Annotated in this window: 34 protein-coding genes and 5 tRNA genes; 15 read left to right on the plus strand and 24 right to left on the minus strand. The window is 70.7% G+C overall.

What is annotated here, in order from left to right:
* Positions 1–34: 34 nt before the first annotated feature.
* The 9 genes from ACFXDJ_RS11870 to ACFXDJ_RS11910 all read right to left on the minus strand — a co-directional run bounded on the left by ACFXDJ_RS11870 (position 35) and on the right by ACFXDJ_RS11910 (position 4,148).
* A tRNA-Glu gene (locus ACFXDJ_RS11870) sits at positions 35–107 on the minus strand.
* A 22-nt stretch (positions 108–129) separates the two neighbouring features.
* Positions 130–201, minus strand: a tRNA-Gln gene (locus ACFXDJ_RS11875).
* 24 nt (positions 202–225) lie between these two features.
* Positions 226–298: transfer RNA gene (locus ACFXDJ_RS11880), tRNA-Glu, on the minus strand.
* 61 nt (positions 299–359) lie between these two features.
* Positions 360–432, minus strand: a tRNA-Glu gene (locus ACFXDJ_RS11885).
* A 26-nt stretch (positions 433–458) separates the two neighbouring features.
* Positions 459–530, minus strand: a tRNA-Gln gene (locus ACFXDJ_RS11890).
* A gap of 86 nt (positions 531–616) precedes the next feature.
* On the minus strand, positions 617–1,345 hold the full coding sequence (locus tag ACFXDJ_RS11895) for an HAD family hydrolase (RefSeq protein WP_384658697.1): 729 nt from the start codon (positions 1,343–1,345) through the stop codon (positions 617–619).
* Between the two features lie 100 nt (positions 1,346–1,445).
* Positions 1,446–2,921 carry a glutamate--tRNA ligase gene (gene gltX, locus ACFXDJ_RS11900; protein WP_384658700.1) on the minus strand — a complete coding sequence of 492 codons (1,476 nt, stop codon included), beginning with the start codon at positions 2,919–2,921 and terminating at the stop codon, positions 1,446–1,448.
* The gene (locus tag ACFXDJ_RS11905; protein ID WP_384658702.1) at positions 2,914–3,702 is read right to left on the minus strand and encodes a fumarylacetoacetate hydrolase family protein; all 789 of its coding nucleotides are present in this window, start codon (positions 3,700–3,702) and stop codon (positions 2,914–2,916) included. Before ACFXDJ_RS11905 ends, gltX begins: the two co-directional genes overlap by 8 nt.
* A 260-nt stretch (positions 3,703–3,962) precedes the next feature.
* On the minus strand, positions 3,963–4,148 hold the full coding sequence (locus ACFXDJ_RS11910) for a hypothetical protein (protein WP_384658704.1): 186 nt from the start codon (positions 4,146–4,148) through the stop codon (positions 3,963–3,965).
* 606 nt (positions 4,149–4,754) lie between these two features.
* Between ACFXDJ_RS11910 and ACFXDJ_RS11915 the strand changes: the two genes are divergently transcribed.
* From ACFXDJ_RS11915 to ACFXDJ_RS11950, 8 genes are all read left to right on the plus strand, one after another.
* Positions 4,755–8,630: a nitrate- and nitrite sensing domain-containing protein gene (locus ACFXDJ_RS11915; protein WP_384848933.1), complete on the plus strand. Its 3,876-nt coding sequence runs from the start codon at positions 4,755–4,757 to the stop codon at positions 8,628–8,630.
* A 9-nt stretch (positions 8,631–8,639) separates the two neighbouring features.
* The gene (locus tag ACFXDJ_RS11920; protein WP_069922098.1) at positions 8,640–9,053 is read left to right on the plus strand and encodes a roadblock/LC7 domain-containing protein; all 414 of its coding nucleotides are present in this window, start codon (positions 8,640–8,642) and stop codon (positions 9,051–9,053) included.
* A gap of 151 nt (positions 9,054–9,204) precedes the next feature.
* Positions 9,205–9,600 carry a DUF742 domain-containing protein gene (locus tag ACFXDJ_RS11925; protein ID WP_356661769.1) on the plus strand — a complete coding sequence of 132 codons (396 nt, stop codon included), beginning with the start codon at positions 9,205–9,207 and terminating at the stop codon, positions 9,598–9,600.
* A complete protein-coding gene (locus ACFXDJ_RS11930) occupies positions 9,581–10,165 on the plus strand; it encodes an ATP/GTP-binding protein (RefSeq protein WP_073776607.1) in 585 nt (194 codons plus the stop codon). Before ACFXDJ_RS11925 ends, ACFXDJ_RS11930 begins: the two co-directional genes overlap by 20 nt.
* A 307-nt stretch (positions 10,166–10,472) precedes the next feature.
* Complete coding sequence (locus ACFXDJ_RS11935) at positions 10,473–13,700, plus strand: nitrate- and nitrite sensing domain-containing protein (RefSeq protein ID WP_384658709.1); 3,228 nt, start codon at positions 10,473–10,475, stop codon at positions 13,698–13,700.
* 10 nt (positions 13,701–13,710) lie between these two features.
* Positions 13,711–14,124, plus strand: coding sequence for a roadblock/LC7 domain-containing protein (locus ACFXDJ_RS11940; RefSeq protein ID WP_030037347.1), 414 nt, complete (start codon positions 13,711–13,713; stop codon positions 14,122–14,124).
* 93 nt (positions 14,125–14,217) lie between these two features.
* Positions 14,218–14,808 carry a DUF742 domain-containing protein gene (locus ACFXDJ_RS11945; RefSeq protein ID WP_384848936.1) on the plus strand — a complete coding sequence of 197 codons (591 nt, stop codon included), beginning with the start codon at positions 14,218–14,220 and terminating at the stop codon, positions 14,806–14,808.
* Complete coding sequence (locus ACFXDJ_RS11950) at positions 14,789–15,373, plus strand: ATP/GTP-binding protein (protein ID WP_136214583.1); 585 nt, start codon at positions 14,789–14,791, stop codon at positions 15,371–15,373. The genes ACFXDJ_RS11945 and ACFXDJ_RS11950 overlap by 20 nt, the downstream gene beginning before the upstream one ends.
* A 90-nt stretch (positions 15,374–15,463) precedes the next feature.
* Here ACFXDJ_RS11950 and ACFXDJ_RS11955 read toward each other — a convergent pair whose 3' ends face one another.
* The gene (locus ACFXDJ_RS11955; protein ID WP_384848939.1) at positions 15,464–15,667 is read right to left on the minus strand and encodes an acyl-CoA carboxylase subunit epsilon; all 204 of its coding nucleotides are present in this window, start codon (positions 15,665–15,667) and stop codon (positions 15,464–15,466) included.
* A gap of 22 nt (positions 15,668–15,689) precedes the next feature.
* Complete coding sequence (locus ACFXDJ_RS11960) at positions 15,690–17,273, minus strand: acyl-CoA carboxylase subunit beta (protein WP_384848942.1); 1,584 nt, start codon at positions 17,271–17,273, stop codon at positions 15,690–15,692.
* Positions 17,274–17,544: 271 nt separating this feature from the next.
* Between ACFXDJ_RS11960 and ACFXDJ_RS11965 the strand changes: the two genes are divergently transcribed.
* Complete coding sequence (locus tag ACFXDJ_RS11965) at positions 17,545–18,156, plus strand: YceI family protein (RefSeq protein ID WP_384657685.1); 612 nt, start codon at positions 17,545–17,547, stop codon at positions 18,154–18,156.
* 49 nt (positions 18,157–18,205) lie between these two features.
* On the opposite strand, the gene ACFXDJ_RS11970 is transcribed toward ACFXDJ_RS11965, so the two are convergent.
* From ACFXDJ_RS11970 to ureA, 6 genes are all read right to left on the minus strand, one after another.
* A complete protein-coding gene (locus ACFXDJ_RS11970) occupies positions 18,206–19,573 on the minus strand; it encodes a hypothetical protein (RefSeq protein ID WP_384657683.1) in 1,368 nt (455 codons plus the stop codon).
* A gap of 114 nt (positions 19,574–19,687) precedes the next feature.
* Positions 19,688–21,319, minus strand: a complete 1,632-nt coding sequence (cimA, locus tag ACFXDJ_RS11975; protein ID WP_384657679.1) for a citramalate synthase — start codon at positions 21,317–21,319, stop codon at positions 19,688–19,690.
* 280 nt (positions 21,320–21,599) lie between these two features.
* Complete coding sequence (locus ACFXDJ_RS11980) at positions 21,600–22,208, minus strand: TetR/AcrR family transcriptional regulator (RefSeq protein WP_384657677.1); 609 nt, start codon at positions 22,206–22,208, stop codon at positions 21,600–21,602.
* Between the two features lie 45 nt (positions 22,209–22,253).
* Positions 22,254–23,291, minus strand: a complete 1,038-nt coding sequence (locus tag ACFXDJ_RS11985; RefSeq protein WP_384657674.1) for an agmatine/peptidylarginine deiminase — start codon at positions 23,289–23,291, stop codon at positions 22,254–22,256.
* 12 nt (positions 23,292–23,303) lie between these two features.
* Entirely contained in the window at positions 23,304–24,986 is a 1,683-nt protein-coding gene (locus ACFXDJ_RS11990; RefSeq protein ID WP_384657691.1) for an urease subunit alpha, read from the minus strand.
* Positions 24,987–25,033: 47 nt separating this feature from the next.
* Positions 25,034–25,744, minus strand: coding sequence for an urease subunit gamma (gene ureA / locus ACFXDJ_RS11995; RefSeq protein WP_384657672.1), 711 nt, complete (start codon positions 25,742–25,744; stop codon positions 25,034–25,036).
* A 156-nt stretch (positions 25,745–25,900) separates the two neighbouring features.
* Here ureA and ACFXDJ_RS12000 point away from each other — a divergent pair, with 156 nt between their 5' ends.
* Positions 25,901–27,322: a cytosine permease gene (locus ACFXDJ_RS12000; protein WP_384657669.1), complete on the plus strand. Its 1,422-nt coding sequence runs from the start codon at positions 25,901–25,903 to the stop codon at positions 27,320–27,322.
* Between the two features lie 224 nt (positions 27,323–27,546).
* On the opposite strand, the gene ACFXDJ_RS12005 is transcribed toward ACFXDJ_RS12000, so the two are convergent.
* The 3 genes from ACFXDJ_RS12005 to ACFXDJ_RS12015 form a co-directional block, all read right to left on the minus strand.
* Positions 27,547–28,650: a branched-chain amino acid aminotransferase gene (locus ACFXDJ_RS12005; RefSeq protein ID WP_384657666.1), complete on the minus strand. Its 1,104-nt coding sequence runs from the start codon at positions 28,648–28,650 to the stop codon at positions 27,547–27,549.
* A gap of 230 nt (positions 28,651–28,880) precedes the next feature.
* The gene (locus ACFXDJ_RS12010) at positions 28,881–29,921 is read right to left on the minus strand and encodes a 3-isopropylmalate dehydrogenase (protein ID WP_384657664.1); all 1,041 of its coding nucleotides are present in this window, start codon (positions 29,919–29,921) and stop codon (positions 28,881–28,883) included.
* A gap of 126 nt (positions 29,922–30,047) precedes the next feature.
* Complete coding sequence (locus ACFXDJ_RS12015) at positions 30,048–30,182, minus strand: hypothetical protein (protein ID WP_384657661.1); 135 nt, start codon at positions 30,180–30,182, stop codon at positions 30,048–30,050.
* Positions 30,183–30,855: 673 nt separating this feature from the next.
* On the opposite strand from ACFXDJ_RS12015, the gene ACFXDJ_RS12020 reads away from it, so the two are divergent.
* The 3 genes from ACFXDJ_RS12020 (at position 30,856) to ACFXDJ_RS12030 (ending at position 35,127) form a co-directional block, all read left to right on the plus strand.
* Positions 30,856–32,886, plus strand: coding sequence for a phosphocholine-specific phospholipase C (locus ACFXDJ_RS12020; RefSeq protein WP_384657659.1), 2,031 nt, complete (start codon positions 30,856–30,858; stop codon positions 32,884–32,886).
* A 550-nt stretch (positions 32,887–33,436) separates the two neighbouring features.
* On the plus strand, positions 33,437–34,138 hold the full coding sequence (locus ACFXDJ_RS12025) for a nitroreductase family protein (RefSeq protein WP_384660075.1): 702 nt from the start codon (positions 33,437–33,439) through the stop codon (positions 34,136–34,138).
* 65 nt (positions 34,139–34,203) lie between these two features.
* Positions 34,204–35,127 carry a zinc-binding alcohol dehydrogenase family protein gene (locus tag ACFXDJ_RS12030; protein ID WP_384660078.1) on the plus strand — a complete coding sequence of 308 codons (924 nt, stop codon included), beginning with the start codon at positions 34,204–34,206 and terminating at the stop codon, positions 35,125–35,127.
* An 85-nt stretch (positions 35,128–35,212) separates the two neighbouring features.
* Here the strand turns inward: ACFXDJ_RS12030 and pruA are convergent, their stop codons facing one another.
* Positions 35,213–36,844, minus strand: coding sequence for an L-glutamate gamma-semialdehyde dehydrogenase (gene pruA / locus ACFXDJ_RS12035; RefSeq protein WP_384660081.1), 1,632 nt, complete (start codon positions 36,842–36,844; stop codon positions 35,213–35,215).
* 72 nt (positions 36,845–36,916) lie between these two features.
* Entirely contained in the window at positions 36,917–37,843 is a 927-nt protein-coding gene (locus ACFXDJ_RS12040; protein WP_384660084.1) for a proline dehydrogenase family protein, read from the minus strand.
* A 200-nt stretch (positions 37,844–38,043) separates the two neighbouring features.
* On the opposite strand from ACFXDJ_RS12040, the gene ACFXDJ_RS12045 reads away from it, so the two are divergent.
* Complete coding sequence (locus ACFXDJ_RS12045; RefSeq protein WP_384660087.1) at positions 38,044–39,273, plus strand: PucR family transcriptional regulator; 1,230 nt, start codon at positions 38,044–38,046, stop codon at positions 39,271–39,273.
* Positions 39,274–39,289: 16 nt separating this feature from the next.
* Here ACFXDJ_RS12045 and ACFXDJ_RS12050 read toward each other — a convergent pair whose 3' ends face one another.
* The gene (locus ACFXDJ_RS12050; protein WP_384660090.1) at positions 39,290–39,904 is read right to left on the minus strand and encodes a TetR/AcrR family transcriptional regulator; all 615 of its coding nucleotides are present in this window, start codon (positions 39,902–39,904) and stop codon (positions 39,290–39,292) included.
* A gap of 135 nt (positions 39,905–40,039) precedes the next feature.
* Between ACFXDJ_RS12050 and ACFXDJ_RS12055 the strand changes: the two genes are divergently transcribed.
* The gene (locus tag ACFXDJ_RS12055) at positions 40,040–41,575 is read left to right on the plus strand and encodes an MFS transporter (RefSeq protein ID WP_384660093.1); all 1,536 of its coding nucleotides are present in this window, start codon (positions 40,040–40,042) and stop codon (positions 41,573–41,575) included.
* Positions 41,576–41,657: 82 nt separating this feature from the next.
* Here the strand turns inward: ACFXDJ_RS12055 and serA are convergent, their stop codons facing one another.
* The gene (serA, locus tag ACFXDJ_RS12060; protein ID WP_384660096.1) at positions 41,658–43,247 is read right to left on the minus strand and encodes a phosphoglycerate dehydrogenase; all 1,590 of its coding nucleotides are present in this window, start codon (positions 43,245–43,247) and stop codon (positions 41,658–41,660) included.
* Between the last annotated feature and the right edge of the window lie 352 nt (positions 43,248–43,599).

Genomic DNA, 43,599 nt, shown 5'->3' on the forward strand with positions numbered 1-43,599 from the left:
CGCGGCGTCGAACGCGGAGGGCCTCTTCGATGCGTACCCCCGACCGGATTCGAACCGGCGCTACCGCCTTGAGAGGGCGGCGTGCTAGGCCGCTACACAACGGGGGCTAGCTGTTACTGCGGTACTGCGCTGGGCTACCAGGACTCGAACCTAGAATAAGAGAACCAGAAACTCTCGTGTTGCCAATTACACTATAGCCCAATGGTCTAGACCAGCTAGACACCGTACCCCCGACCGGATTCGAACCGGCGCTACCGCCTTGAGAGGGCGGCGTGCTAGGCCGCTACACAACGGGGGCCCTAGCGATCCTGCATCAAAACATCCGGGTGCGACCCTGGAGATCTCGCGGGAAGGATCTGTACCCCCGACCGGATTCGAACCGGCGCTACCGCCTTGAGAGGGCGGCGTGCTAGGCCGCTACACAACGGGGGCAAGCACTGCGTCACTACTGAACTGCGCTGGGCTACCAGGACTCGAACCTAGAATAAGGGAACCAGAAACCCTCGTGTTGCCAATTACACTATAGCCCACCAAAACTCAAGACCCTGAGGGGCTTTCGTTCGGTTAGCGCCTCCGGCCCGGCCTTTCGGCCCGCTCGGGCGGCGCAGAAAGAACATTACCGGATGGCTGACCGTGCTCCAAAACGGGTATCCAGGGCCAGCAGCTCGGGGAGCCGTTCGAGTCCGGCGATCCGGTGCACGCCCTCGGGTCCCGGGCCCCGCAGGCCGTCGCGGTCGAGCCATACCGCGGTCAGTCCGGCGTCACGGGCGCCGCGCGCGTCGATCTCCGGCTGGTCCCCCACGTAGACCACCTCGTGCGGCTCCAGTGCGAGCTCCTCGCAGGCCGCGAGGAAGGCCCCGGCCTCCGGCTTGCTGACGCCCAGCTCCACGGCGCACACCAGGACCTCGAAGCGGTCGCGCAGGCCGAGGCGGCGCAGCTTGGGCTCCTGGTTGACCACGGAGGAGTTCGAGAGCACCCCGTGCCGGTAGCCGTCCGCGAGGGCGTCCAGTACGGGCACCACGTCGGGGAACAGCTCCCAGGCGGCCGTGTAGTGCTCGACGTACCGCCCGAACCAGTCGTCGGCCCGCGCGTCGCTCATGGCGGGCTCCGCCAGGAACTCCCGCACCCGGTCGCGGCGCTGCCCCTGGAAGGTCCCCTCGCCGGCGGCGAAGCGCTCCCAGTGCCGGTCGGTGATCCGCCGCCACAGGGCGAGCGCCTCGCGCGCAGGCCCGTACCGCTCCGCGATCCCCTCGTCGGCGAGGTGCGCGGCCAGCCCGGCCCGGTCGGCTCCGGTGTAGTCGAACAGGGTGTCGTCGATGTCCCACAGCACGGCACGAATCGGCATACCGCCGACCCTACGCCGTAACGCCTCAGGGGCGGCAGCCTTTGCGGCTGCCGCCCCTGAGGGATTTCGAGTACGGGTACGGGTACTCGTACGAGTACGGCTACGCGGCCAGCTTCGTCAGGGTCGCGTCGATGCGGGACAGGGAGCGGTCCTTGCCCAGGATTTCGAGGGACTCGAAGAGCGGCAGGCCGACCGTGCGGCCGGTGACGGCGACGCGGACCGGGGCCTGGGCCTTGCCGAGCTTGAGGCCGTGGGCCTCGCCGGCGGTCAGGACGGCCTGCTTGAGGGACTCGGGGTCCGACCAGTCGGCCGCGGCGAGGTTCTCGCGGGCGGTGGTGAGCAGGGCCGCCGGCTCGCCCTTCATCGCCTTGTCCCACGAGGCCTGGTCCTCGACCGGCTCCTTGAGGAACAGGAAGTCGACGTTCGCGGTGATGTCCGAGAGGACCGTGACGCGGGTCTGGGCGTAGGGCGCGATGCGCTCCCAGGCGGCCGTGTCGAAGTCCTCGGGGGCCCAGTTGGCGTGCGGGGCCTTCAGCCACGGGGCGCAGGCGTCCGCGAAGGCCTTCGGGTCCAGCATGCGGATGTGGTCGCCGTTGATCGACTCGGCCTTCTTGAGGTCGAAGCGCGCCGGGTTGGCGTTGACGTCCGGGATGTCGAACTTCTCCACCATCTCCTCGATCGAGAAGATGTCCTGGTCCTTGGAGAAGGACCAGCCGAGGAGCGAGAGGTAGTTCAGCAGGCCCTCGGGGAGGAAGCCGCGCTCGCGGTACAGGTTGAGCGAGGCCTCGGGGTCGCGCTTGGAGAGCTTCTTGTTGCCCTCGCCCATCACGTACGGCAGGTGGCCGAAGGCGGGGACCGCCTTGGCGACGCCGAGCTCGATCAGGGCCCCGTAGAGCGCGATCTGGCGCGGGGTGGAGGACAGCAGGTCCTCGCCGCGGAGCACGTGGGTGATCTCCATCAGCGCGTCGTCGACCGGGTTGACGAGCGTGTACAGCGGGGCGCCGTTGGCCCGGAGGATGCCGAAGTCCGGCACGTTCTCCGGGGTGAAGGTCAGCTCGCCGCGGACGAGGTCCGTGAAGGTGATCGGCTCGTCGGGCATCCGGAAGCGGACGATGTGGGGGCGGTGCTCGCCCTCGTACGCCTCGACCTGCACGATGCTCAGCTCGCGGCAGTGGCCGTCGTAGCCGGAGGGCTTGCCGGCCGCGCGGGCGGCGGCGCGGCGCGCGTCGAGCTCCTCGGTGGAGCAGTAGCAGTTGTAGGCGTAGCCGCCGTCGATCAGCTTCTGCGCGACGTCCTTGTAGATGTCCATCCGCTCGGACTGGCGGTACGGGGCGTGCGGGCCGCCGACCTCGGGACCCTCGTCCCAGGTGAAGCCGAGCCAGCGCAGCGAGTCGAGCAGCTGGTTGTACGACTCCTCGGAGTCGCGCGCCGCGTCGGTGTCCTCGATGCGGAAGACGAACGTGCCGCCGTGGTGGCGGGCGAACGCCCAGTTGAAGAGTGCGGTCCGGACCAGGCCCACGTGGGGGTTGCCGGTCGGGGAGGGACAGAAACGTACGCGGGGGGTCGCGTTAGCCACGCTTGATCACCTTGTTGGTGAGAGTGCCGATGCCTTCGATGGTGACGGCGACCTCGTCGCCGACGTTGAGGGGGCCGACTCCGGCCGGGGTCCCCGTGAGGATGACGTCGCCCGGGAGCAGCGTCATGGCCTCGGTGATGTGCACGATCAGGTCTTCGATGGAGCGGACCATGTCGCTGGTGCGGCCGAGCTGGCGCTGTTCGCCGTTGACGGTGCACTGGATGGTCAGATCGCTCGGGTCGAGCTCGGTCTCGATCCAGGGGCCGAGGGGGCAGGAGCTGTCGAAGCCCTTGGCGCGGGCCCACTGCTTCTCGCGCTGCTGGACGTCGCGCGCGGTGACGTCGTTGGCGCAGGTGTAGCCGAGGATGACCTCCTTGACGCGCTCGCGCGGGACCTCGCGGCACATGCGGCCGATGACCACGGCGAGCTCCGCCTCGTGGTGGAGGTCCTGGGAGAAGGAGGGGTACGTGATCGGGTCGCCCGGGCCGACCACCGAGGTGGAGGGCTTGAAGAAGGTGATGGGCGCGTCGGGGACCTCGTTGCCCAGCTCTGCCGCGTGCTCCGCGTAGTTGCGGCCGATGGCCACGATCTTGTTCGGGAGCACGGGCGGCAGGAGCCGCACCTTGTTCAGCGGGACCTTCGTGCCGGAGAGCTCGAAGTCCGCGAACGGGATGCCCTTGATGATGTCGAGGACGAGCTCACCTTCGGCGCCGGGGGCAGGACTGCCCTCGACCGCGCCGAACGCGACATTGCCGTCGATCGAGAACCTGGCGATGCGCACGTGTTGCGTCTGCCCCTCTGTATTTCCGCTGGCTGGAGTCTGCGGACTCCAGGCTAACGCGGTGGGGGCCGACGCTTCGCGCGGCTTTCTGCGGGGTCGGGGGTGTCCGGCGGATCAGGGCCGGATAGGCCGGGTCGGCTGGTGCCGTGGATTGCAAGGCGGAGGAGGGAGTCGACGCGGAGCGTCGGCGACCGACGACAACGCGGCAAGGCGCGGTGCCAGCCGACCCGGGCCCGGCCCTGATCCGCCGGACACCCCCATCACTGCGCGGCGGCGGGGACCGGCGCGTTCATGAGGATGGTGCGGCGCGGGTTCGCGGTCTGGGCCGGCAGCTCGACGGTGTGCTCCGGGACCGCTACGGCCTGCAGCTCCTCGGCGTCCTTGAGGTGGGCGAGGGTGGTGCGGCGCGGGTTGGCTATGTTGCGGAACAGCATCGTCGTCTTCATCGGAGTCTGGGGCCCTCGGCTCGCTGGTCGGTTGGGGACGGCGACGGCGGACGCCGCCCGGCGTCTTCGGGATGCCGCTTGTCGGACGCGTCAGCCCTGTAAAGCTCAAGGCTAAACATCTGAATCCCCCGTCGAACCGGGAAGTAATGGCCACGGCTATGTGAGTTTGCTCACCCGTGACCAGTCATTACGGTCATAACGGGCAGTCAATTTCGCCTGAAAAAACGGACATTGCGCTACTGAATGCGTCATTCCGCTCCTGATCATCTCGACTGGGACAGCTTGCCAGGCGCGGGGTTTGGGCGGCGTAAGTCCGATTCCATACGAATTGGCCTCCACGACGGGTAGCACATGGGTCACATGCCGTGACCGACTCTCCGGGCGGACACTCGCACCTTGTTGGAGATCCGCCTCTGTGCTGGAATTCGCGGGACCGCCGCGGGAATCAGCCGGCGCGCAGGTGGCGCGAGACAGCGCCGAGCGCGGCGGCAACGGAGAGGGAGACGCGCCGGTCACCGACGACCACCATGGGGCGCATTGCCCCACGACTCGACACCGTCCCACCGGTCGCCCGGCGGGACGCCTGGTCCAGAGGTTGCGACGCTAGTGCAGGGACGATTCAAGAGGGATGGCAAGGGGTCTCCCCAGGCCCGCCAGGGCCGAGGGGATGCCGCGGCAGAGCAGGAGCCGCGCGCCGGGACCGACCGTGGCTCCTCGCCCCAGCACGCCCAGAACCGCGGGCCGGCTGTCGAGGGCGCGGGCCCCGATGCCTCCGCCTCGGTGAAGGCGAAGGGACGCGCCAAGCCCAAGGGCACGCCCAGGGGCAACGACGAGTCGGCCGAGCGCGACACGGCGATACCCAAGGCCCCCAGTGGGTCCGGTTCCCGTCTCGCCATGCAGAACTGGCGCATCAGCACGCGACTGGTGTCGCTGCTGACCCTGCCGGTCGTCGCGGCCACCACGCTCGGTGGCTTCCGCATCAACGACTCGCTCAACGACATCGCCCAGCTGGAGCACATGCAGCTGCTGACGACGATGACCCGTCAGGCCACCAACCTGGCCGCCATGCTCCAGGCCGAGCGCGACCAGTCCGCCGGTCCGCTGTCGGTGGACAAGTCGGGCAAGGCCAACAGCCTCGTCAAGGGCGCCCGCGACCAGACCGACGCCGCGGCCAAGGCCTTCGCCGCCGCGACCGACAAGGTCGACAACGCGGGCGACAAGGACGAGACCCTCAAGTCGATCCGCAACAACGTCCTGCAGATCGGCCGCGGTCTCACCAAGATCGAGGACATCCGCGCCAAGGCGTACCAGAACGGCGCCCAGCAGACGGTCACCGAGTACAACGCGCTGATCGTCTCGCTGCTCTCGCTCTCCCAGGACATGGCGCAGGCCACCTCGAACCCCGAGATGATCAAGCGCACCCGCGCCCTGGCGGCGTTCTCCTCCGCCAAGGAGTACGCCTCGATCCAGCGCGCGATCATCGCGGCGGCGCTCCCCGCCGACCCCGCGCAGGGCGGCAACCTGCCCGAGAACGACCGGCTGTACGCCCTCGCCGCCCAGCGCGGCGAGGAGCAGGCGAAGACCACCTTCGAGCTCGTCTACCAGGGCAAGCCCGAAGAGCTCCTCGCGGTCCTCGGTGACGGCAACCAGGAGATCGGCACCGCCGACCACTACGCCCGTCGCGTGCTCGCCAACAAGGACCAGTTCTCCAAGGAGCAGAACCGCTCCTGGATGAACTGGTACGACGCGGACGACACCAAGCTCCAGGCCATGAAGTCCATCGAGATCACCCTGCTCGAAGACATGGAGCAGAAGGCCCGCGAGCTCAAGAGCACCGCCCAGCGCGACGCCATCATCAACGGTGCGCTGATCTTCCTCGTCCTCGGTGTCTCCCTCGTCGGCGCCTTCGTCATGGCCCGCTCGATGATCCGCTCGCTGCGCCGCCTCCAGGACACCGCGACCCGCGTCGCCCAGGACCGGCTGCCCGAGCTCGTCAAGCAGCTGTCCGAGTCCGACCCGCAGGACGTGGACACGACCGTGGAATCGGTCGGTCTGCACACCCGCGACGAGATCGGCCAGGTGGCCGCGGCATTCGACGACGTGCACCGCGAGGCCGTCCGCCTCGCCGCCGAGCAGGCCCTCCTGCGAGGCAACGTCAACGCGATGTTCACCAACCTCTCGCGCCGTTCGCAGGGCCTCATCCAGCGTCAGCTCTCGCTCATCTCCGAGCTGGAGTCCCGCGAGGCCGACCCGGACCAGCTCTCCTCGCTCTTCAAGCTCGACCACCTCGCGACCCGCATGCGCCGTAACGGCGAAAACCTCCTCGTCCTCGCGGGCGAGGAGCCGGGCCGCCGGTGGACCCGCCCCGTCCCGCTCGTCGACGTGCTCCGCGCCGCCGCGTCCGAGGTGGAGCAGTACGAGCGCATCGAACTCGCCTCGGTGCCCGGCACCGAGGTCGCCGGCCGCGTGGTCAACGACCTCGTGCACCTCCTCGCCGAGCTGCTGGAGAACGCCACCTCGTTCTCCTCCCCGCAGACCAAGGTCAAGGTCACCGGTCACGCGCTGCCCGACGGCCGTGTCCTCGTGGAGATCCACGACACGGGCATCGGCCTCTCCCCCGAGGACCTCGCCGCGATCAACGAGCGACTCGCGTCGCCGCCGACCGTGGACGTCTCCGTCTCCCGCCGCATGGGCCTGTTCGTGGTCGGCCGCCTGTCCCTGCGACACGGCATCCGCATCCAGCTGCGCCCCTCCGACTCGGGCGGTACGACGGCCCTCGTCATGCTTCCGGTGGACGTCGCCCAGGGCGGCAAGAAGCCGGCTCCGATGCCGGGTGCCTCCGGCGGTCCGCAGGGCGGTCCCGGTGCTCCCGGCACTCCCGGTGCGCAGGCCTCCGTGCCCGGTGCGGGCGTACGTCCCCCCGTGGGCGCCGGTCCGCAGCGCGGGCAGGTCTCCGGTGGCGCCCAGCGCGCCGCCCTGCCCGGGCGCGACGGCGGCGCCGGTCCGCAGGGTGGCCGGCCCCAGCAGCAGGGTGGTCCCGGTGCTCCGGGCGGCCGCCCGCAGCCGGGTGCGACCACCGCCGGTCAGGGCCAGGGTGCCTTCGGCTCGGGTGCTCCGCTGCCGGGCCGCGGTCCGGTCTCCGGTCCCGGTCCCGGCTCCGGCGCCGGTCCCGCGGGCGGCTTCGGCGGTCCCGGTGGCTTCGGCGGTCCGCAGGCCCGTCCGGCCGGCGCCCCCATGGCCTCCGGCCCCGGCGGGTTCCCGCAGGGCAACGGCTTCGAGCGGCCGCAGCCTCCCCAGCAGGGCCAGCAGTCGCAGCAGGCCGGCGGCCCCGGGGCTCCGGCTCCCGACGCCCAGGCCCAGCGCGGCCCCCGGCCGCAGCTGCCGCCGCGCGGTGGCGCGCCCCGTCCGGAGCTCCCGGGTTCGGTCGGCGCCCCCACGGGGATGCCGCAGACCACCAGCTGGGGCGCCGGGCAGCGCGGGCAGGACGTGCCGCGCGGCCACGACGAGCTGTCGGGCCCCGGTTCCACCTCCGAGTTCGCCCGTCCCGACTTCAACGCCCCGGCCCCGCAGGCCGGCGGCAACGTCAACGGCGGCATGGTCAACGGCGGCGGCTACAACGGCGGAGCTCCCGCGGCCGGCGGCTACGCCGACCACAGCGCCACGGGCCAGTTCCCCCGCCCGGACTTCGCCGATCCCTCCGCCACGGGCCAGTTCCCGCGTCCGGACTTCGCGGACCCGGCCGCCACGGGCCAGTTCCCCCGCCCGGACTTCCAGGCCCAGCGGCCCGGCGGCCCCGGTGTCGGCGGCTACCCCCAGCCCGGCCAGGCCCCGCAGCCCCAGGGCGGCCACTCCCCCGTACCCACCCCGCGCGCCGAGGCTCCGCGGCTGCCGCAGGCGCCCCGGCCGGAGGCACTGCCCCCGGCCGGTCCGAGCACCGGCGAAGGCCGCAGCCCGATCTTCGACTCGATGGAGTCGAACTGGTTCCGCCAGGAGGGCGTCCAGCCCCCCGGGCAGGGACCGGCCGTACCCCAGCAGTCGCAGCAGTCGCAGCAGCCCGCCCCGGCGGCCCCTGCTCCGCTGCCCGCCTCCCCGCAGCGCCCGCAGCAGCACCAGCTGCCGCAGCGCGGCCAGGAGCAGGCTCCGGCCGATGCGGCCCAGACCGGCGCCGTGCCGACCGTCAGCTGGCGTTCCTCGCCGAACGACGAACTGATGCGGCAGGCCGAGCGCGTGCGCCAGCCCGCCGCCGGCGGAATCACCACCTCGGGTCTGCCCCGCCGGGTCCCGCGGGCGAACCTCGTGGCCGGCACCGCGCAGCAGCAGGCCGAGGCGCAGGCCGGTCCCCAGGTCTCGCGTTCGCCGGACGACGTCCGCGGCCGTCTGACCAACCTCCGACGCGGTATCCAGCAGGGACGCCAGGCCGGCAACAGCGGCCCGGCCACCGGCAGTTACCAGATCGACCCCACTTACCAGCAGGAGCGATAGTTGAGTTCGATGAGCCAGGCGGCACAGAACCTGAACTGGTTGATCACCAACTTCGTGGACAACACCCCTGGGGTGTCCCACACCGTGGTGGTCTCCGCCGACGGCCTCCTTCTGGCGATGTCCGAAGGCTTCCCCCGCGACCGGGCCGACCAGCTCGCCGCGGTGGCCTCCGGGCTGACCTCCCTGACCGCGGGTGCTTCCCGCATCTTCGAGGGCGGCGCCGTCAACCAGACCGTGGTCGAGATGGACCGGGGGTTCCTCTTCCTCATGTCGGTCTCCGACGGCTCCTCGCTGGCCGTACTGGCGCACCCCGAGTGCGACATCGGCCTCGTGGGCTACGAGATGGCCCTCCTCGTGGACCGCGCCGGCAGTGTCCTCACCCCGGACCTGCGCGCGGAGCTGCAGGGAAGCCTTCTCACCTGACTGCCACTCTCCCGGCCGGACGGTACTTCCGGCCGGGGGACCGGGGCCCGTACCCCGGAACCCAGTACCACCACCAGGCCGTCATACCGTCCCCCCACCGGCCGCCCCGTCAGACGGCACGCTGACCAATGCTGTCCAGCCCGGAGGATCAATGACCCCGCCCCCCGCCTACCCCGATGCGTACGGAGACTCGTCGTACTCGGACGGCGACCAGCCGCTGGTTCGTCCTTACGCGATGACCGGCGGCCGGACCCGACCGCGCTACCAGCTCGCCATCGAGGCGCTGGTCAGCACCACGGCCGATCCGATGCACCTGTCCGGGCTGCTCCCGGAACACCAGCGCATCTGCACCCTCTGCCGTGAGGTCAAGTCGGTCGCGGAGGTCTCCGCACTGCTGTCGATGCCGCTCGGTGTCGCCAGGATCCTCGTCGCCGACCTGGCGGAGGCCGGCATGGTGGCCATCCACCAGCCGGGCAATGGAGAGGCCGGCGGCACGCCGGATGTAACGCTGCTCGAGAGGGTTCTCAGTGGACTTCGCAAGCTCTAACGGCGGAGCGGCTCCTCGCTCCACCACCTCCGCGAAGATCGTGGTGGCGGGTGGCTTCGGCGTGGGCAAGACCACGTTCGTCGGCGCCGTCTCCGAGATCAACCCGCTGCGTACCGAGGCCGTGATGACGTCCGCGAGCGCGGGCATCGACGACCTCACCCACACCGGGGACAAGACGACCACCACGGTCGCCATGGACTTCGGCCGCATCACCCTGGACCAGGACCTGATCCTGTACCTCTTCGGTACCCCCGGTCAGGACCGCTTCTGGTTCATGTGGGACGACCTGGTGCGCGGCGCGATCGGGGCGATCGTCCTGGTCGACACGCGGCGCCTGGCCGACTGCTTCCCGGCCGTCGACTACTTCGAGAACAGCGGCCTGCCGTTCGTCGTGGCCCTCAACGGCTTCGAGGGATACCAGCCGTACACCCCGGAGGAAGTCCGCGAGGCCCTGCAGATCGGCCCGGACGCCCCCATCATCACCACCGACGCCCGCCACCGCGCGGACGCCAAGAGCGCGCTCATCACGCTGGTCGAGCACGCCCTGATGGCGCGGCTCAAGTAACGGCCGCTCACAACGGGTGCCGCGCGGGCTGATTTCGGGGGGCGGGCTGTGTCATGGGACACGGCCCGCCCCCTTGGTTCATAACGTTTCGACAGAGAATTGCCCTTAGTTGGCGACACGGTGCGTTCGTCCGGTGTCGCTGCGCTCACAACAGGCCCCACTTTTGCCGCAGGACGCTCTTTATGTCCGATTTATGTGGGGCATAAGGCTCTATGAATGGCCGATTTCAACTGTTTGGAACACGGCCGTTAACCGTGCTGGAATTCAACGAACTAGCTAGTAGCACCGCCGAGAGGTTGTTGGTCGAGTGAGGCGAAGCAACTCAAGCCCCGCGGATGAACCCGCGCGCGGCAACTTCACCCCGCCGCCACGGGCGGCCGCGTCGTCCATCGGCGTACCCATGGACGCCCCCGAGAGCAGCGGCAGCACCAGCAGGTTCTCGCCCCGCAACTGGCGCGTGCCCACCCGTCTGAACGCCATCCTGCTCGTTCCCGTCCTCGTCGGACTGGTCATGGGCGGCTTCCAGGTGAAGGGCTCGATCGACACCTGGAACGAGGCCAAGGACGCCGAGAAGACGGCCCGCATCGTCCAGGCCGCGGCCGAATACGGCCAGGCCCTCCTCAACGAGCGCGACCTGACGGCCGAGCCCCTCCTCAGGGGCCAGCGCGAAAACGACGCGGTCACCAAGGCGTACGCCGCCACCGACTCGGCCAAGGCGAAGTTCGCCCAGGCCGTGAAGGACATGCCCAGCGGCCAGGGCATGGAGCGCCGCCTGGAGCTCTTCCGGCAGGAAGAGCCCAAGCTGGAGCAGGTCCGCAAGTCGGCCTACATGGCGCAGCTGGAGACGGCGAAGAAGGACCTCCCCAAGGCGGCGGGCCCCATCCCGACCGAAGAGGGCTACGTGCTGGTCCAGCACTACCTCATGCAGTTCTCCAACGAGCTGGGCCTGGGCACCGGCAACGTGACCTCGTACGGCCGCATGGTCTACGCGATCGAGCTGTCCAAGGCCGCGAACTCGCTGCAGCGCTCCGTCGGCACCCACCTGCTGGTCCGGCCGAACGAGAACGAGGACGTCCGCAAGGCCCAGCTCGTCGCCTTCTCCTCGTACGCGTACCTGGAGGACATCGCCGTCAGCGAGTACGTCGCCGCCGGCACCGAAGAGGACACCACGCGGCTCAAGGAGGTCATGGGCAAGAAGTCGCAGGACGGTGCCGACAAGCTCGCCGCCGCCAAGCACAACGCGGAGCTGGCCGGTACGGTCTTCCGCGCCCCGCCCATGGTCAACGGCTCCGCGCTCACCGGCATGACCGAGGCGATAGCCAGCGGCCAGCGCAAGGACGCCCTGGCCGCCGCCGGTACCACCCCGCAGGCCTGGCAGGCCGCGGCGACCGCCAAGTTCGAGGGCTACGCCGAGATCGAGAAGGAACTCCTCGACAAGGCCGTCAAGGACGCCGTCGCCGTCTCCGACTCGGCCCGCAACGACGCCATCCTGACCGGCTCGATCGTGGTCGTGGCCCTGCTCGCCGCCTTCATCCTGGCCGGCATGATGGCCCGCCAGATGGCCGGCGCGATGCGCCGGCTGCGCGGAGCCGCCTTCGACATCGCCGAGCAGCGCCTGCCGATGCTCGTCGACCAGCTCTCGCGCACCGACCCGGGCAAGGTCGACACCCGCGTGGTGCCGATCCCGATCGACTCCCAGGACGAGATCGGCGAGGTCGCCCGCGCCTTCGACCAGGTCCACCGGGAGGCCGTCCGGCTCGCCGCCGAGCAGGCGCTCCTGCGGGGCAACGTCAACGCGATCTTCACCAACCTCTCCATGCGCAACCAGTCGCTGATCGAGGGCCAGCTGAGCCTCATCACCGACCTGGAGAACAACGAGGGCGACCCGGACCAGCTGGAGAACCTCTTCCGCCTGGACCACCTGGCCACCCGCATGCGCCGCAACGGCGAGAACCTCCTCATCCTCGCGGGTGAGAACCCGGGCCGCCGCTGGGACCAGCCGGTCCCCCTCGTCGACGTCCTGCGCGCCGCCTCCTCCGAGGTGGAGCAGTACGAGCGCGTGGAACTGTCAGGCGTCTCCGAGGCCGAGATCCACGGCCAGGCCGTGACCGACCTCGTGCACCTGCTCGCCGAGCTGCTGGAGAACGCCACCACGTTCTCCTCCCCGCAGACCAAGGTCCGGGTCAACGCGACGCGTCTGCCCGACGGCCGCGTGATGGTCGAGATCCACGACAAGGGCATCGGCCTCACCGCCGAGGACTTCGCGGACATCAACCACAAGCTGGCCAATCCGCCGACCGTGGACGCCGCGATCTCGCAGCGCATGGGTCTGTTCGTGGTCGGCCGGCTGGCCGACCGGCACGGCATCCGCGTCCAGCTGCGCCCCTCGGGCGAGGCCGCCGGCACGACCTCGCTGGTCATGCTCCCCGACGTCATCACCCACGGTGGCGGCGGCGAGGTGCCCGGGGCGGACTCCGACGACTTCACCGTCTCCTCGATCATCCCGCAGCAGCAGTCGCAGCACGCGGTACCGCTGCGCACCGCCGCCGAGCTCGGTTTCGACGACTCCCGCTACGAGGTCCACCGGGCCGACCAGCCGGGCCCCGACGGCCTCGATGCCGCCGACCCGGTCGGCCGCTCCCTGGGTCGCGAGGAGCGCCGTGCCGCGCTGGAGGCCCAGGTGGGCTATCCGCAGGCGCAGCCGCCGGGGTACGAGGAGTTCGCCGGGGACTCCGCCGAGGAGTATGCGGAACCCCAGCCGGAACACGCGTACCAGCCGTACCAGGGCTACGAGCAGCAGCCCGCGCAGGAGTACGCCGCCGGCTACGAGGCCGGAGCGCCCCAGCAGGGGTACGAGGCGTACCCGCAGCAGGAGTACGGCTATCCGGAAGCCCAGTACCAGGAGCAGCAGCAGGAGCTCCCGGCGTACGACGGCGGGTACGATTCCCTTTCCCCGCAGGCCGAGTGGCCCGAGCAGAACACGTACTCGGGCTCCTACCAGCAGGGTTACGGGACCGAATCGGAATCACCGGCCGCTCCCGAACGCGCCCCGGAGCGCGTAGGCTTCGACCGTCCGGGCACCGCTGAAGACACCGGTCACCAAGTGACCGGAGCGGGCCTGCCGCGTCGCGGCAGCCCGCAGCAGCGGCAGCCGGCACAGCAGGAAGCGGAGTCCACCGGATCCCTCTTCGAGCAGCGGCCGCAGCGTCAGCAGCAGCCCGCTGAGGCGGAGCGGGCCCCGGAGAACACGGAGGGCGACGCTGCATGGCGCTCGCGCAACGACGAGCGCTGGCAGCAGGCCGGCAAGCTCCGTGAGCCGAAGGCGGGCGGGGTCACCCCGTCCGGTCTCCCTCGGCGAGTGCCCAAGGCCAACCTGGTCGAGGGCGCTGCGGAGACGACCCCGCAGGGAGGCCCCGAGGTCTCCCGGGCCCCGGAGGACATCCGTGGCAGGTTGAGCAACCTGCGGCGCGGTGTCCAGCAAGGCCGCAACGCGGGATCCGAGCAGTCAAGTAACAGCTATGACCAGGAGCGTTAGTGTGAGCGCGATGAGCCAGGCGGCGCAGAACCTGAACTGGTTGATCACCAACTTCGTGGACAACACCCCCGGGGTGTCCCACACGGTGGTGGTGTCCGCCGACGGCCTCCTTCTGGCCATGTCGGACGGATTCCCGCGCGACCGCGCCGACCAGCTGGCGGCCGTGGCCTCCGGGCTGACGTCGCTGACCGCCGGGGCCTCCCGCATCTTCGAGGGCGGCGCCGTCAACCAGACCGTGGTCGAGATGGACCGGGGGTTCCTCTTCCTCATGTCCGTGTCCGACGGATCCTCCCTCGCGGTGCTCGCGCACCCCGAGTGCGACATCGGTCTCGTGGGGTACGAGATGGCCCTTTTGGTGGATCGCGCGGGCAGTGTCCTCACTCCGGACCTGCGCGCGGAACTGCAGGGCAGCCTTCTCAACTAGCAGACAGGCAGTGCGTTTCGCGCCATCGCACCATAGGGTGCGGTGGCGCGGTTCCACAGGGAGTACTGCGTTCTTGGAGTCGGAGGAGGAAACGTGACAACACCCGGAGGACATCCCTATGGCGGCGCGCAGCAGCCGCAGGGTGGGCACGACCAGAACCGCTTCAACTTCCCTTCCGCTCCCAGCAACCGGCCCTCGCCCGAGCACAACCCCGCGGGACAGCCCTACCAGCGGCAGCCCTATCAGCAGCAGCCGCCGTACGGCCAGCCCCAGCAGCCCCAACAGCCCTACCGGCTTTCGGAACAGTCTCCGCGCGCTTCGCGCCCGCAGGCTCCGCAGGCGCACAACCCGCTGGTCCGTCCGTACGCGATGACCGGCGGCCGTACCCGGCCGCGCTACCAGCTCGCCATCGAGGCGCTGGTCAGCACCACGGCCGATCCCGCGCGTCTGCAAGGGCAGTTGCCCGAGCACCAGCGCATCTGCCGGCTCTGCATCGAGATCAAATCGGTCGCCGAGATCTCGGCACTTCTCTCCATTCCTCTTGGTGTCGCCCGGATCCTCGTCGCCGACCTGGCGGAGGCCGGCCTCGTCGCCATCCACCAGCCCGGCGGCGACGAGTCCGCGGGCGGCCAGCCAGACGTGACACTGCTCGAAAGGGTGCTCAGTGGACTTCGCAAGCTCTAACGGCGGAGCGGCTCCTCGCTCCACCACCTCCGCGAAGATCGTGGTGGCGGGTGGCTTCGGCGTGGGCAAGACCACGTTCGTCGGCGCCGTCTCCGAGATCAACCCGCTGCGTACCGAGGCCGTCATGACCAGCGCCTCCGCCGGTATCGACGACCTCACCCACACCGGGGACAAGACGACCACCACGGTCGCCATGGACTTCGGCCGCATCACCCTGGACCAGGACCTGATCCTGTACCTCTTCGGTACACCCGGTCAGGACCGCTTCTGGTTCATGTGGGACGACCTGGTGCGCGGCGCGATCGGCGCCGTCGTGCTCGTCGACACCCGCCGTCTCGCCGACTGCTTCCCCGCCGTCGACTACTTCGAGAACAGCGGCCTGCCGTTCGTCATCGCCCTCAACGGCTTCGACGGCCACCAGCCGTACACCCCGGAGGAAGTCCGCGAGGCCCTGCAGATCGGCCCGGACGCCCCCATCATCACCACCGACGCCCGCCACCGCGGAGACGCCAAGAGCGCGCTCATCACCCTGGTCGAGCACGCCCTCATGGCCCGCCTGCGGTAGCCGTCCGGCCGTACGCCAAAGGCCCCCCGCACTCGAAGGAGTGCGGGGGGCCTTTCATGTGCTGCCTACGGGGCTGCGTGCGGGAAGGGCTCAGCCCTGCCAGCTGTGCGGGGCGCGGAAGCCGGGGGTGCGCTCCAGGCGGCGCCAGCCGGCCTGGGAGCGGCCGGTGTCCGCGGCCGGCTGCTCGGGGGTGGACGCGGCGCGGGCGAGCAGGATCGCGGTGATCGCGGCCAGCTCTTCGGGCTCGGCGTTGCCCTTTTCTACGCGCAGCAGGGTATCGGCGGCGTTGCTCATGGGTGGCAGGTCTCCTTCGCGATTACTGCGGCGGGTTGCCGTGCTTGCGGGACGGCAGATCGGCGTGCTTGTTGCGGAGCATCGAGAGTGCGCTGACGAGCACCTCGCGGGTCTCCGCGGGGTCGATGACGTCGTCGACGAGGCCGCGCTCGGCCGCGTAGTACGGGTGCATCAGTTCGGCCTTGTACTCCTTGACCATGCGCGCGCGCATGGCCTCGGGGTCTTCGGCGTCCGCGATCTGCTTGCGGAAGATGACGTTGGCGGCGCCCTCGGCACCCATCACGGCGATCTCGTTGGTGGGCCAGGCGTAGGTGAGGTCCGCACCGATGGACTGGGAGTCCATCACGATGTAGGCACCGCCGTAGGCCTTGCGCAGGATCAGCGAGATCCTCGGCACCGTCGCGTTGCAGTACGCGTACAGGAGCTTGGCACCGTGGCGGATGATGCCGCCGTGCTCCTGGTCGACACCCGGCAGGAAGCCCGGGACGTCCAGGAGGGTGATGATCGGAATGTTGAAGGCGTCGCAGAGCTGGACGAAGCGCGCCGCCTTCTCGGAGGCGTGGATGTCCAGGACGCCCGCGAGGTGGCCGGGCTGGTTGGCAACGATGCCGACGACCTGGCCGTCGAGGCGCGCGAGGGCGCAGATGATGTTGCGGGCCCACCGCTCGTGGATCTCCAGGACGTCGCCTTCGTCGACGAGTTCCTCGATGACCTTGAGCATGTCGTACGGGCGGTTGCCGTCGGCGGGCACCAGGTCCAGCAGGACGTCCGAGCGCCGGTCGGCGGGGTCACTCGTCTCGTGGACCGGGGGGTTCTCGCGGTTGTTGGAGGGGAGCATCGTGATGAGGTAGCGGACCTCGGAGATGCAGGTCTCCTCGTCGTCGTACGCGAAGTGCGCGACGCCCGAGGTCTCGGCATGCACGTCCGCGCCGCCGAGGCCGTTCTGGGTGATCTCCTCACCGGTCACCGCGCGGACCACATCCGGGCCGGTGATGAACATCTGCGAGGTCTCACGGACCATGAAGACAAAATCGGTCAGCGCCGGGGAGTACGCCGCGCCACCCGCACACGGGCCGAGCATCACCGAGATCTGCGGGATGACACCCGAGGCCTTGGTGTTGCGCTGGAAGATCCCGCCGTAGCCGGCCAGCGCGGAGACACCCTCCTGGATACGGGCGCCCGCGCCATCGTTCAGCGAGACCAGCGGGGCACCGGCCGCGATGGCCATGTCCATGATCTTGTGGATCTTCGTGGCATGGGCCTCACCCAACGCGCCACCGAAGATCCGGAAATCGTGCGCGTAGACGAAGACCGTGCGGCCCTCAACCGTGCCCCAACCCGTGATGACACCATCGGTGTAGGGCTTCTTGGCCTCCAGACCGAACCCGGTCGCGCGGTGGCGGCGGAGCTGTTCGACCTCCTTGAAGGAACCTTCGTCCAGCAGCAGCGCGATGCGCTCACGGGCGGTGAGCTTGCCCTTGGCGTGCTGCGCTTCGGTCGCCCGCTCGCTCGGCCCGCGCCGCGCCTGCTCACGCAGGTCATGCAGCTCGGCCACGCGCCCACGTGCGTCGGTCGGCTCGCTCGGAATCTGGTCCACAACGGTCATGTACCGACCTTACGAAGCGTGACCCTCAAAACCCTCCGTCGAATCCGCACAGTGTCGGGTGTCTTCCGCTGTCCGGCCCGGACAGAACCGGGGAGGGATGAGCGAGGACCACTAGTTGGGACCTTCGTCCTTTGTGGGCATCCCACAAAACCCTCCGACACGGGGCCTAGATGTTGAAATTTGAACGGAATGGGTCTAGCGTCCTTCTTGTTCAAAGTTCAACAACAAGCAAGCTTCAACAACCGCGCAGCACGCTACCGAGGAGGAAGCCATGGGTCTCTTCACCCGCCGCCCCCAGACCACCACGACCGCCGCCGTCGACACGCTCGAAGTGGACCCGGCCCTCGCCGCGCTCACCGGCGACTACGTCATCGACCCCGCCCACAGCAGCATCGGCTTCACCGTCCGGCACGCGATGGTCACCAACGTCCGCGGCTCCTTCGCCGACCACGAGGGCACCCTGCACCTGGACGGCAGCGACCCGTCCCGCTCCACCGCCTCCATCGACGTGAAGATCGCCTCCGTGGACACCGGCATCGGCGACCGCGACGGCCACCTGCGCTCCGGCGACTTCTTCGACGCCGAGACCTTCCCGCTGATGACCTTCCGCTCCACCTCGGCGGCGCGGACCGGCGGCGACGCGTACCGGATCGACGGCGAGCTGACGATCAAGGACGTCACCCGCCCGCTCTCCATCGACCTGGAGTTCAACGGCTCGGCCACCGACGTCTACGGCAACGAGCGCGTCGGCTTCGAGGGCTCCGCCGAGATCCTGCGCTCCGACTGGGGCCTGACCTGGAACGCGGCGCTGGAGACCGGCGGTGTGATGGTCAGCGACAAGGTGAAGCTGACCTTCGACATCTCGGCGATCAAGAAGGCCTGAATCAAGCAGGCCCGGATCGAGAAGGCCTGAACCCGCCCCGGGGGGCGACTCAGAAGTCGCCCCCGCCGAACCCTCCGCCGCCGTCGAAACCGCCACCGCCGCCGAAGTCCCCGCCGCCGAAGTCGGACGGGTTGAAGTCGGCGCCGGAGACGTCGCCGCCGCCGAAGCCACCGCCGTCGAACCCGTTGCCGCCGCCGAAGTCGGAGGCGTAGGCCGGGCTGGACATCATCGAACCGAGCATCGTGCCCATGAGCAGCGCGGGCAGCATGCCGCCGCCGAAGTAGCCGCCGGCCCAGGGACCGTACGCCGGGCCGGCGTCGTAGTAGGGGCGCGGCCCGTGCTCGGTGTCGACGGTGCGGACCGCCGGGTCCTGGCCGTCGCGCAGCCGTACCGCGTCCGCCGCGCAGACCGGGACGGTACGGGCGGCGCCGCCCGCCGGGGCCCAGTCCGCGTCCTCGGTGCTCGGCCCGTGGCGCGGGTCGAAGAAACAGGGGGAGCGGCGCTCGGGCAGCGGCTTGCCCTGCCGGCGCGCGTCGAGGCTGGCCAGGGCGTACCGGCCGTCCTCCAGTGCCTGGGTGACTCCCTTGACCTCTTCGGGGTGCTGCACCGAGGCCATGATCTGCTTGGCCTTCTCGTACGAGTCCAGGCCCTGCTCGTAGTCCTTGCGCATCGCGTCGTCGGCGCCGGGCTCGCCGGGGTGGAAGTCGAGGCGGTCGAGCTCCTCGCCGAAGGCCGTGATGTCCTCGTCGACGACCACGCTGAGCCGGGCGATGGCCTCGCGGCGGATCTCTTCCTTCTTCTTGCGGTTGCGCTTGACCAGCAGGTACGCACCGCCGCCGCCGACCGCGGCGACCGCGCCGAGCCCGATCAGGGCCCCGGCCCCGGACCCGCCGTCGGCGCTCGCGCCGCCCCAGGAAGCCGGGGCCTTGCCCTTGGCCTGGCTCAGGGCCTGGTCCACGAAGTTGTTGAGCTCGGTGTTCGCGTCCACCGCGCCGCCCGCCTTCACGGCGTCGACCAGGTTGCGGACGGCGTTGTTCGGCATGACCGCCTTGTCGGCTCCGGCGTTGAAGCCGTCGCCGAGCCGGATCGCATAGAGCCCGGTGATCCCGGTCTCGGTACGGATCGTGCGGAGCACGCTGTCGGCCGGGAACTCCGCGCCGGCCGGCAGCACGGCCACGAAGACCGGCTTCCCGGCGTCCTTGATCTTCTTCGCGAGCGCGTCCGCCTGCGCGGGCGACAGCTGCGCCTCGGCCCGGGGATCGACGTAGACCGGCCCCTTCTTGAGGGCCCGGGCCACGGTGGTGGTCCCGGTGTCCGCCGATGCCTGCGGGGCGACCACCAGCGCGGTCGCGGACAGGGCCAGCAGCAGACCGGCCAGCATGGGGCCGAAACGTACGGAAATAAGCCTGGTCCTCATGGTGACGACGCTACCGGAACGGCCGTAATCCTGTGTGAGCAGGACATAAGGGCCAACGGCCTCCCGTCAGGCCTCCTGCCTCACCGGTCCGGAGCCCGGTGAGGCAGGTCCGCACTACTCCGCCGGCTCGACGCCCGCGTGGAGGAGGCCGTAGGTGAAGGCGTCTTCCAGGGCCTGCCAGGAGGCGGCGATCACGTTCGGGGCCACGCCGACCGTGTTCCACTCGCGGGCGCCGTCCGTCGTGGTGACCAGCACGCGGGTCGTGGACTCCGTACCGTGCTTGCCCTCCAGGATGCGCACCTTGTAGTCGATCAGCTCGAACTTCGCCAGCTGGGGGTAGAAGCGTTCGAGGGCTACGCGCAGCGCCCGGTCCAGTGCGTTGACCGGGCCGTTGCCCTCCGCCGTCGCGACGATCCGCTCGCCCTTGGCCCACAGCTTCACCGTGGCCTCGTTGGCGTGCGTACCGTCGGGGCGGTCCTCGATGATGGCCCGCCAGGACTCGATCCGGAAGTACTTGCGGGCCCGGCCCTCCGCCTCGGCGCGCAGCAGCAGCTCGAAGGAGGCGTCGGCGGCCTCGTAGGTGTAGCCCTGGAGCTCGCGCTCCTTGACCCGCTCCACGACCCGGGAGATCAGCGCACGGTCCCCGCCGAGGTCGACGCCGAGCTCCTTGCCCTTGAGCTCGATGGAGGCCCGGCCGGCCATGTCGGAGACCAGCATCCGCATGGTGTTGCCGACCCGCTCGGGGTCGATGTGCTGGTACAGGTCCGGGTCGACCTTGATCGCCGAGGCGTGCAGGCCCGCCTTGTGCGCGAAGGCGGAGACGCCGACGTAGGGCTGGTGCGTGGAGGGGGTGAGGTTGACGACCTCGGCGATGGCGTGCGAGATCCGGGTCATTTCGGCGAGTGAGCCCGCCGGAAGGACCGTGCGGCCGTACTTGATCTCCAGCGCGGCGACGACCGGGAAGAGGTTGGCGTTGCCGACCCGCTCGCCGTAGCCGTTCGCGGTGCACTGGACGTGGGTGGCGCCCGCGTCCACGGCGGCCAGGGTGTTGGCGACGGCGCAGCCGGTGTCGTCCTGGGCGTGGATGCCCAAGCGGGCGCCGGTGTCGGCGAGCACGGTCGCGACGGTCGCGGTGACCTGCGCGGGCAGCATGCCGCCGTTGGTGTCGCACAGGACGACCACGTCGGCCCCGGCCTCGTGCGCGGTGCGCACGACGGACTTCGCGTACTCGGCGTTGGCCCGGTAGCCGTCGAAGAAGTGCTCGCAGTCGACGAAGACCCGGCGGCCCTGGGCGACCAGGTGGGAGACGGTGTCGCGGACCATCTCCAGGTTCTCTTCGAGGGTGGTGCGCAGGGCCAGCTCGACGTGCCGGTCGTGGGACTTGGCCACCAGTACGATCACCGGTGCGCCGGACTCCAGCAGGGCGCGGACCTGCGGGTCGGTGGCGGCCGAGCCGCCCGCCCTGCGGGTCGCGCCGAAGGCGACCAGCTGCGCGTGCTTGAAGTCGATCTCCGCGCGGGCACGGGAGAAGAACTCGGTGTCCCGGGGGTTGGCGCCGGGCCAGCCACCCTCGATGAATCCCACCCCGAAGTCGTCCAGGTGCCGGGCGATCGTCAGCTTGTCCGCGACCGTGAGGTTGATGCCCTCACGCTGGGCGCCGTCGCGCAGGGTCGTGTCGAAGACGTGGAAACCGTCATCGGGGCCCGAGCTCGGCGCATTCGGCTCAGTCGCCTCTGTCGTCGTCATGCTGATCTGACTCCTGTCGGATGAGTGGTTCCGGATGCCCTGGCTCCACTGCCCCCATCATCGCGCGCTGCCCGCTCCCGGCATGTTCGGGCCGGAAAACGAAAAAACCTCTCGCGGGTGCGAGAGGTCTGCGCGCGGGTCTGGGGCACGATGGCCGCCTCCGCGAAGTTCTTTCACGGTTCAGCGGTCACTGCGGACCGGCGCGCTGCTGTCCATAATCATGAGCTGAGCAGGCACGCCCGCAGTGTGCCACAGGCGTCCATACGAATGGACGGACGTCTCACGATACGAGCGCCTCGTCGAGGAATTCCGAGACGTGGGCCAGGATGTCGCCCCGCCCTATCCCGGGCAGGCCGACGGCGACCTGGATGCTGAACCCGTCGAGCAGGGCCCGCAGCCGGGCCCCGAAGCGGTCCGGGTCCACCGGGCGGAACTCCCCGCGCGAGATGCCCTCGGCGAGCAGCGCCACCAGGTCGCGGTGCCAGGCGCCCTCGATGGCCGCCTGGCGGTCCCGCTCCCCCGGTCCGGCGTTCTGCGAGCGGTTCCAGACCTCCAGCCACAGGGTCCAGTGCGGATCCCGGGCGGCCCGGGGCACGTAGAGGTCCACGTATGCCTGGAGGCGCTCGCGCACCGGGCCGAGGCGGGAGAGCAGTGCGCGCCGCTCCGCGCCGAGGGCCGCCTCGCTCCACTCCAGGGTCTGGAGCAGGAGCTCGTCCTTGGTGCGGAAGTAGTAGAGGAGGTGGCCGCTGCTCATGCCGACCTCGCGGCCCAGTCCGGCCATGGTGAGACCGTCCAGACCGCGTTCGGCGATGGTGGCCATGGCGGCGACCAGTACGTCTTCGCGCGGCGGCGCGTTCTTGCGCGCGGCACGTACCTCACCCGCCACCATGGCCCACTCCTCGTTCGGGTCCGCCGTTCCGTCCCCCGGGACGGGTCAGACCTTCGGCTGCTGCTGGGTGATGCAGTGGATACCGCCACCCCCGGCGAAAATCGTACGTGCGTCTACGAGCGTCACGGTCCGTTCGGGGAAGAGACCGCGGAAGATCTCGGCCGCTTCCTCGTCGCGCGGGTCGTCGAAGGCGCACAGGACCACGCCGCCGTTGCAGAGGTAGTGGTTGATGTAGGAGTAGTCGACCCACTCCCCGTCCTCCTCCAGCACGGTCGGCGCCGGGATCTCCACGACCTCCAGCTGCCGGCCCTGGGCGTCGGTGGACGCGCGCAGGATGGCGGCGATGGTCTTGCCGCGCTCGTGGTCCGGGTGGGCCGGGTCGGGCTGGGAGTGGACCATGACCACGCCGGGGCGGGCGAAGGCCGCGACGATGTCCACGTGGCCCTGGGTGCCGTAGGTGCCGTAGTCGCCCGCCAGGCCGTACGGGAGCCAGATCGCCTTGGTGGTGCCCAGGTGGGCGTGGATCTCGGCCTCGACCTGCTCGCGGGTCCAGTCGGAGTTGCGGCCCTTGCCCAGCTGCACGGTGTCGGTGAGCAGGACGGTGCCCTCGCCGTCCACGTGGATGGCGCCGCCCTCGTTGATCAGGGTGGTGCTGTACGTACGGGTCCCGACGATGTCCGACACGTGCCGGGCGATCTTCGAGTCGTGGTCCCAGCGGGCCCACTCCTGGGCGCCCCAGCCGTTGAACGTCCAGTCGACGGCGGCGAGCTCGCCGGCCTCGTTGGTGACGAAGGTCGGGCCGATGTCGCGCATCCAGGCGTCGTTGAGCTCCCGCTCGACGAGCTCCACGTCGTCGCCGACGATGGCGCGGGCGTTGTCGGCGTCACCGGGGGACACGACGAGGGTCACGGGCTCGTACGTGCGGACCGCGCGGGCGACGGCTCCCCAGGCCTGGCGGGCCTCGGCGAGCTCCTGCTCGTTGGTGAAGGTGGGGTTGGGGCTGGGCCAGGCCATCCAGGTGCGCTCGTGGGGCGTCCACTCGGCGGGCATCCGGAAACCGTTGTCCGTGGGCTTTGCAGTCATGGCGGGAGGTCCTTACAAGAAGTACAGGCGGTTGAGGGAGACCGAGTCGGCCGCTTCGGAGCGCAGCGGTTCCCCGTCGAGGGAGACGAGGCCGCTGCGCGCGTCCACATCGACCGCGCCCACCCGGGAGTTCAGGAGGAGGTTCCCCGGGCCGATGCCGCGGGTGCCGCGGACGGCTACGCGGCGGCGGCGGGTCGGCATCTCGTCGCTGCCCAGGGCCGCCGCGGCGGCCGAGACGAAGGCGACGGAGATGTCGGCGGGCGTGGCCCCGTACGAGCCGAACTGCGGTCCGAGGACCAGCGGTTCGCAGGTGTCGGTGGCGGCGTTGGGGTCGCCGGTGACCCCGTAGGCCGGGAAGCCGGACTTGAGGACCAGCTGCGGCTTGGCTCCGAAGAACTGCGGGCGCCACAGCACGATGTCGGCGAGCTTGCCGACCTCGATGGAGCCGATCTCGTGGGCCAGGCCGTGGGCGATGGCGGGGTTGATGGTCAGCTTCGCCATGTAGCGCAGTACGCGGGCGTTGTCGTCGCCCTCGCCGTCGCCGGCCAGCGGGCCCAGCTCGCCCTTCATCTTGGCGGCCATGGCGAAGGTGCGCCGGATGGTCTCGCCCGCGCGGCCCATGCCCTGGGCGTCGGAGGAGGTGATCCCGATGGCACCCAGGTCGTGGAGCACGTCCTCGGCGCCCATGGTGCCGGCGCGGATCCGGTCGCGGGCCATGGCGGCGTCGCCGGGGAGGTCCGGCTTCAGGTCGTGGACCGAGACGATCATCCCGTAGTGCTCGGCGACCGCGTCCCGGCCGAAGGGCAGGGTCGGGTTGGTGGAGGAGCCGATGACGTTGGGAACGCCCGCCATCTTGAGGACGTTGGGGACGTGTCCGCCGCCGCAGCCCTCGATGTGGAAGGCGTGGATGGTCCGGCCGTCCAGCACGCGCAGGGTGTCCTCGACGGAGAGGCACTCGTTGAGGCCGTCGCTGTGCAGGGCGACCTGTACGTCGTACTCCTCGGCCACGCGCAGGGCGGTGTCCAGGGCGCGGGTGTGCGCGCCCATGTCCTCGTGGACCTTGAATCCGGAGGCGCCGCCCTCGGCCAGGGCCTCGATCAGCGGGGCCGGTTCCGAGGAGGAGCCGCGGGCGAGGAAGCCGATGTTGACGGGCCAGGCGTCGAAGGCGTTGAAGGCGTGCTTCAGCGCCCACGGGGAGTTGACGCCCACGCCCCAGACCGGCCCGAACTCCTGGCCGATGATCGTGGTGACGCCCGCGGCCAGCGAGGCCTCCATGATGCGCGGGGAGAGCAGGTGCACGTGGGTGTCGACGGCGCCGGCGGTGGCGATCAGGCCCTCGCCGGAGACGATCGACGTGCCCGTGCCGACGACCACGTCCACCCCGTCGAGGGTGTCGGGGTTCCCGGCCCGGCCGATCGCGTGGATGCGGCCTTCGCGGATGCCGATGGAGACCTTGCGGATGCCGAGGACGGCGTCGATGACCAGGACGTTGCTGATGACGACGTCGCAGGTCTCGCGGACGGCGGCGGCCTTCAGGTGCAGGCCGTCGCGGGCGGTCTTGCCGAAGCCGGCCAGGAACTCGTCCCCGGGCTTCTGGGAGTCGGATTCCACCCGGACGGTCAGCCCGGAGTCGCCGAGCCGGACCCGGTCCCCGGCGCGGGGGCCGAAGACGGAGGCGTACTCGTGCGGGTCGATGTGGCGGCTGCCGGGTGCGCAGTGGTCGCTGTGGGGGGTCTGGCGGCTCACGCCCGTGCTCCTTCGCTACCGGTGTCGGGTACGCCGAGGTAGCCGCAGGCGGCGGCGCGGCGCAGGGCTTCGTCCTTGGCGCCGGGGGCGTCCAGCGGGCCGTCGACCAGGCCGGCGAAGCCGATGGCGACGCGCTCGCCGCCGATCGGGACCAGCCCGACCTCGCCCTCGCCGTGCGGGTCGAACCGTACGGACGAGCCCGCGGGCACGCACAGGCGCATGCCGTAGGCCGCCGCGCGGTCGAAGTCGAGGCGGGGGTTGGCCTCGAAGAAGTGGAAGTGGGAGGTGACGCTGACCGGCACGGAGGCGGTGTTGCGCACCTGGAGGTGGATCACGGGCTCCGGCTGGGGGGCGCCGGGGCCGGGTACGACCGCGCCGGGGGCGTTCTCGCCCAGGCCGAGGGCGCCGCGGATCGGGGAGGAGACCACGGCGAGGCGGGATCCGTCGTCGAAGACGGCCTCCACGTGCACCTCGGTGACCACGTCGCTGACGCCGGGCAGGACATCGTCGGGGCCCAGTACCGAGCGGGCTTCCTCGATGGCCTCCGCCAGCCGCTTGCCGTCGCGCGCGGCCTCGCAGACGGTGTCCGCGATGAGCGCGGTCGCCTCGGGGACGTTGAGCCTGAGCCCGCGGCCCCGTCGGGCCCTGGCCAGTTCCGCAGCGCTGCGGAGGAGCAGCCGGTCGCGCTCCGTAGGGGTCAGCCGCACGCCGATCCACCACCTTTTGAGTCAATGGGTTAGAGCATCACTCTAACTCTTCATTTCTCTGCAATGAAGCATTGACCTGAGACCAGGCCTTAGGTCACATTGAGTGTCGCTCAAACATTGCATTGCCACCCCCCGCCCTGCCAAGGGAGTCCCCCCATGCCCATCGAACAGCGCGGAGTCGACACCATCCCGGAGGAGGAGCGAACGAGCGGTCCCCGTGACCTGATCTCGATCCTCCTCGGCTCCAATCTCTGCCTCGGTGTGATCGTCTTCGGCTGGCTGCCCCCGTCCTTCGGACTGGGACTGTGGCCCTCGCTCACCGCCATCGTGACCGGCACCGTCGTCGGAATCGCCGTCACCGCGCCGCTGGCGCTGGTCTCCCTGCGCACGGCGACCAACCTCTCCACCTCCAGCGGAGCCCAGTTCGGCGTACGCGGCCGGCTCGTCGGCTCGATCGTGGGCCTGCTGCTCTCGCTCGGCTACACCGCGCTGACCCTGTGGATCGGCGGCGACGTCATGGTCGGCGCCCTCTCCCGGCTCACCGGACTCCCGGACACCGGCGTATCGCGGGCCGCGATGTACGGCGTACTCGCCGCGTGTACGGTCGTCGGAGCCGTCTTCGGCTACCGACTGCTGCTGCGCATGAGCAAGGTGCTCTCCATCGGCATGGTGATCCTGCTGGCCATCGGCATCTACGCCTACGCCCCCGACTTCACCGGCACCGCGGCGGAGACCTCGTACCTGCTCGGGTCCTTCTGGCCGACCTGGCTGCTCGCCGCCGTCGCCGCCGGGCTCAGCGGCCCCGTCGCCTTCATCACCCTGCTCGGCGACTACACCCGCTACGTCTCCCCCGCGAAGCACAGCCCCCGCAAGGTGTTCTGGGCCACCGGCTTCGGCCTGCTGATCGGCCTGCTGATACCGCAGCTGTTCGGCACCTACACCGCGCTCGCCGCCGGGGCCGGGGCCGACGACTACGCCGGGCCGCTCGTCGCCTCCTCGCCGTTCTGGTACCTGGTGCCACTGCTCGTCGCCGCCGCGGCCGGCTCGGTGGGCAACGCCGGGCTGATGCTCTACTCCATGGGCCTCGACCTCGACGCGATCGTCCCCAAGGCCACCCGCACCAAGGCCACCGTGATCGCCGCGGCCGTCGCCACCACGTTCGTCTTCTTCGGCTCCTTCGAGTGGAACGTGCAGTCCGCGATGACCTCCTTCGTGCTGCTGCTGACCGCCATCGGCACCCCGTGGGCCGTGATCACCCTGATCGGCTTCGTGCGCTGCCGCGGGCAGTACGACGCCGACGCGCTCCAGGTCTTCAACCGCCGCGCCAAGGGCGGGATCTACTGGTACCGCGCCGGCTGGAACCTGCGCGCCACCGCCTCCTGGGCGATCGGCGCCGGCGTCGGCCTGCTGGCCGTGAGCACCCCCTTCTACGAGGGCCCGCTGCTCGCCGTGACCGGCGGAGTGGACTGCTCCTTCATCTTCTCCGGCCTGGCCGGCGGCCTGGTCTACACGGCCCTGACCGCCCGCACCGCCCCCGCCGCGGCCGTGGAGGCCGTCGAGGAGCCGGTCGCCGCGTAGGCCTCCGCTCCCCGTACACACGAAGGCCCGCGCCCCCCGGGAGGGGGGGGCGGGCCGCCGGCGTGAGTGCGCGCCGCGCGATCCCCACCGGTGGCTCCACGCCGGGGGGTCGCTCGCGGTCGTGCGGCGGGGCGGCGCGCCGCCCCCCCCCCCCCCCCACCCCCCCCCCCCCCCCGCCCCCGGGGGGGGGGGCGCCCGGGCCTCGTGCGTACTGCCTGCCGGCTCTAGCCGAGCGGGTGCATCCAGCCGTGGGTGTCGGCGGCGTGGCCGGTCTGGAGGTCCAGGAGCGCCTTGCGGAGCTTCATGGTGACCTCGCCGGGCTGACCGTCGCCCTGGGTCCAGTTGGCGCGCTCGGACTTGACGGAGCCGACCGGGGTGATGACGGCGGCGGTGCCGCAGGCGAAGACCTCGGTCAGGGTGCCGTTCTCGTTGTCGCGCTTCCAGTCCTCGGTGGTGATCCGGCCCTCTTCGGCGGTGTAGCCGAGGTCACGGGCGATGGTGAGGAGGGAGTCGCGGGTGATGCCGGGAAGGAGCGAGCCGGTGAGCTCGGGGGTGACGATGCGCCGGGTCCCGTCCTCGTCCGCGTAGACGAAGTACAGGTTCATCCCGCCCATCTCCTCGATCCAGCGGTGCTCGACGGCGTCCAGCCAGACCACCTGGTCACAGCCGTGCTCGGCGGCCTGGGCCTGCGCGACGAGGGAGGCCGCGTAGTTGCCGCCGGTCTTGGCCGCGCCCGTGCCGCCCTTGGCCGCGCGGACGTACTCCTCGGAGAGCCAGACGGAGACGGGCTTGACCCCGCCGGGGAAGTACGCGCCGGCGGGCGAGGCGATGACGATGAAGAGGAACTCGTTGGCCGGGCGGACGCCCAGGCCGACCTCACTGGCGAACATGAACGGCCGCAGGTACAGCGAGGCCTCGCCGGAGTCCGGCACCCAGTCGCGGTCCTGCTTGATGAGCGCGTCGCAGGCGGCGATGAACAGATCGGCCGGCAGCTCCGGCATCGCCATGCGGCGGGCGGAGGACTGGAAGCGCTCGGCGTTGGCCCGCGGGCGGAAGGTGGCGACGGTGCCGTCGGGCTGCTTGTACGCCTTGAGGCCCTCGAAGATGGTCTGCGCGTAGTGCAGGGTCATGTTCGCCGGGTCCATCGACAGCGGCGCGTACGGGACCAGCTCGGCGTCGTGCCAGCCGCGGCCCTCGGTCCACTTGACCGTCACCATGTGATCGGTGAAGTGGCGGCCGAATCCGGGGTTCGCCAGGATCGCTTCGCGCTCCGCGGCGGACAGGGGGTTCGAGGAGGGCTTCAGCTCGATCGTGGGCGTCGTCGTCATGAGTGCTTGTCCTTCACCGGTTGTGTATGGCGGACCGCGCTCACGGCGTACTAGGACGTCCGAGCTTCCCCGCATTCCGCGGCCTCGCGTTCGATTATCGCGCGGGAGGAGGCTTCGGTGAAACGGGGTGTTTGCGGCCCAGGGGAGATGGTGGCACCCGGGGCCGCACAGGAAAAGCCGCCGGGTGCGGTGGTCGCGACCCGGCGGCTTCCTGAGGTGGGGCTACCGGGTCAGCCGGCTACTCGCGCGGCGAGGGCGTCGCCGATGGCGTCGGTGGAGCGGAAGGTGCCGTCGCGCTCGGCGAGGTCGGCGGAGACCGCGTCCTCGATGCGGACGGCCTGGGCCTCGTAGCCCAGGTGGCGCAGGAGGAGCGCGACCGAGAGGATCGTCGCGGTCGGGTCGGCCTTGCCGGTGCCCGCGATGTCCGGGGCCGAGCCGTGGACGGGCTCGAACATGGACGGGAAGGCGCCGGTCGGGTTGATGTTCCCGGAGGCGGCCAGGCCGATTCCGCCGGTCACGGCGGCGGCCAGGTCGGTGAGGATGTCACCGAAGAGGTTGTCCGTGACGATGACGTCGAAGCGCTCGGGCTGGGTGACGAAGAAGATCGTCGCGGCGTCGACGTGCAGGTAGTCGGTGGTGACCTCGGGGTACTCCTGGCCGACCTTGTCGAAGATGTTCTTCCACATGTGGCCCGCGTACACGAGGACGTTGTTCTTGTGGACCAGCGTCAGCTTCTTGCGCGGGCGGGCGTTGGCCCGCTCGTACGCGTCACGGACCACGCGCTCGACGCCGTACGCCGTGTTGATGCTGACCTCGGTGGCCACCTCGGCCGGGGTACCGGTGCGCAGGCTGCCGCCGTTGCCGGTGTACGGGCCTTCGGTGCCCTCGCGGACCACGACGAAGTCGATCTCCGGACGGCCGGCGAGCGGGGTGGCCGTGTTCGGGAAGAGCTTCGACGGGCGCAGGTTGATGAAGTGGTCGAAGGCGAAGCGGAGCTTCAGCAGCAGACCGCGCTCCAGCACGCCGGACGGGACCGAGGGGTCGCCGATGGCGCCCAGCAGGATCGCGTCGTGGTGCTTGAGGGCTTCGAGCTCCGCTTCCGGGAGGGTCTCACCGGTGCGGTGCCAGCGCTGGGCGCCGAGGTCGTATTCCTTGGTCTCCAGCTTCACATCCTGGGGCAGGACCGCGGTAAGGACCTTGAGGCCCTGAGCCACGACTTCCTGGCCGATGCCATCACCGGGGATCACTGCGAGATTGATGCTGGTCGACATGGTGGAACCGTACTCCTTGTCCCATCCCTCAGACATATTGCGTCCACCATGTGGACGCAATATGTCCGGGGCCGGGCGTGCTCCGGGAGGTGCCCAGCGGCTGGTCAGCGGCTGGCCGGCGACCGGTCAGTGGCCGGTCGAGCCGCCGTTGTCGCGGCGGTCCAGCGCCCGCTGGAGGGCGGCGGCCGCGTTCTTGCGGTCGGCGTCCGCGGAGGCGGAGTGGCGGACACGGCGGGTGGTGGTGGAGGGGGCGTGCGTCATGGTGATCGACTCCTTGAGATCAAAACGCGGCGGGGCCGCGGATGAGGGGTTCCTTCAAGGCGCCGGATGAGGCGGGGAGCTGTGCGCGGCAGGGGTTGCCTGCCACAGGGCGCACGCTCTCGACCGCCATTCGCCTGATCGGCGAGACGTTCGGCTTCTACAAAGTAGGCCAGCCCCCGCTGTATGTCTTCGCAATTACTCGGACTTCCTACTATCTGAGACGCGAAACCCCTCGGAAGGCCCCGGTCCAGGGGTCCGATTCGCCGCCAGAAAGAGCTGTTTTCGCTGGTCAGAACCATGAGTTACGCGGGTGCACCCATTCCGGTGGAGTGACGTACCCCACCCGCCCCAACGGCCCCGCGGACCTCCGGGCAGGCTCACCCGAACGGGGAACCCACTGGGGGCCCGCCGGGGGGCCGCCGGGGGACCCGCCGGGGGATCACGGACGAGCCGCTCCGCCCGCGACACGCATTGGTTCACTCTCGCACCAATCCACGGGAGGCCCCGGAGCGGGCCTCCACCCCAAGCAGACCCTGGCAGGGCGCACCGCACGATTCCAGCCACCCGGATGTTCACCGAGTTCTTACCGCACGGATGTAGACCTTTGGCCCGGCTGCCGCCACTCTTGCCGTCAATGTGCCAGCCGGGCACCTGAGTTGGAGGCGAGTAGCCAGTGACACCGATCAGCCGCAGAGGATTCGTGGGAATCGGCGCCGGGCTGATGGCAGGCGCCGCCCTGCCCGCGATCGCACCGACGTCGGCGGCCGCCGCCGACGCGTCCGGCACGATCACCGATGTGAAGCACGTGGTGATCCTGATGCAGGAGAACCGCAGCTTCGACCACTACTTCGGCAAGCTGAAGGGTGTCCGCGGCTTCAGCGACCGCGCCGCCGGCAACATCCCGGGCGGCTGGGGCACGTTCAACCAGCCCAACTGGGGCGGCCGCCAGTACCCGTGGAAGCTCAGCTCCACCCCGGCGGTGGGCGGCGTCGACGGCGAGACCCTCGCCCAGTGCAACGGCGACCTCCCGCACAGCTGGACCTCGCAGCACGCGGCCTGGAACAAGGGCCGCATGGACAACTTCGTCACCGGCGTCGGCAACACCCGCACCCTGGGCTACCTCGACCGCGGCGACATACCGTTCCACTACGGCCTCGCCGACAACTACACCATCTGCGACGCCTACTTCTGCTCCACCCTGAGCGCGACGGGCCCCAACCGCACGTTCCTGTGGAGCGGCAAGGTCGACTCCGGCAGCAAGGACGGCGGCGACGAGTCCGGGCTGACCTGGGAGACGTACGCCGAGGCCCTCCAGCGTGCCGGGATGAGCTGGAAGGTCTACCAGAACGCCCAGGACAACTACGGGGACAACGGTCTGGCCTACTTCAAGAAGTTCACGGACGCCAAGCCGGGCGACCCCCTGTGGGACCGCGGCATGGGCTCCGTCCCCAAGGTCACCGGCTCCACCCCCGACGACATCGCCGCCGCCATCCGCGCGGACGTGGTCGCCGGCACCCTCCCCCAGGTCTCCTGGGTCGTGGCGAACGAGGCCTTCTCCGAGCACCCGTACGCCCCGCCCGGCGACGGCGCGCACTTCGTGGACCTGGTCTACCGCGCCCTGTCGGCGAACCCCGAGGTCTTCGACTCCACCGTCCTCTTCCTCAACTACGACGAGAACGACGGCTTCTTCGACCACGTCCCGCCGCCGATCGCCCCGCCCGGCACGGCCGGCGAGTACATCGACGGCGTCCCGATCGGGCTCGGCTTCCGCGTCCCGATGATCGTGATGTCCCCGTGGACCCGCGGCGGCTGGGTGAGCTCCGAGGTCTTCGACCACACCTCGGTCCTGCGCTTCATGGAGACCTGGACCTCCGCCCTGGGCACCCCGGCCGCCTGTCCGAACATCAGCGCGTGGCGCCGCAAGGTCACGGGCGACCTGACCGGCGTCTTCGACTTCGCGCACCCGGTCTACGGGGTCCCCGCGGGCCTCCCGTCCACGGCCAAGGTCATCGGCCAGGCGACCTGCGGCCCGCTCTCCAACCCGGCGCCGCAGGACAACGCGCAGCCGGTGCAGGAGGCCGGGACGCGGCCCGCGCGCGCCCTTCCGTACCAGGTGAACGGAAACCTGGACCGCTTCGAGTTCGGGGCGGCCGGCAAGATCCTCGCCTGGTTCTCGATGACGAACGCGGGCGCGGAGGCGAAGCAGGCGGCGCACTTCTCGATCCACCCGCACCAGTACCGGGACACGGCCGCCTGGCAGTACACGGTGGACCCGGGCGCGACGTCGACGGACTACTTCAACATCGGGCTCGGCAGCGGCTCCGGGAAGTACGACATCTCGATGTACGGGCCGAACCGCTTCCTGCGGCGCTTCATCGGCGACGCGTCGAAGGCGGGCAAGTCGATCGAGGTCGCGTCCCGCTTCGCGGTGGAGCCGGGCACGGGCAAGACGGCCGTCTACTTCAAGATGACCAACAGCTCGGCCTCCCCGGTCACCTTCACCATCCGCTCGAACGCCTACCGCACGGACGGCCCGTGGACCTACACGGTCCCGGCGAACTCCTCGCACGAGGACTACTTCAACGCCGTCGCCTACAGCAACGGCTGGTACGACTTCACGATCCTCGCCGACTCCGACGGCACCTGGTCCCGCCGCTACACGGGCCACATCGAGTCGGGCGCGCCGAGCATCAGCGGCAGCTAGAGAACGTCCCCGTCCCGCCAGTCGAAGTGAAGCGGCCCCGGGGGGGGGGGGGGGGGGGGGCCCCCCCCCCCCCCCCCCCCCCCCCCGCCGCAGCCCCCCCCCCCCCCCCGCCCGCCGCGGGGGGGCCCCGCGCCCGCCCCCCCCCGGGCCCGAGCACCCCGATCTCCCCGCCCCACACCTGCCAGCCCCGCCCGGCGTACAGCCGGGCCCCGGCGGCGGAAGCACTGAGCGCGCCGAGCACGTAGGCCCGCGCGACGACCCCCTCCAGCGCGTGCATCCCGCCGAGCGCGTGCTCGAAGTCCTCGTCCCCGAACTCCCCCGCGAAGGCGTCGTCGAGCAGGTCCCGCACCTGACGCGCCTCCCCTTCGCCGAGCTGTGCGGTGTGCCGCAGAATCACGGCTCGTGCGTCCCGGTCACCCATCCCCGGACCGTACCAATCGGCCCCGTCCCACGCCGTGCCCCGGCATGCGGACGCGCGGTGGCGCTCACCGGCCGGATTCGGCCGATGTGGGGCTGGCGGTCTGGACCATTGCCTCGGCAGACTCGGCCCATGTCTTCCGATACCCAGCAGTGGACCCCGATCCACGGCCAGCCGTACCGTCCCGCCCCCTACCGGCCCGAGCGGATGGCGAGCGAGGAATCCCTCGCGCGCGCCGCCGAGTTGCGCGCGCGGATGGACGAGCGCAGGACCGTACGCCACTTCTCCCCCGACCCGGTGCCCGAGCAGGTGGTCCGGGACGCCATCGCCTGCGCCGCGACCGCGCCCTCCGGGGCGCACCAGCAGCCGTGGACCTTCGTCCTGGTCAAGGACCCGGCCGTACGGGAGCAGATCCGCGCGGCCGCCGAGCTGGAGGAGCAACTGTCCTACGACGGCCGCCTCGGGGAGGAATGGCTCGCGGCCCTGCGCCCCATCGGCACGGACGCCGTCAAGACCCACCTCACCGACGCCCCGGCGCTGATCGTGGTCTTCCAGCAGCGCTACTGGCTGGGCGAGGACGGCACGAAGCACAAGCACTACTACGTGGACGAGTCGGTCGGCATCGCCGTCGGCATGCTCCTGTCCGCCCTCCACCTGTCCGGCCTGGCCGCCCTGATCCACACGCCGAGCCCGATGCGCTTCCTCTCCCAGGTCCTCGACCGCCCCGAGAACGAGAAGGCCTTCGCCGTCATCCCGGTGGGCTACCCAGCGCCCGACTGCGAGGTCCCGGACCTACTCCGCAAGTCCCTGGACCAGGTCATGGTGGAGGTCTAGGGGCGCGCCCGCACCGCGCGGAGTTACCGTGGGCCTCGCACAAGATCCACAACGGGAGGTCCCCCTTGCTCCGCATCCGCTACGAGGTCAGCGGCGGCCCCGAAGTCCTCTTCGCCGAGGACGCCGCCGTACCCGCTCCGGGGCCCGGTGAGGTGCTCGTGCGGACCGAGGCCGTCGGGGTGACCCTGCCCACCGTCCGCAAGGTGCGGGAGGCGGCCGAGCCTGTGCCCTTCGGCGGCGAGATCGCCGGACGCGTCGCCGCCACCGGCGAGGGGGTCACCGCCTTCGCCGTCGGCGACCGCGTCACGGGGCTGTGCTTCGCCGATGCCTACGCCGAGTTCGCGGTCCTGAACACCGCGATGACCTCCCGGATCCCGGACGGCGCGAGCGCCGTCGAGGCGGTCGCCCTGGTCCGCAGCGGGCTGGTGGCGCGCGGCGCCTACGAGGCCGCACGCGTGCGGCCCGGGGAGTCGGTGCTGGTCACCGCGGCCGCCAGCGCCGTGGGGACGCTCGCCCTGCAGTTCGCCAAGGCCGGCGGGGCCGGCCGCGTCGTCGCCGCCGTCAGCAGCGCCGACAAGGCTGAGTTCGTACGGGGCCTGGGCGCCGACGAGGTCGTCCTGTACGGGGACGCCGACTGGGGAGCCCCGTACGACGTGATCCTCGACGGCGTCGGCGGCGACCTGCTCGGCCCCGCCGTACGGGCCCTGGCGACCGGCGGCCGGCTGGTGGCCTTCGGCTCCGGCGGCGGCACGGTGGAGGCGTACGAGCTCCTGGTCCGCGGTGCCTCGGTGATCGGCTTCCAGATGCGGGCCATCGCCTTCGGCCAGCCCGAACTGTACGAGCGCTGGCGGCGCGAGCTGTGGGAGCTGCGCGACGCGGGCACCTTGCGCACCGCCGTGCACGAGGAGATCCCCCTCGCCGAGGCGGCCCGGGCGCACGCCCTGATCGAGCAGCGCCGCAACCTGGGCAAGGTCGTGCTCGTCCCGTAGGGCCGCGGCCGCCGGGAAATGGAAACCGCCCCCGCTCCGGAATTGGGGGTACCGGAGCGGGGGCGGGGTTCAGAGGGGCGGAGGGTCAGCCCATGTGGGGGTAGCCGTACTCGGTCGGCGCGACCAGGGTCTCCTTGATGGAGCGGGTCGAGGTCCAGCGCTGCAGGTTCGTCGCCGCGCCCGCCTTGTCGTTCGTGCCCGAGGCACGGCCGCCGCCGAAGGGCTGCTGGCCGACGACGGCGCCGGTCGACTTGTCGTTGATGTAGAAGTTGCCCGCCGCGAAGCGGAGCTTCTCCATCGCGTCGGCGGCCGCGTAGCGGTCGGCGGCGATGATCGAGCCGGTCAGGGCGTACGCCGAGACGGACTCCATCTGCGCGAGCATCGCGTCGAAGTCGGCGTCCTCGTAGACGTGGATCGCCAGGATCGGGCCGAAGTACTCGGTCGTGAAGACCTCGTTCTCCGGGTCGGTGCACGCGATGACGGTCGGGCGGACGAAGTAGCCCTCCGAGTCGTCGTACGTGCCGCCCGCGACGATCTCGCAGGTCGGGTCGGCGATGGCCCGGTCGATCGCGGCCTTGTTCTTCGCGAAGGAGCGCTCGTCGATGACCGCGCCGATGAAGTTCGACAGGTCGCGGACGTCACCCATGGCGATGCCGTCGACCTCGGCCGCGAAGGCCTCCTTGAAGCCGTCGTTCCAGATCGAGGCCGGGACGTAGGCGCGCGAGGATGCCGAGCACTTCTGGCCCTGGAACTCGAAGGAGCCGCGGGTCAGCCCGGTCTTCAGGATCGCGCGGTCCGCGGACGGGTGCGCGACGACGAAGTCCTTGCCGCCGGTCTCGCCGACCAGGCGCGGGTAGGACTTGTACTTCTCGATGTTGGTGCCGACCGTCTTCCACAGGTGCTGGAAGGTCTTGGTCGAACCGGTGAAGTGGATGCCCGCGAGCTCCGGGTGGGTCAGCGCCACGTCGGAGACGGCGATGCCGTCGCCCGTCACCAGGTTGATGACGCCCTTCGGCAGGCCGGCCTCCTCCAGCAGCTCCATGAGGAGGACCGCGGAGTGGGTCTGCGTCGGGGACGGCTTCCACACGACCACGTTGCCCATCAGGGCGGGGGCGGTCGGCAGGTTGCCGGCGATGGCCGTGAAGTTGAACGGCGTGATCGCGTAGACGAAGCCTTCGAGCGGGCGGTGGTCGCTGCGGTTCCACACGCCGGCGGAGTTCGCGACCGGCTGCTCGGCCAGGATCTGGCGGGCGAAGTGGACGTTGAAGCGCCAGAAGTCGACGAGCTCGCACGGGGTGTCGATCTCGGCCTGCTGCGCGGTCTTCGACTGGCCGAGCATGGTGGACGCGGCGAGCTTCTCGCGCCACGGACCGGACAGCAGCTCGGCGGCGCGCAGGATGATCGCGGCGCGGTCGTCGAAGGACATCGAGCGCCAGGCCGGGGCGGCGGCCAGGGCGGCGTCGACGGCCTCCTGGGCGTCGGCCCGGGTGGCGTTCGCGTAGGTGCCGATGACCGACTTGTGGTCGTGCGGCTGCACGACGTCGAAGCGCTCGCCGCCGCCCATCCGCTTGACGCCGTTGATGGTCATCGGGAGGTCGATCGGGTTCTCGGACAGCTGCTTGAGCTGCGTTTCGAGGCGCGCGCGCTCCGGGGTGCCGGGGGCGTACGAGTGGACCGGCTCGTTGACCGGCGCGGGGACCTGGGTCACAGCATCCATGGGGCTGGTAACTCCTTGAGCTGGGGTGAGGGGCCTTGAGCTGAGGGGATGTGCCTTGAGCTAGTGGGGTGCCTAGTTCTTGGTGATCATCGAGCGGAGGAAGAAGAGGAGGTTGGCCGGCTTCTCGGCGAGGCGCCGCATGAAGTAGCCGTACCAGTCCGTCCCGTACGCCGTGTAGACGCGCATCCGGTGTCCTTCGGCGGCCAGCCGCAGGTGCTCCTCGCCGCGGATGCCGTACAGCATCTGGAACTCGTACTCGTCGAGCTTGCGTCCCGCCTGACGGGCGAGCTCCTGGCCGATGGCGATCAGGCGCGGGTCGTGGGACCCGATCATCGGGTAGCCCTCGCCCTCCATCAGGATCTTCATGATGCGGACGTACGCCTTGTCGATCTCGGCCCTGTCCTGGTACGCGACCTCGGCGGGCTCCTTGTAGGCGCCCTTGACGATGCGTACGCGGCTGCCCGCGGCGGCCAGGCGCCGGGCGTCGGCCTCGGTGCGGAAGAGGTACGCCTGGATCACGCAGCCGGTCTGCGGGAACTCGCGGCGCAGCTCCTCGTGGATGGCGAACATCGAGTCGAGGGTGGTGTGGTCCTCGGCGTCCAGGGTGACGGTGGTGCCGATGGCCGCGGCGGCCTCGACGACCGGGCGGACGTTGGCGAGGGCGAGCTCGTGGCCGCCTTCCAGCGCCTGGCCGAACATCGACAGCTTGACCGACATCTCGACGGTCTCGCCGAGGCCCAGGTGCGTGAGCTGCTCGATGAGCTGGAGGTACGCGTCGCGCGCGGCGTGCGACTGCTCCACGGTGGTGATGTCCTCGCCGACGACGTCGAGGGTCACCTCCAGCCCCTTGCTCGTGAGGTCCTCGACGATCGGGATGACCTGGTCGACCGTCTCACCGGGGATGAACCGGTTCACCACGGGCTTGGTCACCGGGGCGGCAGAGACGATTCGGCGCATCTTGTCGCTGCGCGAGGCGGCGAGGATCGCGGGACCCAGCACGGGTACCTCCAACGGTGACGGGCAGAAGCCGACATAAGGCCGATGTCGGGACGACGGCGGCCATCAGGGAAACGTAAGTAAAACCACCGTGAAACCTAGGGATCTCCACGATCCTCTGCCATCGACAGCTGTCACGCATCCGTGGCCGGGATCTCATACATCTGTCTGAAGAGCCGCTCGCGGGGTGGGAGAATGTCCGCGTGAAGGGCGATTACCAGGACCTGGTGGACGAGATCTCGGCGCTGCTCGGCGCTCCGGCGACGCTGGAGAACCGGGACTTCCGCCTCATCGCCTTCGGCGCGCACGACAGCGATGACGACCTGGCCATGGATCCCGTACGGACCCGCTCGATCCTCACCCGCCAGTCGACGGCGGCCGTCCGCTCCTGGTTCGAGGCCTTCGGCATCGCCCGCGCCTCCGGACCGGTCCGGATCCCGGCGGCCCCTGAGGCCGGGGTGTTCCGGGGTCGGATCTGCCTGCCGGTGCGCTACCGGGGGATCGTCCAGGGCTACGTGTGGCTCCTCGACCAGGAGCCCGGCATCGACGCGGGGGCGCTGGCCGCGGCCATGGAGGTGGCCCAGCGAATCGGGGTCCTCCTCGCGGAGGAGGCCCGCGCGGGGGCGGACCTGTCCCGGGAGTTCCGCGCGGTGCTCACCGCCGGGCGCGGCTGGCAGCAGGACATGGCGGTGGCAGCGCTACGGGTGGCACTCGGTCCGGGGGCCGACGGACCGCACGCGGCGGTGTGCGTGAGCCCGTGGCCCGGGGAGGCTCCGGCTTCGGTCCCCGGAGCGGCGGCGGTCTGCGTGGCCCCCCGGCCGGGAGCCTCCGACGAGGAGCCCCGGACGGGCCCGGCCGACACCGCCGGCGGCGGCAGCGGTGGCAGCGGCCCGGCCGGGCAGTCGCTGGCGGTGCTGATCCGGCTCCGGGGCTCGGACGCCCTGGCTCCGGCCCTGACGGCCGTCTCCCGCCTCCTCCCCCGCGCGACGCCGGGCCCGGGCACCGCTGGGGGCCCCGGGGTCACCGCCGGGGTGTCCGACCCCGTGCGGGCTCTCGCGGGACTGCCGGCCGCCTGGCAGCAGGCCACGGCGGCGGCGCGGGCCGCCACCGCGCGGCCGGGGCTGGGGCCGGTCGCGCAGTGGTCCGCGATCGGGCCCTACCGGATGCTGGCCTCCGTGACCGCCGAGGCCCTGGACGATCCGGCGGCCCGCACCCTGCTCGGCCCGGCCCACACCGAACTCGCCCGGACCGCCGAGGTGTTCCTGGACTGCGCCGGCCAGGCGGGCCGCGCGGCGGCGGCCCTGGGCATCCACCGCCAGACCCTGTACTACCGCCTCGCCCGGGTGGAACAGCTGACCGGCCTGGACCTGGATGAGGGCGAGGACCGGCTGTTGCTCCACATGTCCCTCAAGGCGGCCCGCCTGCACCGGTAGGGACAACCGGGTCCGATCAGCCCTGGTCCCCGGCTTCGGGACCGGTCCCGACCCCGGGCGCCGTCTTCGCCATCCCCGCCGCCGCCCGCCGCATCCCTTCGGTCAGGTCCGCCGGGCTCGCGGCCGACGCCGGATCGAAGAGCCACTGGAGCATGAACCCGTTCAGCAGGGCCTGGTAGAAGACGCCGGTCGTCCTCAGGTCGTCCTCGGTCAGCTCCTCCTCGGGCACCCCGGTGAACATCGAGACCAACCCCTTGCGCCCCTCCCCCTGCGAGGCGGCGAGCATCGCCCGCAGCTCCGGCAGCCGGTCCCGGGCGAGCGCGACCTCCATGCTGGCCGCCCAGATCGGGCCCGACGCCTCGTGTCCGGCGTACACCCCGTCCCACACCGAACGGAAGCGCTCCAGCGAGCCGCCCTCACCGGTCATACCGGCCGTGAACTGGGCGCCCCACTCCTCGATCAGGGCGATGAACGCCTGCGTCAGGAGCGCGTCCTTGGAGCCGTAGTGGTAGCCGATGGAGGCCAGATTCGCACCCGAGGCCTTGACGATGTCTCGCGCGGTCGTCCCCACGAAACCCTTCTCGACCAGGCACTTCTTGGCGCCCTCCAGCAGATCTTCGCGATGTCCCATGGCCCCAACGGTAGCAAGACGTCCGTATAAGACAACCGTTCCACACGACCACCCGTGCGACCGTCCGTGCGACCGCTCCAAGAATCTATACAGCCGTACTAGACAGACGTTTATGACGCTTGTACATTACTGCTCATGACGAACCCCGCAGCACGTCTCGCCGGTCGCCGGGAATGGATCGCCTTCACCGTTCTCGTGCTTCCCCTGCTCCTGGTCTCGATGGACGTCTCCGTCCTCTACTTCGCCATCCCGGCCATCACCCGGGAGCTCGACCCCAGCGCCACCCAGCAGCTCTGGATCTTCGACAGCTACGCCTTCGCCCTCTCCGGCCTGCTGATCACGATGGGCTCGCTCGGGGACCGGATCGGCCGCCGCAAGCTGCTGCTGATCGGCGCGGCGGCCTTCGGACTCGCCTCCGTCGGCGCGGCCTACGCCACGAGCGCCGAGATGCTCATCGCGGCCCGCGCCCTCCTCGGCATCGGCGGCGCCACCCTGATGCCCTCCACGCTCGCCCTGGTGCGCAACCTCTTCCAGGACGACAAGGAGCGCGGCAAGGCCATCGCGATCTGGTCCGGCGTCATGACCGGCGGCATCGCCCTCGGTTCGGTGCTGAGCGGCGTGCTGCTGAACCACTTCTGGTGGGGCTCCGTCTTCCTGATCAACGTGCCCGCGATGCTGCTCCTGCTCGCCGTGGTGCCGGTGCTGGTCCCCGAGTTCAAGGACCCGGCCCCCGGCCGCTTCGACCTGCTGAGCGTGCCCCTGTCCATGGCCGCCGTACTGCCGGTGGTCTACGGCCTCAAGGAGATCGCCGCCGAGGGCTTCACCCCGCTCTACGCCGCCTGCCTCGCCGTCGGCCTGGCCTTCGGGTACGGGTTCGTCCGCCGCCAGCGCACCCGTGACGACGCCATGGTCTCCCGGGCCCTCTTCCAGGGCCGCGGGTTCGGCGCCGGCATCGGCCTGAACACCATCGCCGCCTTCGCCATGATGGGCTCGGCCTACTTCACCACCCAGTACCTCCAGTCGGTGCTCGGCATGGGCACCCTCGAAGCCGCCCTCTGGAGCCTGGCGCCCTCCCTGTTCATCGGCGCCGCCGCCCCCGTCAGCGCCGTGCTCGCCCAGAAGACCGACCGGGCCTACGTCATCGCCGGCGGCTTCGTCCTCGCCGCCGCCGGGTTCGCCCTGATCAGCCTGGTGGGCACGGACTCCCTGTGGCTGCTGCTGACCGGCGCCGGCGTCCTCGCCTGCGGCATCGTCACCGTGATGTCCCTGGTCTCCGACATGGCGCTCGGCGCCGCCCCCGCCGAGAAGGCCGGCTCCGCCGCCTCCCTGCTGGAGACCGGCCAGGAATTCGGCGGCGCCCTCGGGATGGCCGTCCTGGGCAGTCTCGGCACCGCCGTCTACCGCTCCGACCTCGCCGGCTCCGAGCCCGCCGTACGGGAGACCTTGGGCGGAGCCGTGGCCACGGCGCAGCAGCTCGGCGGCGCGGCGGGCGGACAGGTCCTGACCCTGGCCCGCGAGGCCTTCGTCCACGGAATGCAGTACGCCGCCTGGGGCGGTACGGTCCTGCTCCTCGCGGCGGCGGTCCTCGCCACGGTCCTGCTGCGGGGCCGCGCGGCTGCCGCCCCGGCCGCGGCGGAGCGGGCCGGGGCCGGCGAAGCGCTCGCGCACTGAACCACGTAGAGCGGTCGGCGCCGTACACACGAAAGGGCCCGGGGAAACCCCGGGCCCTTCGCGCATGTCCTTAGCCGGAAGGTCAGCCGAGGCTGACCGTGCGGGCCGAGACGGCGCCGATCTCGGTGGCGATGTCCGCGAGGACGTTCACCGGGACCTCGGCGTCGACGGTGAGGACCGCGAGGGCCTCTCCGTGCGCCTCGGCGCGGGCGACCTGCATGCCCGCGATGTTCAGGCCGGCCTCGCCGAGGATGCGGCCGACGGTGCCGACCACGCCCGGACGGTCGGCGTAGCGCAGGACGACCATCTGGTCGGCGAGCGCCAGGTCCACGTCGTACTCGCCGATGCCGACGATCTTCTGAAGGTACTTCGGACCCACGAGCGTGCCGGAGACCGAGACCTCCGAGCCGTCCGACAGGGTGCCGCGCACGGTCACCACGTTGCGGTGGTCCGGGGACTCCGAGGAGGTGGTCAGACGGACCTCGACGCCGCGCTCCTGCGCGAACAGCGGGGCGTTGACGTAGGAGACCGTCTCGTCGACGACGTCCTCGAAGACACCCTTGAGCGCGGAGAGTTCGAGCACCTTGACGTCGTGCTGGGTGATCTCGCCGCAGACCTCGACGTCGAGGCGGACCGCGACCTCGCCCGCCAGCGCGGTGAAGATGCGACCGAGCTTCTCGGCGAGCGGCAGGCCCGGACGGACGTCCTCGGCGATGACTCCGCCCTGGACGTTGACCGCGTCGGGCACGAGCTCGCCGGCGAGCGCGAGGCGCACCGACTTGGCGACCGAGACACCGGCCTTCTCCTGGGCCTCGTCCGTGGACGCGCCGAGGTGCGGGGTGCAGACGACCTGGTCGAGCTCGAACAGCGGGGAGTCCGTGCAGGGCTCCTTCGCGTACACGTCGAGACCGGCGCCGGCGACGCGGCCCTCCTTGATGGCCGAGTACAGCGCGGCCTCGTCCACGATCCCGCCGCGGGCGGCGTTGACGATGCGGACGGACGGCTTCACCTTGTGCAGGGCCTCGTCCCCGATGAGACCGACGGTCTCGGGGGTCTTGGGCAGGTGCACGGTGATGAAGTCGGCGACCTCCAGGAGCTCGTCCAGCGTCAGCATCTTGACGCCCATCTGGGCGGCGCGCGCGGGCTGTACGTAGGGGTCGTACGCGACGATCTTCATGCCGAAGGCCGACATCCGCTGGGCGACCAGGACGCCGATGCGGCCGAGGCCGACGACACCGAGGGTCTTCTCGCTGAGCTCGACGCCCGTGTACTTGTTCCGCTTCCACTCGCCGTTCTTCAGCGCGGTGTTGGCCTGCGGAATGAAGCGCGCGGTGGCGACGAGGAGGCCGCAGGCCAGCTCGGCGGCGGTGACGATGTTGGAGGTCGGGGCGTTCACGACCATCACGCCGGCCTTGGTGGCGGCGGAGACGTCGACGTTGTCGAGACCGACTCCGGCGCGGGCGACGACCCTCAGCTTCTTCGCGGCGGCGATGGCCTCGGCGTCGACCTTGGTCGCGGAGCGGACCAGGATGGCGTCGGCGTCCGCGATCGCGGGCAGCAGCTCAGCGCGGTCGGCGCCGTTGCAGTGCCGGATCTCGAAATCCGGGCCGAGCGCCTCGACGGTCGCCGGCGACAGCTCTTCGGCAATGAGTACGACAGGTTTCGAGCTCACGTGGGTCCTCACAAGTCCAGTGCGGACGGCCGTCCCGACGGCCGCAGGCGGTGGAGGGGGTAGCCGCGTGGAAGACGCACGACACTGTGGGCCTGACGCGTTGTGTTGAGCAGTGTAGTGGCGGAATCGGAAAGGAATTCCGCCGCTACGGAAGGATCACCCGTCCGAGCTTGGCCGGGATGGACAAGCGGGCCCCCGAGGGGCCCCATTCCGCGTGCCGGTGGTGCGGTGCGGCGGGGGGGGGGGGGGGCCCCCCCCCGCCCCCCCCCCCCCCCCGAACGCCGAACAGTGGTAGAGAAACCACCCAAACACGAAAAAAGCAAGAGAGGGGGGGAGAGACACCGTGGCGCGG

Origin of the sequence: Streptomyces sp. NPDC059443, from assembly GCF_042750105.1 — a bacterium.
GTDB lineage: Bacteria > Actinomycetota > Actinomycetes > Streptomycetales > Streptomycetaceae > Streptomyces.

Bases quoted from the DNA above. Each gene is read 5' to 3' on its own strand.
- ACFXDJ_RS11895 (WP_384658697.1), bottom strand. From the start codon at position 1,345: ATGCCGATTCGTGCCGTGCTGTGGGACATCGACGACACCCTGTTCGAC.
- ACFXDJ_RS11910 (WP_384658704.1), bottom strand. From the start codon at position 4,148: ATGAAGACGACGATGCTGTTCCGCAACATAGCCAACCCGCGCCGCACC.
- ACFXDJ_RS11920 (WP_069922098.1), top strand. From the start codon at position 8,640: ATGAGCCAGGCGGCACAGAACCTGAACTGGTTGATCACCAACTTCGTG.
- ACFXDJ_RS11925 (WP_356661769.1), top strand. From the start codon at position 9,205: ATGACCCCGCCCCCCGCCTACCCCGATGCGTACGGAGACTCGTCGTAC.
- ACFXDJ_RS11940 (WP_030037347.1), top strand. From the start codon at position 13,711: ATGAGCCAGGCGGCGCAGAACCTGAACTGGTTGATCACCAACTTCGTG.
- ACFXDJ_RS11955 (WP_384848939.1), bottom strand. From the start codon at position 15,667: ATGAGCAACGCCGCCGATACCCTGCTGCGCGTAGAAAAGGGCAACGCC.
- ACFXDJ_RS11960 (WP_384848942.1), bottom strand. From the start codon at position 17,273: ATGACCGTTGTGGACCAGATTCCGAGCGAGCCGACCGACGCACGTGGG.
- ACFXDJ_RS11965 (WP_384657685.1), top strand. From the start codon at position 17,545: ATGGGTCTCTTCACCCGCCGCCCCCAGACCACCACGACCGCCGCCGTC.
- ACFXDJ_RS11970 (WP_384657683.1), bottom strand. From the start codon at position 19,573: ATGAGGACCAGGCTTATTTCCGTACGTTTCGGCCCCATGCTGGCCGGT.
- cimA (WP_384657679.1), bottom strand. From the start codon at position 21,319: ATGACGACGACAGAGGCGACTGAGCCGAATGCGCCGAGCTCGGGCCCC.
- ACFXDJ_RS11980 (WP_384657677.1), bottom strand. From the start codon at position 22,208: ATGGTGGCGGGTGAGGTACGTGCCGCGCGCAAGAACGCGCCGCCGCGC.
- ACFXDJ_RS11985 (WP_384657674.1), bottom strand. From the start codon at position 23,291: ATGACTGCAAAGCCCACGGACAACGGTTTCCGGATGCCCGCCGAGTGG.
- ACFXDJ_RS12000 (WP_384657669.1), top strand. From the start codon at position 25,901: ATGCCCATCGAACAGCGCGGAGTCGACACCATCCCGGAGGAGGAGCGA.
- ACFXDJ_RS12005 (WP_384657666.1), bottom strand. From the start codon at position 28,650: ATGACGACGACGCCCACGATCGAGCTGAAGCCCTCCTCGAACCCCCTG.
- ACFXDJ_RS12010 (WP_384657664.1), bottom strand. From the start codon at position 29,921: ATGTCGACCAGCATCAATCTCGCAGTGATCCCCGGTGATGGCATCGGC.
- ACFXDJ_RS12015 (WP_384657661.1), bottom strand. From the start codon at position 30,182: ATGACGCACGCCCCCTCCACCACCACCCGCCGTGTCCGCCACTCCGCC.
- ACFXDJ_RS12025 (WP_384660075.1), top strand. From the start codon at position 33,437: ATGTCTTCCGATACCCAGCAGTGGACCCCGATCCACGGCCAGCCGTAC.
- pruA (WP_384660081.1), bottom strand. From the start codon at position 36,844: ATGGATGCTGTGACCCAGGTCCCCGCGCCGGTCAACGAGCCGGTCCAC.
- ACFXDJ_RS12050 (WP_384660090.1), bottom strand. From the start codon at position 39,904: ATGGGACATCGCGAAGATCTGCTGGAGGGCGCCAAGAAGTGCCTGGTC.
- ACFXDJ_RS12055 (WP_384660093.1), top strand. From the start codon at position 40,040: ATGACGAACCCCGCAGCACGTCTCGCCGGTCGCCGGGAATGGATCGCC.